The 57,501-nt window shown below is 47.3% G+C and carries 52 protein-coding genes (2 of these 52 running past the window's edge); 26 read left to right on the top strand and 26 right to left on the bottom strand.

Annotated elements, in window-relative coordinates; translation table 11 throughout:
- Together ACXAGX_RS15330 and ACXAGX_RS15325 are read left to right on the top strand one after the other, a co-directional pair.
- Positions 1–493 carry the 3' end of an RHS repeat-associated core domain-containing protein gene (locus ACXAGX_RS15330; RefSeq protein WP_474839373.1) on the top strand. The gene continues 530 nt to the left of window position 1, outside the view, so 493 of the gene's 1,023 nt are visible here — the last part of the coding sequence; its start codon lies off the left edge, out of view; its stop codon occupies positions 491–493.
- A 6-nt stretch (positions 494–499) separates the two neighbouring features.
- Positions 500–814 (top strand): hypothetical protein, encoded by a 315-nt coding sequence (locus ACXAGX_RS15325; protein WP_474839371.1) that lies wholly within the window; start codon positions 500–502, stop codon positions 812–814.
- A 124-nt stretch (positions 815–938) separates the two neighbouring features.
- Here the strand turns inward: ACXAGX_RS15325 and ACXAGX_RS15320 are convergent, their stop codons facing one another.
- Genes ACXAGX_RS15320 through ACXAGX_RS15310 form a run of 3 tightly spaced genes read right to left on the bottom strand, consistent with a single transcriptional unit; the run spans position 939 to position 2,544 of the window.
- Positions 939–1,277, bottom strand: a complete 339-nt coding sequence (locus tag ACXAGX_RS15320; RefSeq protein WP_474839369.1) for an AzlD domain-containing protein — start codon at positions 1,275–1,277, stop codon at positions 939–941.
- Positions 1,274–1,951: an AzlC family ABC transporter permease gene (locus tag ACXAGX_RS15315; protein ID WP_474839367.1), complete on the bottom strand. Its 678-nt coding sequence runs from the start codon at positions 1,949–1,951 to the stop codon at positions 1,274–1,276. The genes ACXAGX_RS15320 and ACXAGX_RS15315 overlap by 4 nt, the downstream gene beginning before the upstream one ends.
- Positions 1,952–1,995: 44 nt before the next feature.
- Positions 1,996–2,544, bottom strand: a complete 549-nt coding sequence (locus ACXAGX_RS15310; RefSeq protein WP_474839365.1) for a helix-turn-helix domain-containing protein — start codon at positions 2,542–2,544, stop codon at positions 1,996–1,998.
- A gap of 215 nt (positions 2,545–2,759) precedes the next feature.
- Between ACXAGX_RS15310 and ACXAGX_RS15305 the strand changes: the two genes are divergently transcribed.
- The gene (locus tag ACXAGX_RS15305; RefSeq protein ID WP_474818317.1) at positions 2,760–3,227 is read left to right on the top strand and encodes a nuclear transport factor 2 family protein; all 468 of its coding nucleotides are present in this window, start codon (positions 2,760–2,762) and stop codon (positions 3,225–3,227) included.
- A 42-nt stretch (positions 3,228–3,269) separates the two neighbouring features.
- On the opposite strand, the gene ACXAGX_RS15300 is transcribed toward ACXAGX_RS15305, so the two are convergent.
- Positions 3,270–4,304, bottom strand: a complete 1,035-nt coding sequence (locus ACXAGX_RS15300; RefSeq protein ID WP_474839363.1) for a DUF3080 family protein — start codon at positions 4,302–4,304, stop codon at positions 3,270–3,272.
- A 3-nt stretch (positions 4,305–4,307) separates the two neighbouring features.
- Positions 4,308–5,192, bottom strand: coding sequence for a fructosamine kinase family protein (locus ACXAGX_RS15295; protein WP_474839361.1), 885 nt, complete (start codon positions 5,190–5,192; stop codon positions 4,308–4,310).
- A 266-nt stretch (positions 5,193–5,458) separates the two neighbouring features.
- On the opposite strand from ACXAGX_RS15295, the gene thrS reads away from it, so the two are divergent.
- The 8 genes from thrS (at position 5,459) to ACXAGX_RS15255 (ending at position 13,290) form a co-directional block, all read left to right on the top strand.
- Entirely contained in the window at positions 5,459–7,375 is a 1,917-nt protein-coding gene (gene thrS, locus ACXAGX_RS15290; protein ID WP_474839359.1) for a threonine--tRNA ligase, read from the top strand.
- A gap of 77 nt (positions 7,376–7,452) precedes the next feature.
- A complete protein-coding gene (gene infC, locus ACXAGX_RS15285; RefSeq protein WP_474818420.1) occupies positions 7,453–7,992 on the top strand; it encodes a translation initiation factor IF-3 in 540 nt (179 codons plus the stop codon).
- A gap of 116 nt (positions 7,993–8,108) precedes the next feature.
- A complete protein-coding gene (rpmI, locus tag ACXAGX_RS15280) occupies positions 8,109–8,306 on the top strand; it encodes a 50S ribosomal protein L35 (RefSeq protein WP_012518091.1) in 198 nt (65 codons plus the stop codon).
- 18 nt (positions 8,307–8,324) lie between these two features.
- On the top strand, positions 8,325–8,681 hold the full coding sequence (rplT, locus tag ACXAGX_RS15275) for a 50S ribosomal protein L20 (RefSeq protein WP_070123306.1): 357 nt from the start codon (positions 8,325–8,327) through the stop codon (positions 8,679–8,681).
- 263 nt (positions 8,682–8,944) lie between these two features.
- Positions 8,945–9,925, top strand: coding sequence for a phenylalanine--tRNA ligase subunit alpha (gene pheS, locus ACXAGX_RS15270; RefSeq protein ID WP_474839607.1), 981 nt, complete (start codon positions 8,945–8,947; stop codon positions 9,923–9,925).
- Between the two features lie 12 nt (positions 9,926–9,937).
- Entirely contained in the window at positions 9,938–12,325 is a 2,388-nt protein-coding gene (gene pheT / locus ACXAGX_RS15265) for a phenylalanine--tRNA ligase subunit beta (RefSeq protein WP_474839357.1), read from the top strand.
- 3 nt (positions 12,326–12,328) lie between these two features.
- Positions 12,329–12,628: an integration host factor subunit alpha gene (gene ihfA / locus ACXAGX_RS15260; protein WP_070123303.1), complete on the top strand. Its 300-nt coding sequence runs from the start codon at positions 12,329–12,331 to the stop codon at positions 12,626–12,628.
- Positions 12,629–12,738: 110 nt separating this feature from the next.
- Complete coding sequence (locus ACXAGX_RS15255; RefSeq protein WP_474839355.1) at positions 12,739–13,290, top strand: hypothetical protein; 552 nt, start codon at positions 12,739–12,741, stop codon at positions 13,288–13,290.
- Between the two features lie 27 nt (positions 13,291–13,317).
- Here ACXAGX_RS15255 and ybaK read toward each other — a convergent pair whose 3' ends face one another.
- On the bottom strand, positions 13,318–13,803 hold the full coding sequence (gene ybaK, locus ACXAGX_RS15250) for a Cys-tRNA(Pro) deacylase (RefSeq protein WP_474839353.1): 486 nt from the start codon (positions 13,801–13,803) through the stop codon (positions 13,318–13,320).
- Positions 13,804–13,960: 157 nt separating this feature from the next.
- Between ybaK and ACXAGX_RS15245 the strand changes: the two genes are divergently transcribed.
- Entirely contained in the window at positions 13,961–15,331 is a 1,371-nt protein-coding gene (locus ACXAGX_RS15245) for an SLC13 family permease (RefSeq protein WP_474839351.1), read from the top strand.
- A gap of 18 nt (positions 15,332–15,349) precedes the next feature.
- Here the strand turns inward: ACXAGX_RS15245 and ACXAGX_RS15240 are convergent, their stop codons facing one another.
- From ACXAGX_RS15240 to ACXAGX_RS15230, 3 genes are read right to left on the bottom strand one after another with little or no spacing between them, the layout of a single operon-like run.
- Positions 15,350–16,864 (bottom strand): CsiV family protein, encoded by a 1,515-nt coding sequence (locus ACXAGX_RS15240; RefSeq protein WP_474839349.1) that lies wholly within the window; start codon positions 16,862–16,864, stop codon positions 15,350–15,352.
- Positions 16,864–20,355: a transcription-repair coupling factor gene (gene mfd / locus ACXAGX_RS15235; protein ID WP_474839347.1), complete on the bottom strand. Its 3,492-nt coding sequence runs from the start codon at positions 20,353–20,355 to the stop codon at positions 16,864–16,866. The genes ACXAGX_RS15240 and mfd overlap by 1 nt, the downstream gene beginning before the upstream one ends.
- Positions 20,356–20,406: 51 nt before the next feature.
- Positions 20,407–20,997, bottom strand: coding sequence for a PilZ domain-containing protein (locus tag ACXAGX_RS15230; RefSeq protein ID WP_474818327.1), 591 nt, complete (start codon positions 20,995–20,997; stop codon positions 20,407–20,409).
- A 112-nt stretch (positions 20,998–21,109) separates the two neighbouring features.
- Here ACXAGX_RS15230 and ACXAGX_RS15225 point away from each other — a divergent pair, with 112 nt between their 5' ends.
- Both ACXAGX_RS15225 and ACXAGX_RS15220 read left to right on the top strand, forming a co-directional pair.
- A complete protein-coding gene (locus tag ACXAGX_RS15225; RefSeq protein WP_474839345.1) occupies positions 21,110–22,303 on the top strand; it encodes a lipoprotein-releasing ABC transporter permease subunit in 1,194 nt (397 codons plus the stop codon).
- Between the two features lie 103 nt (positions 22,304–22,406).
- Complete coding sequence (locus tag ACXAGX_RS15220) at positions 22,407–22,979, top strand: phosphoribosyltransferase (protein ID WP_474818329.1); 573 nt, start codon at positions 22,407–22,409, stop codon at positions 22,977–22,979.
- Between the two features lie 145 nt (positions 22,980–23,124).
- Here ACXAGX_RS15220 and ACXAGX_RS15215 read toward each other — a convergent pair whose 3' ends face one another.
- The 3 genes from ACXAGX_RS15215 to ACXAGX_RS15205 are packed head-to-tail and all read right to left on the bottom strand — an operon-like array spanning position 23,125 to position 25,249.
- Positions 23,125–23,769 carry an energy-coupling factor ABC transporter permease gene (locus tag ACXAGX_RS15215; protein WP_474818330.1) on the bottom strand — a complete coding sequence of 215 codons (645 nt, stop codon included), beginning with the start codon at positions 23,767–23,769 and terminating at the stop codon, positions 23,125–23,127.
- Positions 23,770–23,782: 13 nt separating this feature from the next.
- Positions 23,783–24,592, bottom strand: coding sequence for an exodeoxyribonuclease III (xthA, locus tag ACXAGX_RS15210; RefSeq protein WP_474839344.1), 810 nt, complete (start codon positions 24,590–24,592; stop codon positions 23,783–23,785).
- A 60-nt stretch (positions 24,593–24,652) separates the two neighbouring features.
- A complete protein-coding gene (locus tag ACXAGX_RS15205; RefSeq protein ID WP_474839343.1) occupies positions 24,653–25,249 on the bottom strand; it encodes a heme oxygenase-like domain-containing protein in 597 nt (198 codons plus the stop codon).
- Positions 25,250–25,332: 83 nt separating this feature from the next.
- Between ACXAGX_RS15205 and ACXAGX_RS15200 the strand changes: the two genes are divergently transcribed.
- Both ACXAGX_RS15200 and ACXAGX_RS15195 read left to right on the top strand, forming a co-directional pair.
- Positions 25,333–27,906, top strand: coding sequence for an HWE histidine kinase domain-containing protein (locus ACXAGX_RS15200; RefSeq protein ID WP_474839341.1), 2,574 nt, complete (start codon positions 25,333–25,335; stop codon positions 27,904–27,906).
- Positions 27,907–27,982: 76 nt separating this feature from the next.
- Complete coding sequence (locus ACXAGX_RS15195) at positions 27,983–30,091, top strand: two-component system response regulator (RefSeq protein WP_474839340.1); 2,109 nt, start codon at positions 27,983–27,985, stop codon at positions 30,089–30,091.
- A gap of 15 nt (positions 30,092–30,106) precedes the next feature.
- Here ACXAGX_RS15195 and ACXAGX_RS15190 read toward each other — a convergent pair whose 3' ends face one another.
- Both ACXAGX_RS15190 and ACXAGX_RS15185 read right to left on the bottom strand, forming a co-directional pair.
- Positions 30,107–30,553, bottom strand: coding sequence for a hypothetical protein (locus ACXAGX_RS15190; RefSeq protein ID WP_474839338.1), 447 nt, complete (start codon positions 30,551–30,553; stop codon positions 30,107–30,109).
- Positions 30,554–30,564: 11 nt separating this feature from the next.
- Positions 30,565–31,410 carry a hypothetical protein gene (locus tag ACXAGX_RS15185; protein WP_474839337.1) on the bottom strand — a complete coding sequence of 282 codons (846 nt, stop codon included), beginning with the start codon at positions 31,408–31,410 and terminating at the stop codon, positions 30,565–30,567.
- Positions 31,411–31,534: 124 nt separating this feature from the next.
- Here ACXAGX_RS15185 and ACXAGX_RS15180 point away from each other — a divergent pair, with 124 nt between their 5' ends.
- Both ACXAGX_RS15180 and ACXAGX_RS15175 read left to right on the top strand, forming a co-directional pair.
- On the top strand, positions 31,535–31,936 hold the full coding sequence (locus tag ACXAGX_RS15180) for a DUF2750 domain-containing protein (RefSeq protein ID WP_474839335.1): 402 nt from the start codon (positions 31,535–31,537) through the stop codon (positions 31,934–31,936).
- Entirely contained in the window at positions 31,936–32,313 is a 378-nt protein-coding gene (locus ACXAGX_RS15175) for a SufE family protein (protein ID WP_474818339.1), read from the top strand. Before ACXAGX_RS15180 ends, ACXAGX_RS15175 begins: the two co-directional genes overlap by 1 nt.
- Here the strand turns inward: ACXAGX_RS15175 and ACXAGX_RS15170 are convergent.
- Together ACXAGX_RS15170 and ACXAGX_RS15165 are read right to left on the bottom strand one after the other, a co-directional pair.
- Positions 32,306–32,734 carry a hypothetical protein gene (locus ACXAGX_RS15170; protein ID WP_474839333.1) on the bottom strand — a complete coding sequence of 143 codons (429 nt, stop codon included), beginning with the start codon at positions 32,732–32,734 and terminating at the stop codon, positions 32,306–32,308. The two genes, ACXAGX_RS15175 and ACXAGX_RS15170, sit on opposite strands and share 8 nt — an antisense overlap.
- A gap of 70 nt (positions 32,735–32,804) precedes the next feature.
- On the bottom strand, positions 32,805–34,073 hold the full coding sequence (locus ACXAGX_RS15165; protein WP_474839331.1) for a glycosyltransferase family 4 protein: 1,269 nt from the start codon (positions 34,071–34,073) through the stop codon (positions 32,805–32,807).
- Between the two features lie 274 nt (positions 34,074–34,347).
- On the opposite strand from ACXAGX_RS15165, the gene ACXAGX_RS15160 reads away from it, so the two are divergent.
- A complete protein-coding gene (locus ACXAGX_RS15160; protein WP_474818344.1) occupies positions 34,348–35,193 on the top strand; it encodes an HDOD domain-containing protein in 846 nt (281 codons plus the stop codon).
- 37 nt (positions 35,194–35,230) lie between these two features.
- Here ACXAGX_RS15160 and ACXAGX_RS15155 read toward each other — a convergent pair whose 3' ends face one another.
- Complete coding sequence (locus tag ACXAGX_RS15155; protein WP_474818345.1) at positions 35,231–36,046, bottom strand: acyl-CoA thioesterase; 816 nt, start codon at positions 36,044–36,046, stop codon at positions 35,231–35,233.
- A gap of 83 nt (positions 36,047–36,129) precedes the next feature.
- Between ACXAGX_RS15155 and ACXAGX_RS15150 the strand changes: the two genes are divergently transcribed.
- The gene (locus tag ACXAGX_RS15150; RefSeq protein WP_474839329.1) at positions 36,130–36,921 is read left to right on the top strand and encodes an alpha/beta fold hydrolase; all 792 of its coding nucleotides are present in this window, start codon (positions 36,130–36,132) and stop codon (positions 36,919–36,921) included.
- Here the strand turns inward: ACXAGX_RS15150 and glgC are convergent.
- A complete protein-coding gene (glgC, locus tag ACXAGX_RS15145; protein ID WP_474818347.1) occupies positions 36,918–38,189 on the bottom strand; it encodes a glucose-1-phosphate adenylyltransferase in 1,272 nt (423 codons plus the stop codon). The genes ACXAGX_RS15150 and glgC overlap by 4 nt on opposite strands.
- A gap of 301 nt (positions 38,190–38,490) precedes the next feature.
- Between glgC and ACXAGX_RS15140 the strand changes: the two genes are divergently transcribed.
- Together ACXAGX_RS15140 and ACXAGX_RS15135 are read left to right on the top strand one after the other, a co-directional pair.
- On the top strand, positions 38,491–39,024 hold the full coding sequence (locus tag ACXAGX_RS15140) for an SRPBCC family protein (RefSeq protein WP_474839327.1): 534 nt from the start codon (positions 38,491–38,493) through the stop codon (positions 39,022–39,024).
- 95 nt (positions 39,025–39,119) lie between these two features.
- Positions 39,120–40,304, top strand: a complete 1,185-nt coding sequence (locus tag ACXAGX_RS15135; RefSeq protein WP_474839325.1) for an MFS transporter — start codon at positions 39,120–39,122, stop codon at positions 40,302–40,304.
- Here the strand turns inward: ACXAGX_RS15135 and ACXAGX_RS15130 are convergent.
- From ACXAGX_RS15130 to ACXAGX_RS15105, 6 genes are read right to left on the bottom strand one after another with little or no spacing between them, the layout of a single operon-like run.
- Positions 40,301–41,221, bottom strand: coding sequence for a hydroxymethylglutaryl-CoA lyase (locus tag ACXAGX_RS15130; RefSeq protein ID WP_474839323.1), 921 nt, complete (start codon positions 41,219–41,221; stop codon positions 40,301–40,303). The two genes, ACXAGX_RS15135 and ACXAGX_RS15130, sit on opposite strands and share 4 nt — an antisense overlap.
- On the bottom strand, positions 41,211–43,181 hold the full coding sequence (locus ACXAGX_RS15125; protein WP_474839321.1) for an acetyl/propionyl/methylcrotonyl-CoA carboxylase subunit alpha: 1,971 nt from the start codon (positions 43,179–43,181) through the stop codon (positions 41,211–41,213). Before ACXAGX_RS15125 ends, ACXAGX_RS15130 begins: the two co-directional genes overlap by 11 nt.
- Entirely contained in the window at positions 43,178–43,981 is an 804-nt protein-coding gene (locus ACXAGX_RS15120) for an enoyl-CoA hydratase/isomerase family protein (protein WP_474839319.1), read from the bottom strand. Before ACXAGX_RS15120 ends, ACXAGX_RS15125 begins: the two co-directional genes overlap by 4 nt.
- Positions 43,982–43,991: 10 nt before the next feature.
- Positions 43,992–45,602: a carboxyl transferase domain-containing protein gene (locus ACXAGX_RS15115; protein ID WP_474839317.1), complete on the bottom strand. Its 1,611-nt coding sequence runs from the start codon at positions 45,600–45,602 to the stop codon at positions 43,992–43,994.
- Between the two features lie 55 nt (positions 45,603–45,657).
- Entirely contained in the window at positions 45,658–46,827 is a 1,170-nt protein-coding gene (locus ACXAGX_RS15110) for an isovaleryl-CoA dehydrogenase (protein WP_474839315.1), read from the bottom strand.
- On the bottom strand, positions 46,824–47,234 hold the full coding sequence (locus ACXAGX_RS15105; RefSeq protein ID WP_474818358.1) for a MerR family transcriptional regulator: 411 nt from the start codon (positions 47,232–47,234) through the stop codon (positions 46,824–46,826). Before ACXAGX_RS15105 ends, ACXAGX_RS15110 begins: the two co-directional genes overlap by 4 nt.
- A gap of 248 nt (positions 47,235–47,482) precedes the next feature.
- Here ACXAGX_RS15105 and ACXAGX_RS15100 point away from each other — a divergent pair, with 248 nt between their 5' ends.
- The 4 genes from ACXAGX_RS15100 to ACXAGX_RS15085 all read left to right on the top strand — a co-directional run bounded on the left by ACXAGX_RS15100 (position 47,483) and on the right by ACXAGX_RS15085 (position 54,426).
- Positions 47,483–48,658 carry a thiolase family protein gene (locus ACXAGX_RS15100; RefSeq protein WP_474839313.1) on the top strand — a complete coding sequence of 392 codons (1,176 nt, stop codon included), beginning with the start codon at positions 47,483–47,485 and terminating at the stop codon, positions 48,656–48,658.
- 413 nt (positions 48,659–49,071) lie between these two features.
- Positions 49,072–52,203 (top strand): S8 family serine peptidase, encoded by a 3,132-nt coding sequence (locus ACXAGX_RS15095; protein ID WP_474839311.1) that lies wholly within the window; start codon positions 49,072–49,074, stop codon positions 52,201–52,203.
- A gap of 60 nt (positions 52,204–52,263) precedes the next feature.
- Entirely contained in the window at positions 52,264–52,812 is a 549-nt protein-coding gene (locus tag ACXAGX_RS15090; protein WP_474839309.1) for a PEP-CTERM sorting domain-containing protein, read from the top strand.
- 258 nt (positions 52,813–53,070) lie between these two features.
- The gene (locus ACXAGX_RS15085; protein WP_474839307.1) at positions 53,071–54,426 is read left to right on the top strand and encodes a transporter substrate-binding domain-containing protein; all 1,356 of its coding nucleotides are present in this window, start codon (positions 53,071–53,073) and stop codon (positions 54,424–54,426) included.
- 19 nt (positions 54,427–54,445) lie between these two features.
- On the opposite strand, the gene ACXAGX_RS15080 is transcribed toward ACXAGX_RS15085, so the two are convergent.
- Together ACXAGX_RS15080 and sbcB are read right to left on the bottom strand one after the other, a co-directional pair.
- The gene (locus tag ACXAGX_RS15080; protein ID WP_474818365.1) at positions 54,446–56,020 is read right to left on the bottom strand and encodes a DUF342 domain-containing protein; all 1,575 of its coding nucleotides are present in this window, start codon (positions 56,018–56,020) and stop codon (positions 54,446–54,448) included.
- Positions 56,021–56,215: 195 nt separating this feature from the next.
- On the bottom strand, positions 56,216–57,501 hold the 3' portion of the coding sequence (gene sbcB / locus ACXAGX_RS15075) for an exodeoxyribonuclease I (RefSeq protein WP_474839305.1). 148 nt of this gene lie beyond the right edge of the window; the window shows 1,286 of its 1,434 coding nt (coding positions 149–1,434); the start codon falls outside the window, past its right edge; the stop codon is at positions 56,216–56,218.

Here is a 57,501-nt window from a genome sequence, read left to right as displayed (position 1 = left end):
TCAAGATTCAGGTTCGCTAGGCAGGATGGACCAATGGGTAGATGTAGATAATGAGATTGCCCAAGAGGTCGCTAATGACTTTAGGAAAATTGCTGCCGTAGGAACTGCCATGGTTCCTGTAATACGCACCAGCACATCCACTTCCTTAATTAGACAGCTTGATCAACAAGGAATCAAACACACCCCGGCTAATATTGTGCTAATAGGTAAAAATGCTGACGGGAAAATAATATTCCTTGAGACTGGAAAAGCAGATGCAGGATTGCAGCACATAATTCAACGACACGAGGTTGATTTTGCCAATCGAGGCATAAGCCAAGCCCAAATTCCCCAAGCTGTAATGGCAGCCGTCACTCGGGGGAGGGTTGTCGGTTATCAAGGGAAAGGAACTGGTAGGCCAATATATGAAGTTGGCTTTGGGGGGCAAACCCATCGAATTGCTGTAACAACATCAAGAAACGGTTTTATTGTTGGTGCTAACCCAGCTAGGTAGGTAATTATGAGAAAAATTAAATTAATGGCGGATTATGAGTGTTACCCAGTGTGGGAAGAGTTCGATGATGGGGTAGATAATATAGCTCCTTCGTCACTTCCTATTTCTGAAGATTTAGCCGAGAGAATTGATGCTTGGGGTGATGAGTATGACAAAACGCTAAATCATGATGACCCAGTTTCTTCAGGTTTTTCCTCTCTGGAAGCCATTGTCATGTTCGAAACTAAGGGTAAAAAGCTTCATAATGAGCTTAAGCAGGAACTGGGCGCACAGTTTACGGTTACTTATTTTAGTACTCTATCGAACAGCCTAATTTCTTAGAAGGAATCACAAACCAGTCAAAAATGATCAAACTACCAGATTTGCTGGTAATTTGACCATTCTCACCCGATTCAATATTTTCATCATCACGGGTTCGATCTTCAGCATTGCTTACCATCACGCTTCAGCCAAACAGAACGATTATCACGCCAAACACAAATACACCTGTCAGCGTGGGCAGACCCATTGATCGGGTTCGGAACCACACTGCCAGGGTTGCCAGCATGCCAAGGGCTGTAGCTATCCAGGCTGCGAATGTGGGATGAGCGGGGACGAGCGATGCGCCAAACATCGCAGAAATCATGGTTGGTCCGAGCACGGTGAGCCAGTCGGGCGGCGGTTTTACGCTGCCTTTCTTTTCATGCTGTATTAGTTTCCGCTGCATCCAGATAAGCGGTATCACGCGAAGAAGGTAGGTGCCTGCAGCGATGATGAAAAGCGCTACCCACAAGTCCTGATTCATACCGTTTTACCTCGCGCTTTACCTGATTGAAGTGCATAAAAAACGACTGCGCCGGACAGGGCGGCAACAGGAATAGCCAGGTTTGGATACCCCAGAAGTCTGAGAGACAAGGCTAAAACCGCTGAGGCGCCAAGTGTTAGTGTCCATAACCGGTTATTACAACGCGGCGCTACCAGTACCAGAAACAGTGCGGGTAGTGCAAAAGGCAGAACATCATTAATGACTGGCCAGCGCTGGGTAATTTCATCACCTGCAATAGCACCAATTGCCGTGCCGGCTACCCAGCTAAACCAGGCGAGCATTGCAGTGCATGTATACCATGCAATCCGATCAGCTTTTGCTATTTGTGGCAACCGGGATAACGACAACGCAAAGAGCTGATCAGTCAGGCCATGCATCAGAAATAGCCAACGCTTATCTTTACCTAAATAGGGAGCTATATTCGGGGCATAAACAATATGACGGGCATTTATAAACAAGGTCATAATGACCACCAGGGACATTGGCGCGCCTGACGCCACCATAGCAACAAACAGAAATTGGGATGCGCCGGCGTATATAAATAATGAAATTAATATTGTTTCCAACACGCCGAAACCGGATTGAACCGATATTAATCCGAATGAGATGGCTACCGGAATATAGCCACCGAACAGCGGCAGGGCATCTTTCACTCCCTGTTTTCATGGCGACAAAATATCCTGCGAAGTGGCTGTCGTCATGGGCGTACGTTTCCCTTGTTATCCGAATGTCCTGAAGGGTATGTAATAGTGACAATCATATTGGCAGCGCTATCCGTGGTCTGATAAAAGTGTGGTTTAGCTGCGTCAAAGCTGCAGTAATTCCCTGCGCGCAGGTGCTGTGGATTGTCGGTATTGCCAGCTTGTATTAAACCGCTAATTACAGTGACCGCTTCCACACTGCCGTCGAAATGTGGTTCAGATTCTTTCAGACTATGCGGAGCTAACGACATCCAGTACACATCGACTCTGGGATTATCATTGCCCTGGTCAATAAGCCGAACCTGAACCCCGTTTTCTCCCCATGCGCTATCAGCCCTGGCGACAAGATCCCCGAAGGGCACATCCAGCTGTAAAGCAAGTCGCCAGATTGTTTCAATGGTCGGATTCCCTTCACCTTGCTCAATACGCGACAAGTTAGATTTTGCGATACCGGCATTGCTGGCGAGTTGAGACAAAGACAGCTTACGGTTTTTGCGCAGTAACTGGAGGTTCTGGCCCAGCACAGCGAAATCAGGTTTATCCATCAACTTAGACGTTTGTTCGTTATATGGAACGTTCTATATAACGAACAAACTTGTGTCAATTAAAAATGTAGAATCATTCACACTATTTGTTTGAGTGTAAGGTGCTGTATGTACATAATCAGAAAGGGACTTACCGATATTTTTGCAGAAAAATAAACCGTTCACAGTTTACTACAGTCACATCAAGTGTGTTCTGGCATTTGAAAAGGATTTTTATGAGAAACATACTGCTACTTTCACTTTCCATGCTGTTTTCCAGCTTTTTATTTGCAGAGGAATCCAAAACAGATCTCAACGCATTTGCGAATTTGTATTTTGAAAAAATGATTGCCACGCAAAGCCCGGATGCCACAGAAAAGGAACTTGAAGAATATCTGGCGCTGCTGACTGACGATGTTGGTCACTCACATCTTCCCTGGCAAACTGATGACTCCCGTTTACCTTCAGGGAAAGCAGATATGCGAAAAGGTATGACCTTCTATCTGGGAGCACATACAGATTACAAAGCAGAACTGTTAGATGTATTCACCTTTAATCAGTCTGCAATCGCAATCAGATATCATAACTATGCTAAAGGTGTTCATCCTGAAAATAATCAGCCTGTTGAGTACTCTCAGAAAATGATGGAAGTATTAGAACTGGAAGACGGAAGAGTCGCGGTAATTCGTAAATATCATGAATAGCTGTTATCAGAAATGCTGTTCAGATGCTGGTTTATGTGCAATTTAACCAGGCTTCTGTGGCGATAAATGACATCTACCCAGAAAGGTCTGCCACAGCTTCACGTGTTCACTCATGGCTGCCTGATAGGCGCGAAATTCGCTGTTCCGGGCTTCGATATATTGTTTGAATGCGGGCTGAATAGACGGTGATGCCTGTAGCTGTTCAAGCACTGGCGTAAGCTGGTAGTGGAAGTGGTTGAGACGGCTGCCTACCGGTTGAATTTTTTCTATGAAAAAGAGGTAGAACACATTACGCAGGATCTCAGCCTGTTCGGACGCCCGTCCGTTTTCACAAGATACATCTGGTAGCGTCACTTTGAGTGCGGTGGTTAAATCATTCAACCTGGCCGCAAGCAGGTTCTGCGTTCGCCATAGCTTTGCAGGAAAGCGCGAGGCATCGAGAATTTTTAATTGCCGGTTAAGCTCATCCAGTCTTACGTCAGTGGCTGCCGACAAACCCACAAGATAGGCGAGGGCGGTGACCCCGGCACTGTCATCATCTTCTCTTTCCACTGACAGCAATTCAGTGCTTTTAGACAATGCGAGTCTGTTTTCCCGGACGGACTGCATCATATTCGCCCATACTTTTGGTAATTGCTGGCGCTTTACACGTTGCCAATCTTGTAATTTTTCCGCGAGTTGACTGTGTTCATCATCAAGAGAACGAATACAGTCGTTGAGGGTGCTAACAAGCGACACTTCATAAGCATAAGCCGCAGCCTGATCCTGTTGCTTGCCAAGCGTCGTGTTCCGCTCAGCCACCAAACTGCCAATTTGGCAAGATTGCAACGAATAGAATTCAGTAAGCGAAATTTCGAAGGTTTGCAGGGGCCAGACAAGTTGGTTCTCAGCAGGATAATTTAGTGTAGCTACAGGGGAATGATAAATGAGGTCAGTACCCACAACCCTTGATAATCGTTCAGCGTAGTCATGTAAATCGCTGGTTATACCGGACTCCAAGCTACAGGCACTGAGTGCAGAGAGAATTGTAATAGCAACGAGTCCGCGCATCAGCACGCGACGCAAAGTACTTAACATCGTTTAGTGAACGTTCCTTATTTGGGCTATTTGTGACTTACACGAATCAATATAGTGACCGCCGAACATTAGCGCATGGTTCAGTAAATGGTACAGGTTATAAATGTGCTTTCGCGGTTCATATTCTGCGGCCAACGGCCATACATTATTATAACCCTGATAAAACTGACTGGGGAAGGCTCCGAATAACTCTGTCATGGCGATGTCGGTCTCGCGATCGCCGTAGTAAATTGCTGGATCAAATATTGTTGGGCCATACCGGCAGAAGCCAACATTGCCTTGCCATAAATCACCGTGTAACAACGAAGCCTGAGGTTTGTGCGACTGCAACAAACGATGGACCTGAGTGACCAGCACATCGATGTTGGCAACACGCAAGTCCCGTCGGGCACAATGTTCCAGCATATTGCCAATACGGTGCTCAGCGAAAAAGCGGGCCCAGTCAATGCTGAATGTATTACGTTGTGCAGTTTGACCTATGAAGTTATTTTCATGCCAGCCGCTCTGCTTAGTTGTCGTTGTTTGGTGCAGCGTCGCTAGCTGGGCGCCCAGTTCGTACCAGGCTTCCGGTTGCGGATTTTGAAAGCGTAGATGTTCTAACACCATGTATTCAAATTGCTTTGCGCCCTCATCGGCAAGCCCGTAGCAAATAAGCTGAGGAATGTGCATGGTACCAGATGCAGACAGTGCCTGCAGACCATCCATTTCATAGCGCAGTCGTTGACCGTTAACCAGCGGATTAATCTTCACGAAATACCGATGCGACTGGTCGTTAATCACAAACGCAGAATGGGTATCTCCGCCACTAACCGCATTGCGCTTTGCAATGCTGAAAAATGTTTGTGTTACATCACTGATGTGTTCACAAATGAAATGCCACATATTCATTCGCTCTTCATTACCTCCGCAAATTATGGCAAACATCACCGCGATTGCTAATTCTGAACAACAGTTTTAAAACCCCGCTTGATGATTTACCGAAATGGGCCATTGCACCTCACGGTTAAGCCGTTATAATTCGGTCTCTTTATCAGATGCGGGTAGGCATCTGTGTTTTATCATTGCAGTCTTTTAATGGTCTGTCGACCTTAGCTGTACACCCATTTTTAATGCAAGTGGCGCAGAGTAGGCGTCACCACTGTAAAGGAACTTTCATGCCTGTAATTACTCTTCCCGATGGAAGCCAGCGCGCTTTCGATTCTGCCGTTTCTGTAATGGACGTGGCCGCCGATATCGGCCCGGGCCTGGCGAAAGCCACCATTGCCGGTCGTGTTAACGGCGAGCGTGTAGACGCCTGTGACCTTATTGAATCAGACGCTGCGTTACAGATCATCACTGCAAAAGATGAAGACGGTCTTGAGATCATCCGTCACAGCTGTGCTCACTTAATTGGTCATGCGATCAAACAACTATGGCCAGATGCCAAAATGGCTATCGGTCCTACTATCGACAACGGTTTTTACTATGATGTCGATATGGAGCACAGCCTCACGCAAGAAGACTTACAGAAGCTCGAAAAGCGCATGCTGGAGCTGGCGAAAACTAACTACGACGTAGTTAAGAAAAATGTGAGCTGGCAGGAAGCGCGGGATACCTTCGAAGCTCGCGGCGAAACGTACAAAATAGAAATTCTCGATGAGAACATTCCAAAGGATTCTTTCCCGGGTTTGTATCACCACGAAGAATACATTGATATGTGTCGTGGTCCGCATGTGCCTAACATGAAGTTCTGTCAGCATTTTAAACTGATGAAAGTGGCCGGTGCGTACTGGCGCGGTAACAGTGACAATAAAATGCTGCAGCGTATTTACGGCACAGCATGGGCTGACAAAAAGCAACTGAAGGCGTACCTGCAGCGTCTGGAAGAAGCGGAAAAGCGTGATCATCGTAAAATCGGTAAAACCCTTGACCTGTTCCACTGGCAGGAAGAAGCCCCGGGCATGGTGTTCTGGCACAATGACGGCTGGTCTATTTACACTGAACTTGAGCAGTTCGTGCGCAAGATGCTGCGTAGCTATTCCTACGACGAAGTAAAAGGCCCGCTGATGATGGACCGCGTGCTTTGGGAAAAATCCGGTCACTGGGACAAGTACGCTGAAAACATGTTCACTACGGAATCTGAAAAGCGTGAATATGCCATTAAGCCGATGAACTGCCCGGGTCACGTACAAATCTTTAATCAGGGTCTGAAATCCTACCGTGATCTGCCGCTGCGTATGGCAGAGTTCGGTTGTTGTCACCGGAATGAACCTTCTGGTGCGTTACATGGTCTCATGCGTGTTCGCGGCTTTACTCAGGACGATGCCCACATCTTTTGTACTGAAGAACAAATTCTCAGTGAAGTGGGTCTGTGTATCGACATGATTTTCGACGCTTATAAAGCGTTCGGCTTCGAAAAAATCGAAGTTAAGCTGTCTACCCGCCCTGAAAAGCGTGTAGGTAGTGATGAAATCTGGGATAAAGCAGAAAAGGCTCTGGCGGAAGCGCTGGACAGTAAAGGCATTGAATTCAGCTGGTTGCCGGGTGAAGGTGCTTTCTACGGCCCTAAAATTGAATTTACCTTGTATGACTGTCTGGATCGTGCATGGCAGTGTGGTACCGTGCAGCTCGACTTCTCCATGCCAGGCCGCTTAGGTTCAACCTATGTTGCTGAAGACGGTGAGCGTCGTGTTCCGGTAATGATTCACCGTGCGGTTTTAGGCTCTCTTGAACGTTTCATCGGTATTCTTACTGAAGAATTTGCCGGATTCTTCCCACTCTGGTTAGCTCCTCAGCAGCTGGTAGTGATGAATATTACCGACAATCAGGCAGAATATGTGCAAAAAACTGTACAAAAACTGCAGAATGCTGGATTTAGAGTAAAGTCTGACTTGAGAAATGAGAAGATTGGCTTTAAAATCCGCGAGCACACTTTAAAGCGCGTTCCTTATATGTTGGTCTGTGGTGACAAAGAAGTCGAAGCAGGGCACATCGCCGTTCGTTCCCGTAAAGGTGAAGATTTAGGTTCAATGTCTGTTGATGCCTTTATCGAACTGGCACAAAAGGAAGTAGCGGATAAAACCATTAAGTAATGGTGAGTGTATAAGATTCAGCCCGCTTGCATGAGAAACAGGTGGGCACTAGATTTTAATTTTTGGAGGATTAGCACATTAAAGGCGCTAACAATAAGGCTCAGGGCGATAAAGCCCGCATTAACGACGAAATCCGTGCTCGCGAAGTACGTTTAATCGGTAAAGATGGCGAACAGGTAGGTGTAGTTACCCTCGCAGAAGCGATGCAGACGGCAGAAGCTGCCAGTCTGGACCTAGTGGAAATCAGTCCAAATGCTGAGCCGCCAGTCTGTAAAGTTATGGACTATGGCAAATTCCTCTTTGAAAAAAGTAAAGCTCAGAAAGAGCAGAAGAAAAAACAGAAGCAAATTCAGGTCAAGGAGATTAAATTTCGCCCTGGCACTGATGAAGGCGATTACCAGGTAAAACTGCGCAACCTGCGTCGCTTTCTGGAAAGTGGGGATAAGGCTAAAGTTACGATTCGCTTCCGCGGACGTGAAATGGCCCACCAAGAGATCGGCATTGAGCAACTGAATCGCGTTAAAACCGATTTGGAAGACATTGCCACTTGCGAATCCTTTCCACGTCGTGTGGAAGGCCGCCAGATGATCATGGTGCTTGCCCCAATTAAGAGGTAGTAGTGGTCTAAAGTTTTCAAAGAATCTGCACCTTTGAAACACCCTGCTGCAAACATCAATCGACAAACGGTGACTGCACACTGAATGTCGTTATTAAACAATGCGGAGTTTTAGCAATGCCTAAAATGAAAACTGTAAGCGGTGCCGCCAAACGTTTCAAGAAAACGGGTTCTGGCCGCTTTAAAAGCAAACAGTCTCACTTACGTCACATTCTGACTAAGAAGAGCTCTAAGCGTAAACGTCACCTGCGTGGCAAAAAACTGGTTCATGACTCTGATACTAAATTAGTTCAGCGCATGCTGCCTTACGTATAAGACTTAGGAGACTGATTAATGGCTAGAGTAAAACGCGGCACTATTGCACGTGCTCGTCACAAAAAAGTCCTCAAGCAGGCAAAAGGTTATTACGGTGCACGTTCACGTGTTTATCGCGTAGCGGTACAGGCCGTAACTAAAGCTGGTCAATATGCATATCGTGACCGTCGTCAGCGTAAGCGTCAATTCCGTCAACTGTGGATTGCACGTATCAATGCTGCGGCTCGTCAAAATGGTATCTCTTACAGCCGTTTCATCAACGGTCTGAAGAAAGCGTCTGTTGAAATCGATCGTAAGATCCTTGCCGACATCGCGGTACATGACAAGGTAGCATTCAGCGCATTAGTCGAAGCGGCTAAAGGCGCATTAGCTTAATTTTTTAACAAATTAAGTTTAAGTTCTTTCGGGAAACGGCGAGCAGGATGCTCGCCGTTTTTCGTTTCTTCGCAAAAATTTTTCCATTCTTCCGCCACCTCTGGCAATAACGCGCCAAAATACAAATTAATCCCGTAAATGTTGGAATATTCAGCCTGTTAGGGTAGCCGTTATCTTCGTCTGTCGTGTAAACTATGGGTTTATATTAAGGGCGAACAGAAATGCTGTTTGTTCAACCACTACCATGCCAAATTGAGGATAACATGGAGCTTGAAGCGATAATCAGTCAGGCCCGGAGTCAGATTGACGCTGCCGAAGATGCAGCAACACTCGATCAGGTGCGTGTCGAGTTTATGGGTAAAAAAGGCAAGCTTACCGACCTGCTGAAAGGCTTAGGTAAACTGTCTAACGAAGAACGTCCTGCAGCAGGGCAAAAAATCAATGTTGCAAAGCAACAGATTCAGGAACTGATCAGCGTGAAAGGCGAAGCCCTTCGTAGCGCTGAGCTGAATGCCAAGCTTGCCGAAGAGGCCGTAGACGTATCTGCGCCGGGTCGTGTTGAGTTGCCAGGCAACCTGCATCCCGTTACTCGCACTATCAGCCGTATTGAACAGTTCTTCGGTGAATTGGGTTTTGCGGTAAAAACCGGTCCTGAAGTGGAAGACAGCTTCCATAATTTCGATGCGCTGAACATTCCCGCGAATCACCCGGCACGTGCAGACCACGATACCTTCTATTTTAATCCCGACGTGATGTTACGTACCCAAACCTCTGGCGTACAAATTCGCACCATGGAAGCGGAAAAGCCGCCACTGCGTATCATCTCACCGGGTCGCGTTTATCGAAACGATTACGACCAAACGCACACGCCAATGTTCCACCAAGTAGAAGGTTTGATGGTTGACCGCAACGTAAACTTTGCGGAACTGAAAGGCATTCTTCACGAATTCCTGGAAAACTTCTTCGAAGAGTCACTGGAAGTGCGCTTCCGTCCTTCTTATTTCCCGTTCACAGAGCCTTCAGCGGAAGTAGACGTGCGTCGTAAAGGTGGCAAATGGCTGGAAGTACTGGGCTGCGGCATGGTGCACCCGAATGTACTGAAAGCGGTTAATATCGATCCTGAAGAATTCACTGGCTTTGCTTTTGGTATGGGCGTTGAACGCCTTACCATGCTGCGCTATGGCGTTAACGACCTGCGCGCATTTTTCGAAAACGATCTTCGTTTCCTGAAGCAGTTCAATTAAGGCAAAGCAATCATGAAATTTAGTGAACAGTGGTTAAGAGAGTGGGTTAACCCACAGGTTTCTACCGATGCCTTATCTGAACAGCTCAGCATGGCTGGTCTGGAAGTTGATGGCGTCGAACCGGTTGCAGCGGATTTTTCCGGTGTGGTCGTCGGTAAAGTGGTTGAGTGTGGTCAGCATCCGAATGCAGACAAACTCAGAGTAACAAAAATTAATGTCGGTGAAGAGGAATTACTGGACATCGTATGCGGTGCGCCTAACTGTCGCGAAGGATTGAAAGTTGCAGTAGCGAAAGTCGGAGCAGTTCTTCCCGGTGATTTCAAAATTAAAAAGGCCAAACTTCGTGGCGAGCCTTCTCACGGTATGCTTTGTAGCTTTTCTGAGCTTGGCATGGGAGAGGATCATAGCGGCATCATTGAGCTTCCTGCAGACGCAGAGCTTGGCATGGACATTCGCGATTATCTGAACCTCGATGACCACATCATTGAAGTGGATTTAACCCCAAACCGTGCTGACTGTCTGGGTATTCGCGGGTTGGCTCGTGAAGTGGGTGTACTGAACAGCACTGATGTGACAGAGCCGACTATCGACGACGTAGAAGCGTCTATCGATGACAAACTGGCGATTACTTTAAGTGCGCCAGAAGCGTGTCCCCGTTATCTTGGTCGTGTTATTTGCAACGTAGACGTAAAAGCAGAATCCCCGCTGTGGCTGAAAGAAAAGCTGCGTCGTTGTGGTGTGCGTTCTATTGATCCTATCGTTGATGTGACCAACTACGTTCTGCTTGAACTGGGTCAGCCACTGCACGCGTTCAACTTAGACGCCATCGACGGCAATATTAATGTGCGCCTGGCCCATGCCGGTGAACAGCTTACTCTGCTCGATGAAAACACCGTTGAACTGAAAGACAACACGCTGGTTATCGCCGACGACCACAAAGCACTGGCAATGGCGGGTATCTTTGGTGGTTTGCACTCCGGTGTGAACGAAGAAACAAAACACATCCTGCTTGAAAGCGCGTTCTTTAATCGTGATGCTATTGCGGGTCGCGCACGTCAGTATGGTTTACATACTGATGCGTCTCACCGCTACGAGCGTGGCGTCGATCCATTACTTCAGCATAAAGCGATGCAACGCGCCACTGCGCTTATCCTTGAAATCTGTGGTGGTCAGCCGGGTCCTGTGGTTGAGGCCGTCGAAGAAAGCGCCTTACCAGTGTCTTCTGATGTTGTATTGCGCCGTGCCCGGTTAAGCCGTGTGCTGGGTATCGATATTGCCGATGACAAAGTGACTGACATTCTTACCCGTTTGGGGCTGGATGTCACCGTGACGGAAGCGGGCTGGGAAGCGAAAGCGCCAAGCTATCGCTTCGATATCGCCATTGAGGAAGATCTGATTGAGGAAGTTGCCCGTGTCTACGGTTACAACAGTATCCCTGATCAGGCACCAAAAGGTTCACTTAAGATGTTGGATAGTAAGGAATCTGATATTCCAGCATCCCGTTTTAAAACTGAACTTACTGCCCGTGGTTACGTCGAAGCTATAACGTATTCGTTTGTTGATCCGAAAATTCAGAATGCACTTTTCCCTGAACAGCCGGGTATGGTACTGCCACATCCGATTTCATCTGATATGTCGGTGATGCGTGTCAGTCTTTGGCCTGGATTATTAGGCGCAACGGCCTATAACCAGAAGCGTCAACAGTCTCGCGTTCGTTTGATGGAAACGGGTCTGCGTTTTCTGCCAGACGAATCTGCTCCTAACGGGGTGCGTCAGGAACCTGTTATTGCCGGTGTTATCGCTGGCCGTCGTAGCGAAGAAAGCTGGCTAAGTGACGATAACAGCGTAGATTTTTTTGATATTAAAGGTGATGTTGAGGCTATACTAGCATTAACGGCTAATACACAGTCCGTTGAGTTTGTTGCAGCGTCGCATTCAGCGTTACACCCTGGCATGACTGCTGAAGTTTTCCTTGACGGAAAATCAATCGGTTACGTGGGTGCGGTGCATCCGCAATTCAGTAAGTTACTGGGTGTTAACGGTCGTGTATTTGTCTTTGAGCTTGATCTTAAAGCGATTTCTGTGCGTAACTTGCCACAGGCTAGTGCGATTTCCCGCTTCCCAGCGAACCGTCGGGACATCGCAATTACGGTCAAAGACGAGGTTACCGTTGGAGCCATTCTTTCTTTTGTAGAAAAAATTGGCGTAAATCAACTAGTTGGCCTAAACTTGTTCGACGTATACAAAGGCAAAGGTGTAGAGCCTGGCTTCAAGAGCCTGGCATTGTCTCTGATACTACAGGATCCCGATAAAACTTTGGAAGAAGCTGAAATTCAACAAGCAGTGGAAACCGTGGTTAAAGGGCTTGAAACCGAGTTTGGGGCAGCGTTAAGAGAGTAGATTATGGCATTGACCAAAGCCGAAATGGCTGAACACTTATTCGAAAAACTGGGTATTAACAAGAAAGACGCTAAGGATTTGGTGGAAGCCTTCTTTGAAGAAATCAAAGAAGCGTTAGAATCCGGTGAACAAGTGAAACTGTCAGGTTTTGGTAATTTTGACCTGCGTGACAAAAACGAGCGTCCTGGCCGGAACCCGAAAACCGGGGAAGACATTCCGATCAAGGCCCGTCGAGTTGTTACATTCCGTCCCGGACAGAAGCTGAAAAGCCGGGTTGAAAACTCAAAGCCTCCAACAGAGTAACGATTAGGGCGCGTCTAGCGCCTTGATTACGCTGTTTTACTTTTCTTTGTAAAAGGCAAGGCGTGTAGCGCTTTGCCTTTTTCCATGTTTACAAAACGCTTGGAGTGATAATGAAAAAGGCAGGTTTACTTATTGGCCTGGTTGCAGTTTGCGTTATCGGATACTTCATCTACCTTTCTGATACTTCTTCTGAATCTGAAACTGTGCCAGTGATTACCGTGATGGATATTCTCCATGCTACGGATTTACAAGCAGGCATAAAACAAGCCGTTATTGAAAACGATAGCGAAGCTTTGGCTACCTGGATGGAAAAAGCGGCTCATGTGGGTGAGCAAGCGGGTTTGGCGGCAAACGATATGGCTTATCTGAATTCACAACGTGCCATTGATTATGTGAAATTCAATGCCAAACGTAGCTTATTTAACGATGAGTTTGAGAAGCGATATTATGCCCTTGAGGAAATCGATTCGTTGAAAGAGGCTTACCCGGAAGCGAAAGACCTATTTCCTAAAGTGGACGCACTGATAGAAAAACGTGATCAGATCATCTCACAAATTGCCGATACGTTTTCACCAGGGCAATCACCGACTGAAGCGGAGTTAGATGAAGCCCGCACTTTATGGCAACAACGTTACCGCCAGCAAGCCGAAAATCCATCGTAATTTAAGAAGAGCAAGGCATGCTAGCCACTAAGACTCGCCACCGTCGGTAACAATTAAGGGTGCAAAGTGTCCGTTGGTAGCACGGCTTAAGTCTGCAGGCGTTAAGGCCACTTCCAGGCCACGCCTGCCCGCACTGACATGCATCGTTTCCAACACCGTCGCGCTGTCATGAATGAATGTGGGCAGTCGTTTTTTCTGACCAAGCGGACTCACGCCGCCAAGAATATATCCCGTCATTCGTTCAACATCTTGTGGTTTTGCCATACCGGCCTTCTTTGCCCCTGCCGCTTTTGCCGCGGCCTTCATACTGAGTTTTTCAGCAACCGGTAGAATGCACACGGCCCATTGTTGCTTGTCTAGTTCTACCACTAGCGTTTTAAATACCGTTGCGGGGTTTAAGCCTAGCTTTTCTGTGGCTTCCAGGCCATAAGATGGCGCTGCAGGATCGTGTTGGTATTTCAATACAGAATGAGGCGTTTTATTTTTTTTGAGCAAGTTTATGGCGGGTGTCATTTGTCTCTTATTAGGCTGATATACGCCGTAAGTCATCGGTTTCATTTTGCATAAGCGTCTGCTTTTATGTTATCACTGTCAACGATTTAACTAAATAATCACGCCTTTCAGAATTTTTCTTATGTAGTAGGCGCTTCTCGCGTCCGGATTTTTATTTATGCACGTAAAGTACAAGTTTCTCGGCCTGTCGGCAGTGGCAAGCCTGATTGTGTTTTTTATTATGTTTGCCAATGGCTTTGATCAGAAGATGAGTATGACAGCCGGGCTCGCCGTTCTCATTGCCATGTTATGGATGACAGAGGCCATGCCAATTCCAGTAACCTCGTTAATTCCGTTTTTTGCTTTTCCCATGGCAGGGGTGATGACCTATCAGGATGCGTCTTCATCACTGGGTAGCCATGTTATTCTTCTTTTGATGGGCGGGTTCATGCTTTCCAAGTCATTGGAAAAGTCGGGCGTGCACCGTCGCCTTGCGGTTTACATGCTTAAACTTACTGGTGCTTCAAACGCTAAACGACTGGTGTTGGGGTTCATGTTAACCTCTGCGGTGCTGAGTATGTGGATATCGAACACCGCGACCTGTTTAATGTTGCTGCCCATTGCCCTGGCCATTATTAGCTCAGTGAGTAACCCTACATTGGCATCCGCAATTTTACTGGGTATCGCTTACGCGGCCAGTATCGGTGGCGTGGGTACGCCCATCGGCACGCCGCCTAATATCATCTTCATGAGCGTATATCAACAAACAACCGGCACCGAGCTTAGCTTCCTCGACTGGATGAAAACCGGTATTCCGGTTGTATTGCTGGCTATACCGGTTATGGCACTGTGGCTCACCCGTAATCTTGGTAAAATCCCGGAAGTGGTTTTGCCACAAAGTGGCGAGTGGAAGCCCGCTGAAAAACGTGTGCTGGTTTCATTTTTGATTATTGCGCTGGCCTGGGTTTTCCGTCCTTTCTGGACAGAGTGGTTAAACATGCCTTTCGTGAGCGATAGCACCATTGCGATTGCTGGCGTGGTGATGATGTGTTTAATACCCGATGGCGACAAAGAAAAGCCGGGTCAAATCCTCGACTGGGATACCGCTGCGCAAATTCCATGGGGGTTACTCATGGTGTACGCAGGGGGAATTTGTCTGGCGAAAGCATTTACCGTTTCGGGCTTAAGTGTGGTGTTAGGTAATGCACTTACCGATCTCTCTGTTTTACCCATCATGTTACTTATTCTGGTGCTCTGCCTGGCGGTAAGCTTTGTCACAGAGGTCACGTCGAATACCGCCACGGCTACACTACTGATGCCAATTCTTGCCAGTGCCGCTGTTGCTTTGGATATCGACCCGATTGTACTTATGATGCCTGCAGCGATTAGTGCGAGCTGTGCGTTTATGATGCCAGTAGCAACGCCCACCAACACCATTGTTTATGGTAGCGGTCATATAGATATGAAGACGATGATAAGGGAAGGGACCATACTGAATATTCTGGTGGCTTTTGTGGTTACAGGCGTTGTGATTGTTACTCGCCTGTAACCGCTACGGCGTTTGAACTTAGGGTCGTTGATGTCGGCGGATTTCAACGACCATGCCGAACATGGGGTGGTCGAAGTAGTGAATTTGCTTGCTGATCACCCGTCTTACCTGATGGAACGGCACGGTTTTTAACTCATACTCCAAAGATTGCCCCACGTCTGCAGTTTCTCCAGGCTCTTCTTTCGCAATTGGCTGGCGATAATCCATTTCACTGTCGATGTGCAGGTACGGCACACGATTTATATATTTCAAATACACTTTCAGGTAGCCATCGAGTTGCCAGATGGCTGGGTTTTCACCCTGGCCCACAAGCGCCAACGAAGTTGACGGATTGTCTGTTGGTGTTTGCTGCGTGGCAGTTGCCGCCATCAATGCATTGAATGACACTGGCTTAGCCGTATCCAGGCGGGCGTTCAATTTGTTAAAGAACGTATCCTGACTGAGTGTCTGATCATCTTGCTCATTATCTGCAATATCTGTAAATGAAAAGCCGCTTTCTGGTTCAATAGCTTCGCCATCTAAGGTGAAACTTTCCGCATAGTTTTTACCTGCAATTATGCGCATCGCATCTGCTTTTTTTTCACCAAACTTCACCGGTTGACGCCAGGCAACGTGAAGCAGACGATTAATGCCGCGAGTTTGACGAATTTGGCGAGAGAGCTTGGTGAGTTCCAGGCTGTCATAAGGCAGTAAATGCGCCGATGCGGCGGCCTGCCAATCGCGTCCATCAAGAAATTCAGGCACTTCTGATGGTGCGGGTAGACTGTTATCCGGTTGCCATGTTTTCCATTTACCGTTTTCCAGACTTAACCAGTCGTGCTGAGGTTCACAAAACCTAAACGCGGGTACGGAAACCGGTTTTGCATCGTTAATTCCGGAGAAGGCTACCCAGTAACTGGCTATCTCCGTATCTGTTACTGGTATGATTTCTGGCTCTAAGGGCGCATCTTCTGTCGCCATGCTGTTATCTTGCGAAGCAAAATGGTCATTGAGTCCATCGGAGAAACGATTTTCACTTTCGTAAACCGTTTCTTGTGAATCAAGTTCCTGGGTATCGCGTGTAGTTTCCTCATTCAACCGTGCAGCGGATGGGTTAACGCCATCAAACGAATCATCTGTGTTAAGGTTGTCATTGCTCGCATAGTCAGCCCCTGTGCCGGAAATGCCGCTATCATCCGGTGCGCGTTGCGGCGGCGTCTGCGTGGCTTTCCATTGTTCATGGTCTGCTAAAATTTGCTCCACAGAAGGTTTGTCTATCCACAATGGATTGGCAGGGACACCACACGTACCCAGGGCTTGTTTCACGTAATTGATATCAGGACGCAGATAACCTTCAATCAGGTTCATATCGGCAACGGCGGGTTCCAGCAAGTCATCTTGCGCGAACTGTTCATTTAATTCGCTGATACTGACGTTACGGTCAAAGATGATGACTTCAATATCAAACCACCAGTCATCCGCCGCGCTTGCGGGTGCCGATGCGAACAAAGCTGCACTTAGGCACGCTGCAAGAGTCGATAACCGCTTCTTCACTACCTGGTCTCCATGGCGAAGTTATTAAGTACTTTTTCAATGAGCTGCAGACGTTCTTCGGCCGTTTCGGTTTTCTTCACTAGCCTGAGTTTCTGGCTGCCTTCAAACCGGAAGGTGTCTGACTGTGTCTGTACCAACTGAATAATATATCCGGGATCTACCGGGGTATTTTCCCTGAATTCAATGGAACCGCCAACACTGGTCATGTCAATTTTTGTGATACCCAGCTGTTTTGCGATGAGTTTGAGCTCTGCAACCTTAATCAATTGCTTTGCCGGTACTGGCAGCAAACCGAAGCGATCGATACATTCAACCTGGAATTCATCAATGGCTTCTTTCGACTGGCAACTGGCTAATTGCTTGTACAGTGACAAACGCTGATTCACATCGGCGATATAATCATCGGGTAGCAGGGCAGGAATACGCAGCTCAATTTCAGTTTGATTTGCTGATGCATCTTCGAGGCTAGGTTCTCGGCCCTCTTTAAGTGCAGCCACGGCTTGATCCAGCATGTCCATATACAATGTGAAACCAATGGAGGCGATCTGCCCCGACTGACCATCACCAAGCAATTCACCGGCACCACGAATCTCGAGATCGTGGGTGGCAAGGGCAAAACCAGCGCCCAAATCTTCCAGGCTGGAAATCGCTTCGAGGCGCTTAGCCGCATCTTTGGTCATACGTTTCGGGTGCGGCGTGAGCAAATACGCGTAGGCCTGATGGTGGGAACGTCCTACACGGCCACGCAACTGGTGAAGCTGGGCGAGGCCAAGATGATCAGCACGGTCCATGATGATGGTGTTCGCTGTCGGCACGTCGATACCCGTTTCAATGATTGTGGTACACACCAACACATTGTAACGCTGGTGATAGAAATCGCTCATTACCGTTTCCAGTTCGCGCTCACGCATCTGGCCGTGACCAATAGCAATACGGGCTTCCGGCACAATTTCTTCAATTTCTTTTGCCGTTTTTTCTATGGTATCCACTTCGTTGTGCAGGAAGTAAACCTGACCACCCCGTAGAATTTCCCGCATGATGGCTTCACGAATTACCGCTTTGTCACGTTGCTGAACAAAGGTTTTTATCGACAAACGGCGGGCTGGCGGTGTGGCGATAATCGACAAATCACGCATACCCGATAACGCCATGTTTAGCGTACGCGGTATGGGGGTTGCGGTGAGGGTGAGAATGTCTACATCGGCACGCAAGGCTTTGAATTTCTCTTTCTGGCGTACGCCGAACCGGTGTTCTTCGTCAATAATAACCAGGCCCAAATCGTTAAACTCAATGTCGCTACTGAGCAGTTTGTGGGTTCCGACTACAATATCGACTTTGCCGTTTTTAATGCCTTCTACGACAGACTTTTGTTCTTTGCCGCTTACAAACCGGCTCATGACTTGAATATTAAATGGCCAGTTGGCAAAGCGGTCTTTGAAGTTTTCAAAATGCTGTTGGGCGAGCAGGGTAGTTGGAACCAGAATGGCAACCTGTTTCCCATGATTAGCCGCCAAGAAAGCTGCACGCATGGCCACTTCGGTTTTACCAAAGCCCACATCCCCGCAAACCAAGCGATCCATGGCTTGTGGTGAGCCCATGTCTTGAATCACTGAATTGATGGCTTGCATCTGATCCGGCGTTTCTTCGAAAGGGAAGCTATCACCAAAACTCTGATAATCTTCCCAGTTGATGTCGTAAGCGTAGCCCGGCTTTGCAGCACGCTTGGCGTAAACATTTAAGAGCTCTGCGGCTACATCACGGACTTTCTCTGCCGCTTTTTGTTTCGCCTTACTCCAGGCGTCGGAGCCCATAGCGTGTAATGGCGCATGCTCTACGTCACCGCCGGTGTAGCGGGAAATCAGGTGCAATGATGATACTGGCACATAGAGTTTGGATTGCTTGGCGTACTCGATACAGACATATTCGGTGAGAACACCACCTGCATCCAGTGTTTGCAGGCCAATGTAACGTCCCACACCGTGATCGAAGTGGACCACGGGCTGACCCAAAGAGAGCTCGGCCAGGTTACGGATAATGGCGCTCTCATCGGTGGCCTGGCGTTTATCACGAAGACGACGCTGGCTTACCTTGTAGCCAAGTAGTTCGGTTTCGGTGATTAGCAGCAGATTGCCTTCTGCCCGCTGCCATTCAAAACTGTTTTCAATTAAACCAATACAGATCCCGATGGCAGTACTGCTATTGATGAATTCGGAAAATTGATTCACCGATTCGGGTTTAATTTTAGCTTTACCCAACAAGCCAAGTAGATTTTCCCGACGCCCCTGTGATTCAGCGACAAACAACACTCGGCTTCCCGCGTTCCGCGCCGTTTTCATTTTGTCTAGCAGCGCTTGCGCTGGTTGCTTTTTCTGCGGGTTGAAAGCGATGTCGTTAATCGCCTCGCAGGCGAGGTTGACTTTCCCCGCCTTTTGTTCAATTTCATCCGTGTGCAACGTCACCCGTGGCCACACTTTCACCCGCTCGAAAAGTTGGTTGACCGGTAAAAACAGGGTGTCGGGTGATAACAGTGGGCGAGATAAATCATAGCGGCGCTGTTCATAGCGCTCGTTAACGTCCGTCCAGAAAAATTCACCGGCATCCATGATGTTGCCATGCATGATGAGCATGGCGTTGTTATGTAAATAATCGAATAGCGTAGCGGTTTTTTCGAAGAAGAGCGGCAGGTAATATTCCACACCGCCTGGCATAGTGCCTTTTGACACCTGACTTAATATGGTTTCCTGGGCGCTGACATTATCAAACGTGTCCAGATACTGGGCCCTGAAACGGGTAATCGCTTCTTTGTCGGTGGGAAATTCCCGGGCCGGTAGCAGTCTTATTTCTTTAACTTCATCGGAAGAGCGCTGGGTGTCGGGTTCGAAATAGCGGATAGAATCAATTTCGTCGTCGAACAAGTCGATGCGGAAGGGACGGTTACTGCCCATGGGGAACAAATCGATAATGGAACCGCGAATAGAGAATTCACTGTGGCTCATCACCTGATTCACATGCAGATATCCCGCTTGCTCTAAATTGCGGCGAAACTGGTCGCGGTCCAGCGTTTCGCCTTTGTGTAACATCAGCAGGTATTTGTTCAGGTAATCGACTGGTGCTAAACGCTGCATCAGGGTGTTTACCGGAACGATGAAAATGCCTTTGGGCTCGTTGGCCATGCGGTACAAGGTTTCCATACGCTGAGACACAATGTCTTGATGCGGTGAAAACATGTCGTAGGGCAGGGTTTCCCAATCTGGGAATAAGGTGGTTACCGAGCGATCATTGTCGAGAAAATAGCGTAATTCACGCTGCAACTTCATGGCTGAAGGCGTATCAGCCGTGATCACAACAACCGGGCCATTGTGTTGTTTATAGGCCTGACTGATCGCCAGTGCGCGGCTACTACCTTTTAACTGTCCCCATTGCTGATGATCACCGGGAGCGTCTGATTTTTTGCTTTTTGGCAGCGGAAGAGAAAAAATTGAGGCTGTCATGTTACCTATAAAACTGTTTAGTGATTATTGCTTTGCCTGTGGCAAAAAAAATTAGTCCTTTTTGTCCTGCGCGCGTTTGCGTAATTGCTGGGTTTGCAAATGCAGGCTGGCCCGAACCAGTAATTCCTGGTCTTGCTCGCGAATACTGCTAAAAATAAAGGAGATATGGTAACCATCTTCCTGCGCCTCGCAAGCGATAACTTCGCCAAAACAATAGATGGCGGCGGCTTCCTGATTAAGGAACACTTTTAGCTCTGCGTGAGTGCCGGGCGTAAAGGGTTCAGACGATTGCACCACAATGCCACCCCCACCGAAGCGAGTGGTTGTGTAGCGACACTTTTCATCATCTTGTTGCTGAAGAATGTAAGACATCATTAAATCTATTTTTCGCGCCTGATGATTAAGGTATTCGGTCAGCGCGGCAGCATGGTCACCAAGATTACGTAACGGGCGTAGCGCTTGTGCTTCGATAGCGGCCATTTCACCGGCAATGCGAAAGGCATAAGGCATACAGGAATCTAAATCTGCAGTTGCAGGCACAGCATTATCAGCCACTGGCTGCACATTCACCGGAATGTCATGGGCAATCATGAAGTATTCGTCGAATTGTGCTTTCTTCTCTGCCAGGGTGTCGTTGCTCATTTATTTCCCTTTACATCAATCTTGTACGTGCTAAAGCTTACACGTAGACTAGCCACTTTACTAATGTGACATGCCCCGTCAGGGATTTTTTTCACCGAATCGCCGAGTTTACATGTTTCAACCCGTCTCCGCCTTTCTGGCTCTTCGATATTCTACTGCGAATAAGCAAAATAGTTTTGTTTCATTCATTAACTTTTTTTCCGTTGCCGGTATTGCACTGGGTCTGATGGCACTGATCATTGTGCTGTCGGTCATGAATGGGTTTGAGCAACAATTAAAGCAGCGGATATTAGGTTTGGTGCCACATGTGGTGGTGCACGAGGCTCCTCAAAACATGCCTGCATTGTCGAATGCCGTGAAACAGACAATGCCGTTTACCGAGACCGAAGGTGTGATACAAGCGCGCAACGGATTACGCGGTGTACAGATCCAGGGGGTTGTGCCGAAGCAAATGGCCGAGTCTATAGTGGCTCAGAACATGCTCTCAGGCAGTATGAATGCCCTTGAGAGCGGCGCATTCAGAGTAATTATTGGTCGCGCGTTGGCGGTGCAATTAGATATTCGCCCCGGTGACAAAATGCGTTTAATGGTAGCCGGGGCAAGTGTATATACGCCATTAGGTCGCATGCCTAGCCAACGCATTGTGGAAGTGGCTGGTATTTATGGCGTTGGTTCGCAAATGGACGATAAGATTATTTTTATGTCATTGCGCGATTTAATGCGTTTGTTGAGAAAGCCTGAAAACGCCGACACCGATACCCGTCTTTTTCTTAACGATGCCTTCCAGTACCAGGTTGTATTAGATGAATTGAATGCGCTGGAATTGAACTCAGATAATTGGCGTGAACGTCAGGGGCCATTATTTGATGCGGTGAAAATGGAAAAGAACATGATGTTCATGATGCTGCTACTGATCATTGCGGTAGCCGCTTTTAACATTGTTTCTGCTTTAGTAATGGTAGTCACTGAGAAGCAAGGTGATATCGCCATTTTACAAACTCAGGGTATGGAGCCTGGCCAGATACGCAGTGTATTTCTACTGAACGGCCTGTTTAATGGCGTGAAGGGCGCGATAATCGGCCTGATTCTGGGTATACTGGTAACTTACCAACTTAATAACATTCTGGCGTTGCTGAATATTCAATTGGCGCTTTCTGCCGACGGGCAGGGAATACCCGTCGATCTTCGTTGGCATCAGGTGGTTTGGGTGACGTTGTTCTCGATGGCTTTGTGTTTGCTCGCCAGCGTTTATCCCGCAGTACGTGCGATGAAAGTACAACCTGCCAATGCGTTACAGAATGAGTGATGTAAGTTATTTGTAAGCTTGACCAAATGGTTAATTTTACGTGCAAACAATGCGGAATTTCACTATACTGCCCGCCCTCTGAAAAACAGGCCGGATTACCAATATGAACAAAAATTTTATTACGTCCCAATCATTGCTCGAAGATTCATTCCGTCTGGCCTCCATGGTTTATGAAGACGGCTTTCGCCCTGACTTTATCATTGGGATCTGGCGAGGTGGTGCGCCAATCGGTATCGCCGTTCAGGAATTCTTTGAATTCAAAAACGCGCCAACTGATCACATCGCTGTGCGTACGTCTTCTTATTACGGCATTAATAAACAGTCTAAAGAAATTCGTGTTCATGGTTTGCATTATCTGGTGGAAAACGCCAATGCAGACGACAAATTGCTGATTGTTGATGACGTATTTGACTCAGGTCGTTCTGTTGATGCGCTGATCAAACAAGTACGCAAACTCATGCGTCTTAATTTACCAAAGGACATTCGTATTGCATGCCCGTGGTACAAGCCGCAAAACAACAAAACCGAGATCGTACCTGACTACTTTGTAAATCAGAGTGAAGAGTGGCTAGTATTCCCGCATGAAATCGCGGGCCTGAGTGAAGAAGAAGTGCGCGAAGGCAAAAAAGAATTGTCTGGCGTCATGGACATCTTATACGGAAAAGGCGACAAGTAATCGCCTTTCACCTGCTGGCTGACAAATAAATCCATCTCCAGGTCTGATTGTCAGCAGCCATTATTACGGGCCTTTCTGGCCCGTAAGCTTTTCCTGTTACTTAAAACTCTCAGTGACATCTGCCCCTTTGCAAGGGGATAAAATGCTATTTCCCGTCTATGTAGAATTTGTCATGGAAGGTATAAACGAGGTTGGGTTTATACACTGTGAGTAACGTCATGGTCATGCCGTTTAATAATCCTTCAGGGAATAGCAAAAGCGGAATGATAAGTAAGTAGTTATCTCGTACGGTAGGCCAGTCATAAAACCCTTCCCACAGATAATATCCACCCATCATCGCCATTTTAAGCGCAATCACCAATGCGCCGGGAAAAAACGCGCAGGCGAAAACATAAATAAACAGGTTTCTCGGAATTTTATGAAATGCCAGCATGAAAATGAGGTAACTGACACTAACCGGCATCAACACGCCAATTAGGCCATTCACACCCAACATATGCCAGCTCTCGTTTCCACTGAATGTCACGCCGATTAGCGCAATAAGACCGGCTAAAACGGCCCAGCGAAAACCAAGAGTGAGAGTGAGAGCGGTGAGCCATAAGAAGTGGACATTCAGACCTTCGAAAATGCCAGCCCTGAATATCCACATAAAAAACAACAGTGCAGTAAAACCAAACAGCAAATGTTGCTGCCGTTTGTTCGCAAGCAACCCAGACCAGGACACGCTGACAACGATATAACCACTGATAACAAGTAATGTTAATGTCGCAAGCGTCTGTAGGGTTGTCACTCATTACCTCATATTAAATGTCGTACACCGCCCATATCGGCGCGTGGTCAGATGGCTTTTCGATGCCACGCAGTTCGTAGTCAATGCCTGTTTCGGTTAACGTATTGTGTACCGTTGCGGTGCCAAGGATGTGGTCTATGCGCAATCCACGGTTATCGTTAAAGCCCTTCGAGCGATAATCAAACCAGCTAAACTGGTCGTCAGTATCCGGATGCTGAGCGCGGAAACTGTCAGTAAGGCCCCAATCGTAAAGCTTTTGGATCCACTCACGTTCTTCCGGTAAGAACGAACACTTACCGGTTCTCAGCCAACGTTTTCTGTTGTCCTCGCCAATACCGATGTCGATGTCGGCAGGTGAAATGTTTAAATCACCCATGATAATAACGTTATCGTCTGCGGTAACATCAGCATCCAGATAACCCATTAAATCGGCATAAAACTTACGTTTTGCCGGATATTTGGTTTCGTGTTTCTCGTTCTCCCCCTGGGGGAAGTATCCATTCAGAACACGCACAGGCTTACCGTCTTTCCCGGTTAGCGTTACCATGATCATGCGACGCTGGGCATCTTCGTCATCAGTTGGAAAACCGTACTGCACATCTGTGGGCGCGTTTTTTGTCAGCATTGCCACGCCGTAGTGACTTTTCTGCCCATGGAAAAAAACGTGATAACCCAAGGCTTCTACATCGGCCACCGGAAATTGCTCGTTATGCACCTTAATTTCTTGCAAACCAATGACATCTGGCTGATGCTTTTCGATAAGTGCTGCAAGCTGATGCAGGCGAGCACGGATCCCGTTAATATTGAACGATACTACTTTCATTGAAACTCTACTTGTTAATTTATTTTAATTCATTCTGACTGGCAAAAATGCCATTTCAGATCAATTGGAAGGGGAATTCTCGGCTTGATAGCATGACGCAGCCTGAATAATGCCTTCAAACACCTTTACTGCTTGTGCAGCGCAAACCGCTACATCAATATTACTCTCTCGGGCATACTCTAGCGCTGAGGCTTTATAGGCTTCCCACTGCGAACCTGCTCCGGCCATACTCAGATAATAATTCACGGGTAATTCCGGATGATGTTTCTGCAACCATTTACTGATAATGCTGCCACCCATCGACGAACCCATCCATACATAGCTAAAAGCAATGGCTGTCTCTGCAGGGGCATTTTTGTTGTCTATACTAAAAATCGGGAGCGCATCGCTTTGCGAAGGCAAACTGGCTATGTCAGTGTTTATAGCACTGAGAACACGTTTGTCATCGATAAGTTGCGTGATCGGCACCGGTAACAGAGCAATAGGTTGAACCGCAGCAAGGTGAAACGCTTTCAGTACATGCAGTGACCGGGCATAGGCTTGCGCATTGAAGCTCGCTGAGCGCATGTGCTGGTTAAACGGATAAGTTGCTTCCAGATTTCGATGCGCCTGTCCGGTTTGCTGCCGGAGTGTTTGAAAAAGATTGTCTATATTCATCAATGACTTGATCTAAAGTTCTGATTAACTTGTAATGATATCTAACATGTAAGTCAGACAAAAAGTTCGGCAAACGAGCAGACATGAACAACTCTACCTACCTAAATGAAGATGTCGATCTGACAAACTGTGACAGAGAGCCTATCCATCTCCTCGGTAATATTCAATCTTTCGGTTGCTTTATTGCTATGCGAGCCGACTGGCTGGTGGCATTTTGTTCAGAAAACGTCGACGCGTACCTGGGAAAAAGTGTGGACGAGGTTATCGGTGAGCCACTGAAAACCTGGTTCGACCGTACCACCGTACATCATATTCGCTCAGCATTACAATCTGCCATGATCACTGGAAGAAACGAGCGTCTGTTCGATGAAAAAGTGCTCGCGACTGGCATGCCTGTAGATATTTCCGTTCACCACAACGGTCAGTACATAATTGTTGAATTTGAAGAAATAAAAGCAGAACGGGCGAAAGATGAACAGTTCGTGCGATCACTGCTTACCCAATTCTACAGAGCAAAAGACAGCAATGATTTAATTGAACAGGTTACCCAGCAACTACAGTTAATTACCGGGTACGACCGGGTGATGATGTATCGTTTCCTACCTGATGGTTCTGGTGAAGTTGTGGCTGAGAATAAGAACTTTCAGTTGGAACCCTTTGTTGGCTTGCGTTATCCAGCTTCAGATATACCTAAGCAGGCTAGGGCGCTTTACGTGAAAAACCTTTTGCGTGTTATTGCCGATGTGGATGACGAAGTCGTACCCATATTGCCAAAGGTGCTGTCATTAGATAGTCAAATTGATTTGTCATTTTCTACCTTACGCGCTGTGTCGCCAATTCACATTGAGTATTTAAAAAACATGGGCGTTCAGGCATCCATGTCAGTTTCGATTATTGTGAAAGGAAAACTTTGGGGCTTATTTGCGTGTCACCATTACAAACCCAAAGTGCCCAGCTATTTTCAGCGAACTGAATTGGAATTATTCGCCGAGGTGTTTGCGCTAGAACTTTCATCACGGTTAATGGCTGAGAATGAACTTGAGCGCGATCGTGTTCGCCATGTCCATAATCGTATTATGTCTACCATGTCCACATCGGAGTCGCTGATAGACAGTGTCGCCGCGCAGTTCAGTGTTATTAGAGACCTGGTCAACTGCCACGGTATTGCAGTAATTGTAGACGGTGAAGTGCGTAGTGAAGGGCTTTGCCTTAACGCTGATATGCTGAAAAAATTATCTCGCAGTCTTAATGCTTTGGCGCCGAGCGAAGTTGCAGCCATCGATACCCTTGCGGATTTTTTACCCGGTTATGTCACCGAAGATCATCACGTAGCTGGCGTGCTTGCTGTGCCGGTTTCGAAAAGCCCCAGGGACTACTTATTGTTCTTCCGCGAACCGCAAACACGAACCGTAAACTGGGCCGGTAATCCAGAAAAGCCGGTTTCTTTAGGGCCAAATGGAAGCCGATTACTACCTCGCACCAGCTTTGAAATTTGGCAGCAAACCCATACCGATAGCTGCGCAAAATGGCAGGAGCAAGTGATTACCGATGCAGAGTCGCTTAGGGTGACATTGCTGGAAGTCATGATTCGCCATGTACAGGAGCGCGAAGCCATCCGTCAGCAGGCATCACGAAAACACGAAATCCTTATTTCAGAATTGAATCACCGGGTTCGTAATATTCTAAATCTGGTTAACGCGATAGTGGTTCAAACGGAACAAAACGGCCGTACGCTAGGGGATTTCGTTGAAGTACTAACCGGTCGTCTTGTGGCACTGGCGTCAGCGCATGACCAACTCACGGCATCTGAATGGTCTGAAGTTTCCTTTCGCAAGTTATTGGAAACTGAAATTCAAGCTTATATCAATCAGGACAATAACATCGAGCTTCATGGTGAAGACGTACTGATATCTCCTTATGCTGCGACACCCATAGTGTTAGTGATTCATGAGATGTTCACCAATGCCGCTAAATATGGTGCGTTATCAGCTTCTGACGAGAAAGGCTGTGTCCGAATTAGCTGGTCACTCAATCGGGGTTCTGATTTGGTGATAACATGGTGCGAAAGCGGTGGGCCGCCTGTGTCGCCTCCCGCCCATGAAAGCTTTGGCATGACAATGATTCGTAGCGTTATCCCCCATGAGCTTGAGGGCGATGTGGACATCAATTTTCACCCTGCCGGTGTGTCAGCAACGCTGATGATCCCCAACCGATATTTGGTCGTTAAAACTCATCCTGTTGATAAGCAATTAAATGATCTGCCCAGTGAAGACAATCAAATTCTGAACTCACTACCAGATTCCGCCTTGGTGGTAGAAGATAGCCTGGTAATTGCTCTAGATATGCAGAAAAAGCTAAAAAATTTGGGCATACCCAATGTGTTGGTTTCTGGCAGCACCGACGCGGCGAGAAGGATTGTCGCGGGGCGGCAAATCGGTTTAGCTGTTATGGATATTCACCTTGGTAAAGAGACAAGCTTTAACCTCACCAGGGAGTTATTACAGCAACATGTGCCGTTAATGATAGTAAGCGGCTATGGTGAAGATATCGTTATTCCTGATGATTTGGTTTCTGTGCCGGTACTCACCAAACCGATAGCCGATCAGGACCTCAAATTTACATTGGCCCAGTTGTTGAATAAACAAAAAGATGATTGATCATGTTTCTATTGGCATTAAAAAGAGTAAGGAATGGCGAAGTGGTAACTGAAATGAGGCACCGACAGAAAGTATTATGAGTTTAATTGAGAATAAGCGCGTTCTTGTCGTCGAAGATACCACCATTGCGGCTACTTACCTGGCTAGAGAGTTAACCTCCCTGGGTGCACAAGTGGTTGGTCTGGCACGCTCTGAAGAACAAGCGATAGCCATGGCCGATGAATTTAGCCCTGAACTTATCCTCATGGATATTCATCTCGCCGATGGAGGCAATGGCATTGAAGCTGTCAGGCAAATAAACCAAAAACATACGTTGCCCATTGTGTACACAACGTCTTTTTCTGACGACACCACGCTAGAGCAGGCGTTAGAAACGTCGCCATATGGCTACATTGTTAAACCTTTTGATACAAAAACGATAAAAGTAAGTTGCGAAACGGCGTTAAAGCGTTTTGAAATAGAACAAAAACTGAGTCACGTTAACGACCTAGAAGCCATGCTGAATAACCAGTTTAGCGAGACTGAAACAAAAGGTGACAGAGGGCGTGTCGAGAAGCGCCATCATCTTTCTAGCATTATTCTCGACCAGCTTTCTGAAGGTGTTGCGATTGTAGATAAGCAGTTTCGGATAAACGATGCTAATCGTGCGCTCGGCAAGTTATTTTGTCAGGAGCCTGCGCGGTTACCGGGTCAACTGGTCACTAATTTCGGGTTGCTGCCAAGCCATTTTGAGGCTTGTCTTAAAATGTCGGAACAGAATAAAGTTTATCGACATAAAATTGCGCTTCGAAACCTGGACAATGATTTGTTTCCTGCATTTATCACCATGTCTTGTTTACAGCGTGACAGCGAAGAACAGCAATTTGTGCTCACCGTTTCTGATATTTCTGACTTGGCCAGGGCTGAGAAGAAATTAGAAGCACTCGCATTTCGTGACCCGCTTACCAATGTGGGGAATCGAAATTATATGAAATTGTTGCTCGAAGAAGCGCATTTCGCCGATTTCATTCAATCCCTTGTCTTCATCGATCTCGACGGTTTTAAGCAAATAAATGACCGCTACGGTCACGAAATTGGTGACGCCTTACTTATCGCGTGTGCCAAACGCCTGAAATCAGAATTACGAGAAACAGATTCACTGATACGCCACGGTGGCGATGAATTTGTCATTTTGGTTCAGGAAAGTAGTGATGTGCATCAGCTCACTGAAAGAATGCTGGAGAGCCTGAGTAAGCCGTATATCTGCCAGGGTATTACGCTAACTGTCACAGCCAGTATTGGTATTGCTGATCTTAACGACAACGATACGCCGGAAGAGTTACTTAAGCGTGCCGATATCGCCATGTATGAAGCAAAAAAGCAGGGTAAAAATCAAACCGTAAAGTATTCTGAAAGTCAGGAAACGGCCATTGAATATCGCTTGCTCATTGAGCAACGCTTGTTCCGAGCCATTAAGAATCATGAGTTTTTTGCGCTGTTCCAGCCCTTGGTTGATGCACAAGGGGGAATCGTCGCGCTGGAAGCGCTCTGTCGCTGGCATGGAAAAGACGTGAAAGATGTGGCACCAGAAACCTTTATCTCCGTGGCAGAAGAGACCGGCATGATCACCCCGCTGGGTTTGAAAATGCTTCGCGAAGTGTGCATCGCCTGCAGTTTGCTAGAGGCCAATAACCTTGCTCACATTAAAATTCACATCAATGTGTCACCGTCGCAATTAAGTTCGCCTTCATTGATTGAACAGTTTGTCACGTTTTTTGAAGACTACAATATCGAGCCCTCTTGTATCGTTATTGAGATTTCTGAACGATCCATTGTTTCATCTACAACCATTAGACTCATAAACACATTAAGACGATATGGATTTGCTGTGGCTCTCGACGATTTTGGTCATGGTTTGGTGGCGTTATCAGAATTGACAGATAACGAGGCCACCATGATTAAGTTCGATAATTCCTGGTTGGCGAAATCCGAGAATCCGCAAATGCAGGTATTGGTTGAATCTTTGGTGACGATGAACAAAAAACTTGGCAAACAAGTTGTGTTTGAAGGTATTGAGACATTTGAGCATGATGTGTTTGCAAGAAAGATGGGAGCCGATTTATTGCAAGGGTACTTTTACGACCGTCCTCGAGCACTGACAGAAATCATTAAACGTATATCGCCAAACCATAAGCAGCACGCCTAACAAGTGCGTGGCTGCCTAGCCAACAAACTGTTGCCTAATATCCGTGGGATTGCCAGAGTCAGTTTTAATTTGCGGTAAACTAAAAACTTCAGGACACGGCATATTTTGCAGTGTGGTTATCACTGCTTGCGGTTGATTTGTGGCGATTTTAAAAACACATCGATTCATATCTAAATCAAGCAGATACACTTTGCTCTGTAAGTGATTTATTTTTTCGTGTAGTTCGTGAAGCAGTGTTATTGCAAAATCGATAAGCCTAAGAACATGAATATCGACTTCCTCACCTTCGCTTCTATGAATACACCATGGTAAAACGATTTCTACCGACTTATTCCCGACAGATTCTATTGCCAATGTATCTAACAGTAAGGCAAATGACCGGTAATTGTATGAAACGCGATAAAGCGTTTCGTAACCATTCGGAAACGAACGACTTATTGGCGTGTTAGCGGTAAATTCCATGCGGATATTTCCTAGGGACTATTATCGTAAATTTCAGCTTGCGCGGAATACATGGATATAGGGAAGGAATCGTAGATTTTATCCGGAGAATCACCTACGGAATGCACCACGAACAGATTGTCAGCGCGGGTAGCGTTAACCCCTTCAAATACGTTAAGAAATTCTCTTAACAATAGCTGACTTTGCTCGGTGGCTTCATCGGTTATTTTACACGCCAAATCATAGATTCGATCTAAACTTTCCATATAAGCATCAAGTAACTCTATGAGCTCAACACGAGCTGGCATTTCTTTAAGTACTGATGCTCTGAAATCAGTAGGGCCGCCAAGATAAGCGCGTTCAATGTAAGCCTTGATTTCGTACACGCGCTCGTTTGTATTATTCGGCGATGGCTTACCAAAAACATCAACACTGTGAACGCTAATGCCATAGTAAGAAATATAGTCATATAAACTATCTATAAACCGGTAAGCAAAAGAACGTTGATACTCTATTTCCATACGTCGGGTTAAACGGTTCACTTCCACACGTTCCTGAGGCAGACAGGCTTGAACATGACGTTTTAATTGTGCTGTAAATGTTCTGGCACTCAGAATGTAATTGCTGACATTAGCATTAACCTGATTTTTAATGTCTTGTCTTTGCTCTGATGTGAGTTCTGTAAGATATGAATAACCCAACGACTTTAGGGAGTTAGCGATGAGGGCGTAGTTTGTTTTTATCAGGCGAAACTTATGGCGAATTGCATATGCCGACGACAGTCGCTTTCTAGCACGCTTGAGTTCGCGAAACTGCTCTTCTTCAAGAGGCATTAAAACGTTGTCACCGGGGGACTGGATGCAATATACAGAATCCATGAATAGTTTCTCTTTCCAATTAGGAAAATAGAATAGCACGGAGACACTAAAGTTAGTATTAGTTTCGCGTACCGACTCGCAGTATAATTACCGTAAATTTTATTTAAATCAGTGTGAACCACCTATGTTTCCAGAGACAATTTCAGACAAACTTGCAGACATCGTTGTCAAGCAATCCACGTCACTTTCGGCTGAAGAAAGACTCGCATTACTGCTTCAATATACGACCAAAGCCCAAGCAGTGTGGCTTGCAAAAGGTACTAACGGTTTCGTGATGATTGAAAACGGCGATGACATCATTCTCCCTGTGTGGCCCCACGCAGATTTAGTGATGACCTGGGATGTGGCTGCGCAAAGTGACGTGACTCCGGAGCAAGTGGCACTGCCGGAATTTTTAAATACCTGGTTACCGGGTTTGCAAGCCAACCAAACCGGTATGTGTGTCTTTCCTCTCACCGAAGAAGATGCCGGTATCGTTATGACTGCTGAAGAGTTAAAACAGAGTTTAGAGGAAGAAGCGAAGTAGTGGAGAAGATATCGCTGCCCCTGGCCAACAAAGTGGCGACAGCGCAAGGCTGGGATACCACCATGCGTGAAATCATGTTGGCAAGTAAATCCTTGCCAGAATTGCACGAATCCTATCGGATTGCTGAAAATAAAGTTGGCGGGTGTTTAAGCGATGTGTGGATAGTGAAAAGCGATTCAGGTGTGATGGCCTGGTCCGATTCGAAAATTATTCGGGGGGTGTTGGCAGTGTTGTTGGAAAAAGCCAATAGTCAGAATGATCAGCACGAAACGGACTATGAGGCTTATCTTGCATCGTTAGGTATGGCACGTTATCTGAGTGAATCGCGAACCAGCGGCATTCGACACGTCATTAACAGGCTGGCTGAAATTAGATGATCTGATTCTCGGCTATTCTGTTTACAACCCCTTTCAAGCAGGCAACATCAGGCTTTTTAACGTTACACTGGTATGGCACGCGTCGCGATATGCGTTTTATTTGCTCAAGATCCTCAATGTAATTGTACATGCAAGCGTGAGTAAAAAGCATTCTTGTCCATGCTGAGGGCAATGGCGATGAAGAACGGATAAACTGATCGACAGACGCGAGTAAGTCGGTTTTGGTTTGCACAGACAATGTATCTATAAAGTGCACGGCTTCATTTTCGCTGTCTTCTACGCCCGTGGCACGACCATATTGAATCATGCCAACCGCCTGACCGACGCCATGGCAAAATTGCGCGCCAGACGTATATTCCTGGTCGGCAAACGTACTCATTGACATGAGTAGAAAAACAGATGCGAGTAGATGTTTAATCATGTTGCCTCCCGGGCTAATTGTATAAGCATAGCAACCTGATTAAAAATTGTGCGTAATTTTGAGCTCAGGCTTAGGATGAAGGCGATGAGGTAGAATTTTTCGCTTCAATCCACTGGGTCATATACTGGGTCGCACGTAGCGTCTGATGCCAAAGTAATGATTGAAGGAACTGTTGTTGCCGCCATTGTTCAAGGTCATCAAGACGTTTTTCAATCAATGCGGTCAGCCTTTCACCGTGTAACGCATCATCGAATTGCTGCTTGTAACTAGATTGGCCTGTATCGCTGCATTGCTGCCATATATTGGGATCAGTATACAAAGCGACAGCGGCATTGATAAAGTCATCGAGGTTATGTGTAACCATACCAGGCCAGTGCTTATCATCACCAAGACCTTCTGCACCGATGCTTGAAGTAACCGACGGGGTACCACATTGCATTGCCGTCACTAACTTGCCTTTTACCCCGGCACCGAAGCGCAACGGAGCCAACATTACGCGGTGTTTGGCAATTTCATCTTCTGCACTCGCTGCCCAGCCCCTTACTCTGAATCCTTTCGATGGGTTATCCATCGCCATGGCTTTTTTGGGCGGATACGCGCCAAAAATGTTTAATTCAGCAAGAGGAAGCTGCTTTCTAATGCCTGGCCATATTTGTTGAAGTTGTAAAACGGCATCCCAATTAGGCGCGTGACGAAAGTTACCAATAAAGACAAAATGTTGTCGCTGTTGGAATGCTGGCAAGGGGGTCGAAACCTTACTGGTAAAAAGTGGAACATGGTGTAGTTGAGACGCAGACACAGGGTAGTGTGCCAGTAAATGCTGCAACTCTTCAGATGAAATTATCAGTGTAAGATCACTGCGTAAAATAGCCGCAATCTCCCGTAGTGTGTGATCATTGCTTACACTCGCAGTGGGAATAGTCGTGGCTTCGCCATCGCGAACTTGTTGGTGTCGTAAATGCCGAAGACTATGCAAGTCTTCAGTATTCAGAATACGCATTGCAGACGGACATGCTTCGCGCACCCGCGAAGCAAATTGTTCTTCAGTCATAAAGCGATCAAATATCACCACATCTGGGTGAATGGCAGCAATACGTTCATCGAAGCTGCTACAATTCAATGATATTGTTTCAGAATGCACGCTCAATTCAGCAAGGTCGGCGCCCTGTTCAGATGGCGTTGCAGCAGACATAAACGTCACTTGCCAGTTTGCTATTAGAAAACTGTTGATGAGCCCCATCATATTTTGGCCTGCTGCAGACGAATTTGGCTCAGGCCAGACAAAACCGATGATAACGACATTGCGTTGCTTATGAGAGGTGGAATGGTGCTGTGACATCTAGCGTCTCTTTATACAAACTTTTGAAGAATGTTATCAGATGCGAATAAAGGATGCTGCTGGTAGCGTACAAACGAATGACTGCTAGATTGTTTTCTGGCATTGGTAGATTGAATTTTCACCGCTTCCTCTTCTGTTCTGGCAAATTCTGATTTACTGAAACAACAGAGTTTATTGGCAGGTTGTCATTATTTAGCCTATATAAAAAGGTAGTGTGACGTAATGGATGCGTCATCTTAGATGGTATGAACATGATTTACGGAGTAGTGCTCATATGAATGCACAAGAGATCGCTGATAAAGCCTGCAACATTTTCGTGTTACCAGATGCCGTGACCCGGCTTAAAGAATGTATGGATGACCAGGCGGCAAGCATTGACGATATTGCTGAGATCATTGCCTTCGACCCCGGACTTACCTCGCAAATGCTGAAAGTGGCCAACAGTGCCCTTTACCGATTCCCCAACAAAATTGAAACCATCAGCAAAGCGTTACAAGTTATTGGTACGCGCTCGGCCTATGATTTGGCGCTGGCGTATGGCATCACTTACGCGTTCAAAGAAGTGAATTCAAAAGTCATCGATTTAGATAAATTCTGGGAGCAGAGCGTGAGTTGCGCACTTCTGGCTAAATATTTCGCTGAAGCGAAAAGAGTTAGAGAGCCTGAGAGGCTGTTTGTTTGCGGCTTACTGCATAATCTCGGGGAGTTGGTTGTTGTCGATGCAATGCCACAGGAAGCGACGCGCTGTTTGGCATTCAATGCCAGAGTCAGCCCTGCTGAATTGCAAACCGCCATTCTAGGTTTTACCTACGCAGAGCTATCTGCCGCATTAGTAAAACGATGGGGCATTCCCGATACTATTTATCGTCCGGTGTCATTAATCCACGATACCGACAGTGGTGTGATGGATAAAGACACCCTCATTCTTCAGCTAAGCTACGTGCTGGCACTGGATAATGTGAATCCAGAAGTTTTCCCGAGCTATCACAACTTGACTCCCGAACTCTATGACCGGCTGTCGTTTGAGCAACAAGATTTAGAAGATGCATTGGATATTACCAACTTACAATGCATCAGCGTTATGTCGTTATTCAACCCTAATTCATTTATCGTTTATTGAGGGTTGTACCTTCTTACACTTTCTTTGCAAGCCGTGGTTAGTCGAAAACGGCCACGGTTTGTCTGCTTAATGCCACCACATCATTATTACTGTTCCAAATGGTCGCTTCCGTATGGCCATATCCATCTGCGGCCTGACGGGTATGTACCTGATAAGCAAACCAGTCGTGCCCGGAAACCGTTTTGTGCGGATGAATAAATTCCAGATTCCAACTTACGGTACTTGCCGGTGCGGGCCAGCGTAACATTTGCAATAGTGTAGGGGGCCAGGCATCGATCATGGTGATAAGGTGCGCGTCAGTGATCTCCTGCGGTGGCTGCGTGAAGCGCATGAAACCATGATAGAAACTTGTATCTTTACGGGTGAATGGCATACCACCGGCATTAATTGCCAGGTCAAAATGACGGAAGAACTTAGGGGTAACCTTTGGAATTTGCGGGATAAATTTAGCCTTAGTTGGCGTTGGCATATCGTGTTTTTCTGTATTGGTGACACGTATTCCAGATTGTCGGGCCGTACCAAAGCAGGCCTGAACAAATACGCAAACGGCATTATTTTGTATGATTTCGCCGGTAAATTGGGACACATTTTTACCTGTGCGCAGGCTGGTCACCACAATGCGAAAAGGTTCGTTAAGGGCTAGGGGCCCCACAAAATTTGTAGTATAGGAACGTAGTACGCGGTTATCGTGAACCTGAGTACTGATAGCCTGATATATCATCCCTGCGGAGATGCCGCCGAATGCCGTTCTTCCTTGGGCCCAGTCAGAAGGAATGGTTAAAGCACCGGTTTGCCATTGGTTATCACTCAGGGCGGTCATTTCCGGTTGGTTAAGAAGTTCATCTACGTGCATAATCTTTCTGGTCGGATGAGTTTGCTGTATGCTAGCAAAAAGTACCAAACCTTCCAATCATAAAAAGGAGTTTATCGTTTTACATGACCATTATTCATTTTGCTCACGCGAATGGTTTTCCAGCGGCCACATACAAAACGATATTTAACGGGTTACCCGAAAGCTGGCAAATTCTCGCCAATCCACAATTCGGTCATTGCGCGGAATTTCCCGTGTCACAAAACTGGATGTATCAGGTCGATGAGTTAATCCATTTTCTCGACAGATGTGATGTTGATGAGCCCGTGTGGCTGGTGGGGCATTCGTTTGGCGCAGTGGTGTCGTTTATGACCGCCTGCCGGCATCCAGAGCGGGTAAAAGGCGTCATTATGCTAGATCCACCCCTGGTTTATGGGGTTAAACGGTACGTGGTGCAATCGGCAAAATGGTTTAATTTAATGGATAACATAACCCCCTCGAAACTGGCCAGGATCAGACGGACACAGTGGCACAAAGAGGACGATATTGAGGGCTATTTCGCGGCTAAAAAACTGTTCCGCACCATGGATAAGCGATGTATTCGAGATTATGTGAACAGTGCCACCCGTGTAGAAGGGGAAACGCGCAATTTAACCTTCAGTAATCAGGTTGAAACTGACATCTTCCGACATTTTCCTCATAACCTAAAAAAGTTTGCCGGGAAACTGAAGTGTCCGGGATTACTGGTTGGCGGAACGGATTCTCATGTTTCTTCTTCAGCGGACAGAGCCCAGTTTGCTAAAGATAACGATATTGAGGTAAAAATGTATGCCGGTGGGCACATGTTTCCCCTCGAAGATCCTGAAGGCGTGGCCGCATTGATCGCGACCACATTAGAGGGCTGGATAAAGCGTTAGCCGTTAAGACTGCCCACGGGCATACCCAGCATTTCGCGAGTAACCAACACAACCCCTTTCTCTGATACGCGGAAGCCCCGGGCGCGGTCTTCGTCATGGTTATAACCAATGACCGTTCCTTCAGGCACCACACAACCGCGATCGATGACGACTTTTTTGAGGCGACAGTTACGCATCACTTCTACGTCTGGCAGAATAACCGCTTCCTCAATGGTACTGTATGAATGTAAACGTACGTTTGAGAAACACAGGCTTCTGCGCAATGTCGAGCCTGAAATGATGCACCCCCCCGAAACCACTGAATTAATCGCTTCACCCCGGCGGCCATCTTCGTCCCAAACGAATTTGGCGGGAGGGAGTTGTTCTTGATAAGTCCAGATTGGCCATTTACGGTCGTAAAGATTCAGTTGAGGAACAGGCGCGACCATTTCCATGTTGGCTTCCCAGAACGAATCAATAGTACCCACATCACGCCAGTAGGCTTGCTCATCGTTCGAGGTTTCGAACGGGTAGGCGATTACCTTGTGGTCTTTGATGATTGAGGGAATGATGTCTTTACCGAAGTCACGTTGTGAGCCCGATGTTTCTGCATCACGGCGTAATTCTTCAAACAGGAATTCGGTATCGAAAATATAGTTACCCATCGATGCCAGACAGCGGCTAGGGTCGTTTGGCAGCGGCGCCGGTTCTGCTGGCTTCTCGGTAAATTCGTGAATGCGCATATCTTCATCAACGGTCATTACGCCAAATGCACCCGCGGCTTCCTGCAGCGGTACAGACATACAGGAAACTGTCATTTTAGCGCCACTTTCCACGTGACGAGCAAGCATAGGGCCGTAGTCCATACGATAGATATGATCGCCTGACAGTATCATTACATATTTGGGCAGTTCATCGCGGATGATATCGATATTCTGGAACACGGCATCGGCAGTGCCTTCGTACCAATTATCTGAAAAACGTTGCGAAGCTGGCAGAATTTCGATGGATTCACCCAGTTCTTTCTTGAAGTGACCCCAGCCACGCACCAGGTGGCGAATTAACGAGTGCGATTTGTATTGCGTTACAACACCAATTCGACGGATCCCTGAATTAACACAGTTGGACAGTGGAAAGTCGATGATTCGAAATTTACCACCAAAATACAAAGCGGGTTTAGCGCGCCAGGTAGTCAGTTCATGCAGTCTTGACCCTTTACCTCCAGCCAAAATCAATGCATAGGTATCGCGAGTCAGATTACTGATATAGCGTGAACTGTTATCAGCCATGTTTGTTCTCCATTTTGTCAGCACGATACGGCTGTGCCGGTAAGACTAATGCTTAATGTCACCAATCGGTTGGTAACGTATCCGTTGATGTTAACCTCATATTACACAAGATAAATTTCAACGCCAATGTGAGATTTATCGAAGCCAGTATAAGGTTCCTTTTTTTCTTTATATTTAGGTATTTGTCGATAAGGTTATTACTGACGTTCAGTGAATATCGACCAGTTTAACGACATTTCTACTGCAAATGTTAATCAAGTGTTATATATTTGCTGTTGATAAAAAGACTCAAGGATTACCGATGGCTTGGTTGAAAAAGATACTCATTACCTGTGTTGCTATCGTTGCGCTGTTTGTTGCTGTGGGTTTTATCCTGCCATCTAACTACCAGGTGCAACGAGAAATTACCATTAATGCTTCTGCAGAAAAGATTTATCCCAATATAGTCAACCTGAAATCCTGGCAACAATGGGCTGTCTGGTTTATGCGCGACCCTAATATGGCGGTTTCTTTTAGTGGTCCAGACCGTGCAATTGGTATGCAAACATCCTGGGAAAGTGAAACTCAAGGTGATGGTGAAATGGAAATCGTGTCACTGAAGCATAATCGGGAAATTATTTATCATTTGTATTTCCCCGATTACGAAATGTCATCCACAGGGGTAATAAAATTAACAGACACCGATCAAGGCACGCTGGTCACCTGGTCTGACAGCGGGGATTTGGGCATGAACCCCGTTAATCGCTATATGAGCCTGATGATAGACGGAATGATTGGCCCTGATTTTGAACTTGGTTTAGAAAACCTGAAAACGGTGGTTGAGAACCGAAGCTAAGGGTAAAGCGAAAATAGCGACCAACGACGTATTTCTTTTCCTCCTTTTGCCTGGTTATAGTTACGCTACGACCAGGCTAAGCAACACTATTCACCGTGGCTAATTCTAACAAGAAACGACTCATTTCTTCCCTGGCCAGTACAAAACTGGCTGATTTACTCATATCCGCTAAAACAACACTGCCAGCGTTATTGCTTTCGTTAGGTGCGCCTGGCTGGATGATAAGCTGGTTAGTACCAATTCGAGAATCGGGTGCACTGCTGCCGCAGGCTGCGATTGGCGTAATTCTGCGGCGATTTCCTGCCCGGCATGTGATTTGGCGCGTAGGCATGATTATTCAGGCTTCTGGCGTTGCGCTCATATTGGCAACGGCTTTGCTACTCGATGGGGTGACGGCGGGTGCAACAGTAATGGCGGCTCTATGTCTCTTAAGTTTGGGGCGTTCAGCCTGTTCTTTAACGGTGAAAGACATCGAAGCCGATGTTGCGGCTAAAGGCGAACGTGGACATTTGCTCGGTATCGCTTCAACAATATCGGGCACCTTAACCCTGTTATTGGCAGTACCCCTGGTGTTTTATAAAGACCAACTTGGGCAGCTAGCTACCTCTGTGATCATTCTACTCGCCCTGATTGCCTTTATCGTCGGCTTGTTTATTTTGTTTCCAGTGAAAACCCGCATAGACGCAGGCACGTCTTCCACCGAAAAAGAGAATAAAACCCGTTTCTGGCAATTCGACAGCGTCGTGTACCGTTTCATTCTGGTTCGCGGGTTGTTTGTGCATTCGGCATTAATCGCACCTTACTTTATGCTGGAAAGTGAAAGCGATGCCACAACGTTACTACCGCTGTATCTGGCCGCTCAGGCCGGTGCGACCATGCTTTCTTCTATCATCTGGGGAAAAATTGCTGACAAAAGTGCGAGAACAACCCTGCAGTTTGCGGGTACGTTAGCGTTAGTTGCGGTTTGCGCGTTGCTGTTTATTGGGGCGTCGACAGTCTGGGTTTCGGCATTGCTATTTTTCATTTTGTCCGTTGCGCATACCGGCGTAAGAACAGGGCGGAAAACCTATAGCCTGGATGTGAGGGAAGGGCAGCAACGCACCGAACTAGTGGCATTTTCCAACACCGCCATTGGCATTATTCTACTGTTGTTCGGCGCACTGTATGCGTACTTGTCTTCGGTATTGGCATTCAGTGTGGTGTACATCATGGCAGGCTTTCTGTTTATAGGCATCATGCTCACCGGTATCCTGCCCGGTGAGAAAGCACAAAACAGTTAACCACCGCGTAATGCGTTTGCCACTTTACTCTGGGGTTGGCGACCTATCACGTTACTGATGTATAGGCTCGCTTCAAGCAAGGCCGATAGATCGATACCCGTTTGAATGCCCATGCCATTAAGCATATACAACACATCTTCTGTGGCTACATTGCCACTTGCGCCTTTGGCATAGGGGCAACCGCCAAGTCCTGCTATGGCGCTGTCGATGGAACTCACCCCGAGTTGCAAGGCAGTGTGAATGTTGGCCAGTGCTTGTCCGTAGGTATCATGAAAGTGCACGGCAAGTTGATTTACCGGAACGTGTTGCATGACGGCATCAAGCACCCTTGCGGTTTTAACCGGTGTGCCGATACCAATGGTGTCGCTGATCACGACCTCATAACAGCCCATCTCGCTGAGTTGTCGGCTTACCCTGGCCACGGCTGAAGATGCAATTTCGCCTTCATAGGGGCAACCGAGGGTACATGAAACATACCCGCGAACCCGGATGCGGTTTGCGTGGGCCAACTTTACCACTGGCTCGAAGCGTTGAAGACTCTCATCAATACTGCAATTTATGTTTTTTTGTGAGAATGATTCAGACGCGGAGCCAAAAATAGCCACTTCGCTGACACCCGCACTGAGTGCGGCTTCTAGCCCTTTCACATTAGGCGTAAGGGCAGAGTAGGTTACCTGAGCGCCCGAGGCAGGCTCAAACGCAGCAAGACGTGCGAACACGTCTGCAGAATCTGCCATTTGCGGCACCCACTTAGCAGACACAAAGCTGCCTGCTTCAATTCGCTTAAGCCCACTTGCTGCTAGCAAAGAGATTAGCGTTACCTTCTGTTCTGTGGTGACTTCCGCCTTTTCATTTTGCAAGCCGTCGCGGGCGCCCACCTCTACCAGTGAAACCGAAGATGGATAGTTAAACGTCATCAGCGGTAAACTCCAGCAATATGGCACCACCGTCAATCATGCTGCCCGCCGAACAATGTAATGCTCTAACTTCGCCATCGCAGGGGGCGGTTATGTTGTGTTCCATTTTCATGGCTTCCATGACCACCAAAACGGTACCTTTAGTGACATGTGTGCCCACAGCAACTGGACATGCCACCACCGTGCCATTCATCGGTGCCTTAAAGTGTTGATCGCCTGCGCTGTCATCTGTGTTACCCAAATCCGGTGCAACCGGCCGATAGACAATGGGAACTAAATCTGAAAATAGCGTCCAGGTTTCTCCTTTCGCTACCGTGAAGCAACGCTGCACTGCGTTGTGCGAGACAACGAGTTGGGCTTGTTGCCACTGTGCCTCCAATTCTATGCATTGGTCACCCACATGAATATGCCATTGAGGTTGTCGTGCCGATGGCCAGGTAACCGATACAACATAGTGCTTTTCGTGAATAGCTAATGTGACCTGCTGCGATTTACAACTGTTCATGCGCCAACTGTTTGCCTGCCAGGGCGAGGCCGAGTGGTGACTCTCCGTGAGCAACGTGGATACTGCCATCACAGCCAGTAAAAAATCAGACGATTCCGTTTCTGCTGTTAAATCTTCGGCGTACTTATCGATAAAGGTGGTCGAGAGTTTTGCTTCAACAAACGCTGGATGTGTGGCCAGGCGATGTAAATAATCGGTGTTCGTGGTGACACCCGCAATCTGGTTTTGACGCAGGGCAATCGCCAGTCTGCGCAGGGCTGTTTCGCGGTTTTCGTCATGAACGATCAGCTTGGCGATCATTGGGTCATAGTAAACCGACACTTCATCACCTTGCTGAACACCGGTGTCGACCCTAACATGCTCGGATTCGTGAGGAGGTGATAATGTAGTTAACATGCCCGTTGCTGGCAGAAAGCCGTTATCCGGATCTTCAGCATAAATACGGGCTTCAAATGCATGACCCGTGATAGTAAGTTCATGCTGCTTTTTGGGTAATGGTTTACCTTCCGCAACCTGTATTTGCCAATGCACCAAGTCTTCACCGGTGATCATTTCGGTAACCGGGTGCTCTACCTGAAGGCGAGTGTTCATTTCCATAAAATAGAAACTGCCGTCTTCGTCCAGCAGAAATTCTACGGTGCCTGCGCCCTCATAATTAATCGCCTGGGCCGCTTTTAGCGCTGCTTCTCCCATTTGTTCCCGTAACGCCGTTGTCATGCCTGGTGCTGGGGCTTCTTCAATGACTTTCTGATGCCGACGCTGAAGTGAACAATCCCGTTCGAAAAGATATACACCGTTGCCGTGCTGGTCGCAGAATACCTGGAATTCCACATGACGGGGCTGGGTAAGGTATTTTTCAACTAGCATGGCATCATCATTAAAGCTTGCCAACCCTTCTCGTTTAGCGGCCGCAAGAGCCGCACTGAACTCATCGGCGTGCCAAACCTGCCGCATGCCTTTACCGCCGCCACCTGCAGCAGCTTTTAACAGCACCGGGTATCCCATTTCATCGGCAGCGTTTCGTAAAACCGCTTCTCGCTGATCGTCGCCATGATAGCCAGGCACTAATGGAACCCCGGCTTGCTGCATAATTTGCTTGGCAGCAGATTTAGATCCCATTGCACGGATCGCATCGGCGGGAGGACCGACAAAGATAATTCCTTTGGCAGCGCAGCTTTCTGCAAAAGCCGCGTTTTCAGACAAAAAGCCGTACCCGGGATGAATAGCATCCACGTTTAATGCACTGGCAAGCTCGACAATGTGTTCGCCACGCAGATAACTCTTCTGAGACGGTGATTCACCTATCCATACCGCTTCGTCGGCCATTTGCACATGCTGGGCGTGCTTGTCTGCGGTGGAGTATACCGCCACGGTGCGGATGCCCAGTTTTTTGGCTGTGCGGATCACCCGGCAAGCAATTTCGCCACGGTTGGCAATCAGTAATTTTGTAATCATTCGGTTTTCTCCTGCCAGGCCGGACGACGTTTGTCGAGGAAGGCAGTTAGTCCTTCCTGACCTTCGTCTGAGACGCGGATCTCGGCAATACGCTGGCTGGTTTCATCCATCAATTGTGCGTCAACTGAACGGTTCGCCATATCGCTTATCAGTAATTTTGCCCGGCTCATCGCTTGTGGACCGTTACTAAGCAGGGCTGTAATTAAGCCTTCAATGGTGTCGTCCAGTTCATCTTCTGTTACCACCTCGCTGAGTAAACCAAAACGCCGAGCACGTCGGGCTGAGAACATTTCAGCGGTTTGAAAATAGCGACGACAAACCCGTGCGCCCATGGCGGCAATCACATAAGGGCTGATGGTGGCAGGGATAAGACCAATTCTGACTTCACTGAGACAAAATTTACTGAGTTTGGTACCCACTGCCATATCACAACACGCAATAAGGCCAATGGCACCACCGAATGCTGCGCCTTGCACCCGGGCAATAGTGGGCTTACTTAACGTGTTCAGTTTTTCTAGCATGGTGGCAAGACAATGTGCATCACGTTGATTTTCTTCAACGGAAAAATTCGCCATTCGTTTCATCCATGCTGCGTCGGCCCCCGCGCTGAAAGATTTGCCGATAGCCTGCAGCACAACCACCCGAACCTGGTGATCCTCGTCGAGGGATGAAAATATCTGATCAAGTGCATTGATCATCATATCGTCAAACGCGTTGTGTTTGTCCGGTCTATTCAACGTAACTCGGGCTACGCCGCGATGGTCTAGCTCACAGCTAACCATTTTATTGATGGATTCCATTGCGTTCTCCTTACATGCGGAACACGCCGAAACGTGTTTCCTCGACCGGTTTATTTAACGATGCGGCTAAAGCCAGACCAAGCACCCGACGACTATCGGAAGGATCGATCACGCCATCGTCCCATAACCGTGCCGATGCATAGTATGGGTGACCTTGCTTTTCATAGGTGTCGATAACAGGTTGTTTGAAAGCTTGTTCTTCCTCTTCTGACCAGGCCTCATTGTTGCGGGCTTTCTGGTCCCGTTTTACCTGCGCCAGTACGCCAGCAGCCTGCTCACCGCCCATTACAGAGATACGGGCATTAGGCCACATAAACAAAAAGCGAGGATCGTAAGCGCGGCCGCACATGCCGTAATTTCCAGCACCAAAGCTACCGCCGATTAGCAGGGTAATTTTCGGTACTTGTGCGCAAGCGACGGCGGTCACCATTTTGGCACCATGCTTCGCGATGCCGCTGGTTTCATACTGTTTGCCTACCATGAAACCGGTGATGTTCTGTAAAAATATCAACGGTGTTTTACGCTGCGCGCACAGCTGCACAAAATGTGCTCCCTTGAGGGCGCTTTCTCCAAACAGAATGCCGTTATTGGCAACAATGCCAACTTCAATACCAAAAATGCTGGCGAAGCCACACACTAAGGTAGTGCCATAGAGGGGTTTGAATTCATGAAAATCGGAATCATCAACAAGCCGGGCAATGATTTCACGCACATCGAATGATTGCTTGCTGTCTTTCGGGATCAACCCGTATAAATCGGCAGCGGGGTAACGGGGCTCTGCGTACTGGTGCTTGAAAGCCTGGCAAGCCGTATCGCTTCTATTCAGTCTTTTTACGGCATTGCGGGCCATTTCCAAGGCGTGATGATCGTTGTTCGCCAATTGATCGGCCACGCCAGACGTGCGGGTGTGCACGTCGCCACCGCCCAGTTCTTCTGCGCTTACCACCTCACCGGTGGCGGCTTTTACCAAAGGCGGCCCAGCAAGAAAAATGGTGCCTTGTTGTTTAACAATAATACTCTCATCCGCCATGGCGGGAACATAGGCGCCGCCTGCCGTACACGAGCCCATGACAACAGCAATTTGGGGGATATTCTGCGCTGACATATTGGCTTGATTGAAGAATATACGACCAAAATGTTCGCGGTCGGGAAAGACTTCATCTTGCCGGGGCAGATTCGCACCGCCGGAGTCGACAAGATAAATACAGGGAAGATGATTTTCTGCCGCAATGGTTTGCGCGCGGAGGTGCTTTTTTACCGTGAGCGGATAGTAAGTGCCACCTTTAACGGTGGCGTCATTCGCCACAATCATGCACTGTATCCCGTTTACTAATCCAATACCCGCTACCACGCCAGCACAGGGAACGTAGTCCTCGTATACTTCCCAGGCAGCGAACTGACCAATTTCCAGAAAAGGTGAGCCCGGGTCGAGTAGGGCGTCAATACGTTCACGGGCGAGCAGCTTTCCTCGCTCGTGGTGCTTCTCAACTGCCTTGCTGCCGCCACCTTGGGCGATCTGGGCAACTTTCTGCTGTAAATCCTCTACCAATGCTTGCATGTGAGCAGCATTGTCCTGATAACTCCCTGATGCGGGATTAACTGACGAAGACAGAACGGGCATAACCCCTCCTTAATGACGTTAGGTAAATGAGATGGCTTCAGCCACCTTCTTGTTATTATTCCGATTCTTTAAACAGCTCGCGGCCAATTAGCATTCGGCGTATTTCTGACGTGCCTGCGCCAATTTCGTAAAGCTTGGCATCGCGGAGTAAACGGCCGGTCGCATATTCGTTGATGTAGCCATTCCCACCGAGCAGTTGAATAGCATCTAACGCCATGCTGGTGGCAAGTTCAGCAGAATACAAAATGGCACCGGCAGCGTCTTTGCGGGTGGTTTCACCCCGATCACAAGCTTTCGCTACCGTGTATACATAAGCCTTTGCGGCATTCATGCGGGTATACATGTCAGCCACTTTGCCCTGCACCAGTTGGAACTCGCCAATGGATTTGCCAAATTGCTCACGGTCGTGAATATAAGGAACAACCACATCCATACAGGCTTGCATAATGCCAAGTGGACCGCCAGAAAGTACCAGTCGTTCGTAGTCCAGGCCGCTCATGAGGATGCGTACACCATCACCCTCGCTACCCATCAGGTTTTCAGCAGGCACTTCGCAATCTTCAAATACCAGTTCACAGGTATTTGAGGAACGCATGCCGAGTTTGTCGAGTTTTTGCGCCCGACTGAAACCAGGAAAATCCCTTTCTACGATGAAAGCAGAGATCCCTTTGGGTCCGGCATTGGTGTTGGTTTTTGCGTAAATGACAAAAGTGTGGGCGTCGGGACCGTTGGTGATCCACATTTTATTACCATTGAGAATGTACTTATCGCCTTGCTTTTCTGCGCGCAGTTTCATGGAAACCACATCAGAACCCGCATTAGGTTCACTCATGGCCAGGGCACCGATGTGTTCGCCGCTTATCAGCCCCGGTAAATATTTTTCGCGCTGGACGTCATTACCGTTTCGATAGATCTGATTCACACAAAGGTTTGAGTGGGCGCCGTAACTGAGACCGATCCCCGCTGAGGCGCGGCTGATTTCTTCCATGGCAACGGTATGGGCGAGGTAGCCCATCTCTGCGCCACCGTATTGTTCTGATACGGTGACACCCAGCAAACCCATCTCCCCGAATTTTGTCCATAATTGATTTGGAAATTGATTGTCTTCATCGGCCGAACCGGCCAGTGGGGCAATCTGTTGGCTGGCAAACTGACTGACGTGTTCTCTTAACATGTCAATGTCTTCGCCAAGGCCGAAATTCAGGGTAGGGTAAGGTGTTGTCATTCTTTATGTCCTCGTTTTAATTCAGCCAGTTCTTCCCGGCAACGCGCTTCTACTTCGTCGAGTTCCCCCATTAGCATCTGGATATCTTCCAGCTGCTGAAGAAGAACAGCGCGTTTTTGTTCGGTCATACTAAGCATGGTTTCAAGCTGCATTGCGGAATCCGGGTTGCTGTCGTAAAGCTCAAACAAGTTTTTTGCTTCCGCCAACGAAAAGCCCAACCGCTTGCCGCGTAATATGAGTTTTAGCCGTACCCGATCTTTATTGTTATAAATCCGGTTCATTCCCGTTCGGGTTGGACTGATTAATTCCTGTTCCTCGTAAAACCGGATTGACCGGGGAGTAATGTCAAATTCCTTTGCCAGTTCACCAATGGTGTAAGTTTGCTGTTCTTTTTTGTCGGTAGTCATTGAGCATGCCTTTTAAACCAGTAAATCCTGCATTGGTGCGCCATGTTGACATATGAACAACACGATAAATCATCCTTGCAGGTTTACGTTAACGTAAATGATAGTTAACGTTAAGGTAATGTATGAATAATGTGGCGTCAATAACTGCAAAGTTTCTGTTACGTTTTTCTCAAATGTATGATGTACTGGCTATAATTTACGCGGTACGAGTAAAGGATCTTTTTCTAACCAAGTGAGGCAATACAACTATGAGCAACGAAGCGGTAGTAATTGTGGCAGCAAAGCGAACGCCCATGGGTGGGTTCAATGGCAGTTTATCTTCTGTGCCATCCACGGAATTGGGCGCTGAGGCAATCAAAGCTATTTGTGCAGATGTTGACGTAAGTGAAATTGACGAAGTCATTATGGGGTGTGTGTTGCCAGCAGGTTTAGGGCAGGCGCCAGCCAGACAGGCTGCACTTAAAGCCGGACTGCCGTTGTCTGCGGGGGCAATTACACTCAATAAGGTTTGTGGTTCGGGTTTAAAAGCGGTAATGCTGGCCCATGACATTATTCAGGCGGGCAGTGCGAGCGTGGTTGTGGCTGGCGGTATGGAAAGCATGAGTAACGCGCCTTACATGTTGCCAAATGCTCGTTCAGGTTATCGTATGGGTCACGGTAAAGTGCTCGATCACATGATGATGGACGGCCTTGAAAATGCCTACGACGGTAAGTCTATGGGTTGTTTTGCTCAGGATACGGCAGACAACGAAGGTTTGACCCGTGGTCAGATGGATGAATACGCGCTGACTTCTCTGTCGCGTGCAAACGAAGCCATCAACAGCGGTGCTTTTGGTAACGAGATTTGTGCCGTTACTGTGTCTTCACGTAAAGGTGATGTCATTGTAGACACTGACGAAGGTCCTGGCGCGGCTCGCCCCGACAAAATTCCTTCATTGCGTCCTGCCTTCAAAAAAGACGGTACTGTCACAGCGGCAAACTCCAGTTCGATTTCTGATGGCGCAGCCGCGTTGTTGGTGATGACTGAATCTAAAGCGGCATCATTGGGCTTAAAGCCTTTGGCTAAAGTCGTGGCTCACGCGACCAATGCCATTGAACCAGAACTGTTTACTGTGGCACCCGTCGGCGCGATGGAGAAAGTCCTGGATAAAGCCGGCTGGACAAAAGACGACGTTGACCTTTGGGAAATTAACGAAGCGTTTGCCATGGTGACCATGCTTGCCATTCAAAAGCTGGGTCTGAATGCAGACAAAGTGAATATTAACGGTGGTGCGTGTGCGCTAGGTCACCCCATCGGCGCATCGGGTGCGCGTATTCTGGTAACTCTGTTACATGCACTTGCTAATAAAGGTGCTAAGAAAGGTGTGGCATCACTTTGTATTGGCGGCGGTGAAGGTGTAGCACTGGCTGTTGAAATGATCTAGTTATATTCATCAAAGCGGTTTATTCAAAAAGCAGCATGTTTATGCTGCTTTTTTGTATATTAATTTAATTGTAAATATCTGAAATTGCTCGTTTTTTGAGCCGTAAAATGTCAATTTAATTTACACTTTAGTAAAATCTCATATTACACAATTAAATATAGTTCTTTTATATCAGTCTCCTATATTTCTTGGTGCATTTTTTGTATAACTTATTCCTCACCGATGTCACGGAAGTCAAAAATACATCGGGAATAATAATAAATGCAGTAAATCCAGAAGCGGGTTCTGACGAAGTGGATATTTCGTAGAATAATTCCCGATTTAACGCAGCGCTTGCTGCGATTTTGACGGAAGCCGCAATAACAAAAAGTGTCAATGGGAGACGCAGCAATATGACATTCAAGAAGAAACTATTGGGAACAGTAATCTCAATGGCGGTATCTGCGGGTATGACAACCGCAGTAAACGCTCAACAGATTGCTCCTCAAGACTTGTCGAAGATTTCACTCAGTGAAGCTTCAGCTAATGTCAAAAGAAGTTCTGGCCTTTACATCGTTCAGATGAAAAAGGAACCAGGTATCACCTACGCAGAGGAAATTGGGGAACTTATCCCACATCGACAACTTGTTGCCAGTAAAGGCAACCAGTATTCCGCCAAATCCAATCGGCTTCGTCGTTACACTAATCAGCTAAAACGCCAACAGACCATCGTAGCTAATCGATCTGGCCGCGTTAAAATCATTCATAACTATGTTCACAGCTTCAACGGTTTCTCCGCAAAGCTGACTCCAGCGCAGGTTAAAGCCCTTCGCGCAAATCCAAACGTTGCCAATGTATGGGAAGATCAACTGGTTAAAGTTGATACTGCCAGTACCCCAGAATTTTTAGGGCTCACAGGCCCTGATGGCCAACACACTCTGGGCATTAAAGGTGATGACATTGTTGTAGGTGTACTCGATACGGGTATCACGCCAGAAAATCCAAGTTTCGCCGACGACGGCACATACAGCGACCCCAGTGACATAGGTTGGAGCGGCGCTTGTGATACCGGTGAAGAAGCCCAAGAGGGTACCTTTACCTGTAATAATAAACTCATCGGTGCACGTTACTTCAATGAAACGTTCAGTTCCGTTTATGACATCCAATACGGGCTAGGTGAATTTGAATCACCTCGTGATGCTGATGGCCATGGTAGCCACACTGCCAGCACGGCGGCGGGTAACGAAGGCGTGCCAGCTATCATGAATGGCACGGAAATTGGTGTGATGAGTGGTATTGCTCCTCGCGCTCGTGTTGCCATGTACAAGGTTTGCTGGAACTCTAACTACACCAGCCCTGAAGGCAACGATGAAGCTGGCTGCTTTGCCAGTGACAGCATGGCCGCCATCGATCAAGCCATTGTTGATGGTGTTGATGTTATCAACTTCTCAATTGGTGGTAGCCGTACCGACCTGACTTATCCGTCAACGGCTGCTATGTTACGTGCTGCTCAGGCAGGTATTTTTGTATCTGTATCTGCGGGTAACTCAGGCCCTACGCCTTCCACTATTGGCACACCTGCACCATGGGTAACAACCGTTGCTGCCTCGACTTACGATGGCGAATCTGTTGCGAATGGTCTTGAAGTGACTGCTTACGACGAAACCGACACGGTTGCATTCACCGAAGGTTCTATCACACTGCCGCTTAGCGAATCAGGCCCAGTGACTGGCTCACTGGTTGTTGCAGAGCCGCTAGAAGCTTGTTACGTGGGTGATGCCGCAACACCATTAGATAACGCAGCCGACATCGAAGGCAATATCGCGCTTATCCAACGTGGCTCTTGTGCATTTACACAAAAAGTAACCCGTGCGGTGGAGTCTGGCGCTACTGCCGTAGTGGTATACGACAATGGCGGTGGTGTAACCCGCATGGGCGGTGACTACGTTGGCCAGATCCCGGGTGGTATGGTTACCCTTGACGTGGGCAGCGCGCTTTACTCTGCAGCGCTTGAAGGTGGCAATGTAAGTGTCACTATGAGCGCTGGTACGTTCGTACCTGTTGAGGAAGTGGGTAATATCATGGCTGAATTCTCAAGCCGTGGTCCAAATGGCTCAACCTTGGATGTGATTAAACCTGATATTACTGCACCGGGTGTACGTATTCTTGCTGCAACAACCGACACGCCAATGTTTGGTGAGCCGGGCAGTCAGGTTGCTTACTTGAGTGGTACATCCATGTCTTCTCCGCATATTGCGGGTATGGCAGCACTGCTGATGGATCAACATCCAGAATGGTCACCGGCGCAGGTTAAATCTGCACTGATGACGTCGGCGTATCAAGGTGTAACGAAAGAAGATGGTTCTACACCCGCCGATCCTTTCGACTTTGGTGCAGGTCATGCCGCGCCGGTTTCTGCAATGGAACCTGGCCTGACTTTCGATGCGACCTTCTACGACTACATGAGCTTTATGTGTGGTTTAGATGAAGAGTCTTTCGTTATCAGTGAGTCTGGTATCGATTGTGCAACCTACGAAGCGTATAACTTCCCAACTGATCCTTCACAGTTGAACTATCCGTCAATTGCGATTGGTGAGTTGGCAGGTGAAGAAACGATTCTTCGCTGGGTAACCGATGCAACGGGTTCTGGCGGTGCTTACTCCATTTCTGTTGAAGGATTGGAAACGCTAGATGTGACTGTTCAAGGTTACAACACTGCGCAAGAACCGTTAGCCGGTAACATGCTGGAAGTTGACCCTGCTGCGACTTCACCATTCCAGGTAACTATCGCTAAAACAGCGTCGACAGTAGCTGACGAGTGGGTATTTGGTGCAATCGTTCTAACTGGTGCTGACGGTACCGTAGTTCGTAGCCCGGTAGCTGTAATGCCTGTGCCAGATGAAACCATCGTAGCGCCAGAGGCTGTTGCGGTGCCTATTAATAGTCGTGGTCGTGGATTCTTCACGGCGCAGATGAACTATACCGGTCGTGCTTCTATCGAGTACACCAGCCTGGCTGCGCCTGGCCTGCTAAGCGATTCCGTAGCACAAGACCCTGACAGCAGCTTCTCGTTCAACGAACCTGGTTTATCCACGTCTTTCTTTGAAATTCCTGAAGGCACCGGTGTCGTTCGCTTCAGTCTGTATGACAGTCTGGTAGAACAAGCTGGGACGGACTTAGACCTTTACGTTTACCGTTGTGCTTCATACTCTTGTTCACAAGTAGGCGTATCGGCATTAGCAGGTTCTGATGAAGAAGTTACGTTGGTTAACCCCGAGCCGGCTGCGAATGCAGGGGCAGGTGACTTCTATATTGTTTGGGTGCACGGTTGGGATCTAAACGGTGCTGAAGAAACTGCCTTCCAGATGCCAGTTTGGGTGTCTGAAGGGCAGGATCGTAGCAGTCGTTTCAGCATGTCAAGACGTGCCGTTGATGGTCGTCTTAACAACGTGAACATTACAACTCGTGGTATGGAATCTGGCCTGCCTTACCTTGGAACAGTTACCTTCTTCGATGGTGAAGGTGTGAATCAAGGCACGACCCTGGTAGAAGCCATTAAACAATAATTTTAAAAAATTGAGCGCAGCACTGGTGCTGCGCTCTCACTAAAATAGGCAGAAGTACACATGAAAAACTTAAAATCATTTTTTAGTGCAGCATTATTAGCTGCGAGTTCAATGATGTTTGCAGCCCAATCTAATGCTGCAATCATCACCGAAACAGTATCTATTGATGGCATTGATGTAGCCAGTTTAACGTTCGAGCTGGACGATATGCTGATTAACTCCGGTATGGGGCAGGTATATGTTCTAGATGATATAGGTTTTGATATTATTGACTTTGAGGTATATTTCTCAGCTGGGATCCCTCAAATTCTTAATGAGATCGACGCTTCAATTGATGTAGATAACCTGTTTGCCGGTATTGAATTTTTGTCTGCTGACATCGAAGATACCTATCCTGGTGATGTTTGGTTCTATCAATTTGTTATTGATGATTATGATCCAGTTTTTAATTATTTTGAAACGTTTAGCGAAGTGGACGGTTACCTGCCAGATTTTTCCGCTTACGGCAGTATTGTAACATCACGCTCTTTCGTTGATGTTTCGGAACCATCAATCCTGGCGCTGTTTGCCCTGGCATTGGGTGGTTTGGTTGCACGTCGCCGCGCTTAATTGCTGCAAGTTTTATTTTTAAAAAACCTCCTTCGGGAGGTTTTTTTATGCGTCTAATACCTGCTTTGAATAGACTAGATGATTCGATTAAAGTAATACTTATTTGTCATTTTTGTCACTACAATATTAACTCTCAAAAAGTAGCATTGCGTTAGTGCGTATTGATAAGAGATACTGATAAGGTTGTCGCTGTAATTTTCTAAGAGGTTGTTTTTGTTGAAGCGTTTCGCCAAATTGTGTTTTGCTTTTGTGTTTTCGATGATGTTTGTTTGTCAAACACTCGCGGCACAAACAGAAATAGACACAGTGACTTATTGTATCGATCCAGACTGGATGCCCTACGAAGCATTGCGGAATGGTCAGCACATAGGCATTTCAGCTGATTATTTGTCTCTTATCAGTAAGCTTTCCGGCTACAAATTCAAGCTGGTTCCTACCGAAAACTGGCAAGACACCATGGCGGCTGTAGAGTCCGGTGGCTGTATGGTGACTACTATGATCAATCGTACCCCCAGCCGAAGTCATTTTCTCCTTTTTTCGCATCCTTATCTTGAAGTGCCTAATGTGATTATCGGTCAAGACAATACGCCTATGCTCCAAGGTTTTGAGGCTGTTGGAAATCGGGTGGTAGGCATTGTTAGCGGGTATCGTCATGCCGAATACTTGGCGAGATACTATCCAGAAATTCTTACTGAGTATGTTGACTCGGAACTGGATGGTCTGAACAAACTGGCTTCCGGAGATATTGACCTCATGGTCGGTTCACTCATGGGCGTTTATTCAGCCATAAATGCGAACGACCTGACTGATTTGAAGATCGTGGGCTTTGCGGAGCCGTTTGATATGTTGTCTTTTGGCGTGAATAAAAACTATTCAGAATTACTGCCAAAGCTAAACAAAGCCATTGATGCAATTCCAGAAGTTCGCCGGGTTGAGATTTATAAAAGATGGAATTCAGTCCGACAGGTAAAACAAACCCGTTACGTCCAGGTAATCACCGTGGCTTTTCTCGGTTTGGCACTTATTGGTTTTATAGGATGGCGCAAGCGTTTATTGAAACAGTATCGACGCGAAATCGCTTACAAAGACGAAGAAATCGAAATTTTGCAGTCCTCGTTATTAGAGAGAAACCGAACACTGGAGTTTCTCTCCACCCGTGATGCCGTGACCGGTTTGTATAACCGAAACTATGTACTGCAAAAATGTGAAGAAGAAATTTCACGGTTCCAACGTTTCCATTCGCCGTGTACGCTTATCGCTGTAAATATTATGGTCGGCCAAAAGCCGCTATCGGCGGGCCCATCAAGTGATGCGCTGTGTAAAAAGCTGGCATCACTTTGTTTGTCGACGGTGAGAGATGTAGACATAGCGGGGCGAAGTGAGCCAGACCGATTTGTGATCCTCTGCCCGCAAACAGAACTTGCTGCAGCACGTCACCTAGCGCAACGTCTGCTTTCTATGTTAATCGATGAATCAGAGCCTGCGAATACGTATTATATTGGCGTAGCAGAGCTTCAGAATGGCCAAACGTACCAGGAATGGAGCGACGATTTGCACCGGGCTATCAGTGCTTCCCGTCGCCAGGGCGGGAACTGTGTCATGGTGTCTGAATAGGTCGGTCTGGTAGCTTTTATCAGGCTGAGGTGTCAGGCTCGTAGTGCCATTTATGACCTTCGTAGCGAATACGACAGCGTTCATATTCCCGTTCTGAACGCCAGTTTCTGTTGTTTAATTTTGCCGATACACCGGCGTATATCCGCTTATTCGCTTTCAAACAAATGCGGCGCTGATATTCCTCTTTCATGGAAGCCAGTTCTGCTGCCTTTTGTTCTAACCAATTGAGTAAAGCATTTTCATTGGTAAGTAAACTTTTTGCCTCGCTGACTTTGTTTTCTAACCCTTTGTGTAAAATGCGATTGGTAATCACATTGAGTTTTTCACGATGGCGGGAATTGTTTTCTCTGAGTTGTCGAAGCAATTCCTCTGTTGACTCTTTTCGTTCAAGCAGGGCACTCATGCCATCAGAAAAATCAACTTTCAGGGTGCTACCCGAGATAGCCCCTAAGGTGCCTGCTTCGACTTTATCCTGACACGTAATGTCGCAGGCAAACAAATTGCCCATGGGCTTCTGGATATTACCCACGGTGACAGAACCGCCACTTTGCACTTTACTGTAGGCCAACTGACGACCAACAGTCAGGTTTTTACCGGCTTTAATTTCAATACCCTGACCATGCTGAACATGGATGCTACCGCCAGCAATAAGCACGCAGCCGTAGCCATCGGTGTTGGATGTCACCTTACCCATGGCACCTTCGGTAATAATGATATCGCCACCAGCCTCGATAGTCGCGGATTCGACAAAGCCGTTAATTGTGATGTCTTTGGTGGCTTTAATACGCATGTTCTCTGCCACGTCACCATTTACCAGCACCGCACCATCGTAGGTAACATGACCCGTGCCCACATTCACGCCATTACAAATGAAGGTCTCATCAATGTTCATTCGCAGGTCATTGTATTTAGGCATACCGGATTTAGTTGCCAGCAGGATATTGTCATCCTCTTCGCACACCTTGGTACCCGTGCCCATTTTAAAATCTGTCCATTCGCCGGGTTTGGGATAGAGCACGTTGCCTCTAACATCGAAACCTTTGCGGCCTTGCGTCGGGGGGGTACGTCTTAGCACAGGCGTGCCTGTTTTCACGCAAATGACGTCGCCTAAATTTCGCAGATCCGATTTACTGTTCTCATCAAGTTGAGGGCGTAAGATACGTTCTAAAGCATTGGGCACCAGCGGAATAAACCGACAACCTTTACCCGTGCGCGGCGGCAATCCTTTGGCAATGATTTCTTCAAATACTTTTCCGGGTTCGGCACGCTCAGCAGCTTTCAGCAGGTTATTAATATGGCGCATGCCGACACCGCGGGTGATACGGTTTTTATAAGCCAGATTGCGAATGGTGATCGCGTTAGGCATACGGCCACCATAGGGTGTGGTAAGGCGCAAAGTCGCAGAGAGGTTATCTTCACTAATGGTGAAGTCGACTTCTGCATGGCGCAGTTGGGCGATTTCAGCAGACACTTCCGTTTTGTCACCGGTTTTAAAACACAAATTCGCTTTATCACAGGCAGATTTCAACGCCTTTTGCGACAGGTAAAAATCACCGTAACCATTTTCTTGCAATGCGTTTTTGATCCAGTCCATATCCGCCTCCTTTTCCATGTCCCCAGGAAGCAAAATAAGTGAAACATACTGCGTGTCGCTATTATAATTGAAAGCAATTCCTTTCATGTTTTATCCACAATACTGCTGCGCTTCATACCTATCGGCATCATGCCGCTAAGTCTTTACATTTATTCATGACCTTAGGCTTACTCTATCGGCTTTTTTGCGTTTCCGTCAAAGGTTTTGCGCGTAAGTGTAAAGTGCACGCAAAATCGCCTGTTTATCGGGATCATTTTCATGCTCATGCGCCAGCTGTTCCAGTTCCATTAAAAACGGCTCCAGGGTAATTGTGGCCGGTGAATCTTTGTCGGTAAGACGGTACTGTCTATGGGCCTGCCAGCGATGAAGCTCATCGGCTGTGAGGGTTGAGGGGAAGTTACGCGCACGATAGCGAAATAATAATGTGCGTAATGTTGGGTTTTGCGTTTGCTCGCTCAAACGATCAAGCAGTTCAGGTGGTGTTTCACGTACTTCGTCACACCAACGTCGGTCTGCATCGGAGAGGAAACCGCCACTATAAAGCGTATGGTCTGCATCATCGTCACTTTCTTCATAAGGCTGATTGTAAACGCTGGAAAGTTTCGCTTGCAGATCCGGATAGTTGGCTAAGGTTTTGTAGTTTTGCAAACACTGCTCACGATTCAAGCCTAGACGGGCGGCATTCTCTTCGGTCATCGCTTTCGCCGTGGTAACAAACGGAGAGCGATTAATATGAATCAGTTTGAGCCCGGGGCGGGGCGTATCGCCAAGATCCTCTGCGCTCGTGTACAGCTTTTCCCGCAAGGTCTCTGCGTCATCTTCAAGGAGCATATCGACAGGCTGCGACAAGTCCACCGTAATAATCGCGTTGGCATTGGTTGGGTGCATCGCTACGGGCATGACCCAGGTGGTACAGCCCTGTGAAGCAGGCAGCCTGGAAGAAACATGTAACACCACCGATGGTTGAGTCACGTCAATTTGTTTCATGACGTTTTGCTTACTGCGTAAACTAAACGCGTAGTCATAGAGTTTCGGCTGGTGTTGTTTAATAAGCTTAGCCAGCGCAATGGTTGCTTTCACGTCAGACAACGCATCATGGGCCTGGCCATGTTCGAGATCATTGGCTTTGGTTAAGGCTTCAAGCTTAAATATCGGACTGCCATCTTCCCGGGTAGGCCAGGTAATGCCATCAGGTCGCAGGGCGTAGCACGCACGGGCAAGATCGATAATATCCCAGCGGGAGTTGCCATTTCGCCATTCACGGCTATAGGGGTCATAAAAATTGCGATACAACAGACTGCGGGTCATCTCATCATCAAACCGGATACTGTTATAACCCACCACACAGGTATTTGGCTGACTCATCTGCTCGGCAATTTTGCGTGCGAATTCAGCCTCTGTCATGCCATCACGAAGTGATTGCTGGGGGGTGAGTCCGGTGATCAGGCAGGCTTGTGGATGCGGAAGCGTATCGCTGGCGA

Source organism: Alteromonas sp. ABV4_515 (genome assembly GCF_056160345.1).
This window is presented reverse-complemented; position numbering and strand designations above follow the sequence as displayed.

What these genes read in the sequence shown, in the direction of transcription:
- ACXAGX_RS15180 (WP_474839335.1), top strand. Translation starts at nt 31,535, where the DNA reads ATGTTTCCAGAGACAATTTCAGACAAACTTGCAGACATCGTTGTCAAG.
- ACXAGX_RS15300 (WP_474839363.1), bottom strand. Translation starts at nt 4,304, where the DNA reads ATGTTAAGTACTTTGCGTCGCGTGCTGATGCGCGGACTCGTTGCTATT.
- ACXAGX_RS15100 (WP_474839313.1), top strand. Translation starts at nt 47,483, where the DNA reads ATGAGCAACGAAGCGGTAGTAATTGTGGCAGCAAAGCGAACGCCCATG.
- pheS (WP_474839607.1), top strand. Translation starts at nt 8,945, where the DNA reads ATGGAGCTTGAAGCGATAATCAGTCAGGCCCGGAGTCAGATTGACGCT.
- pheT (WP_474839357.1), top strand. Translation starts at nt 9,938, where the DNA reads ATGAAATTTAGTGAACAGTGGTTAAGAGAGTGGGTTAACCCACAGGTT.
- ACXAGX_RS15190 (WP_474839338.1), bottom strand. Translation starts at nt 30,553, where the DNA reads ATGGAATTTACCGCTAACACGCCAATAAGTCGTTCGTTTCCGAATGGT.
- thrS (WP_474839359.1), top strand. Translation starts at nt 5,459, where the DNA reads ATGCCTGTAATTACTCTTCCCGATGGAAGCCAGCGCGCTTTCGATTCT.
- rplT (WP_070123306.1), top strand. Translation starts at nt 8,325, where the DNA reads ATGGCTAGAGTAAAACGCGGCACTATTGCACGTGCTCGTCACAAAAAA.
- mfd (WP_474839347.1), bottom strand. Translation starts at nt 20,355, where the DNA reads ATGACAGCCTCAATTTTTTCTCTTCCGCTGCCAAAAAGCAAAAAATCA.
- ACXAGX_RS15205 (WP_474839343.1), bottom strand. Translation starts at nt 25,249, where the DNA reads ATGAATATAGACAATCTTTTTCAAACACTCCGGCAGCAAACCGGACAG.
- ACXAGX_RS15225 (WP_474839345.1), top strand. Translation starts at nt 21,110, where the DNA reads ATGTTTCAACCCGTCTCCGCCTTTCTGGCTCTTCGATATTCTACTGCG.
- ACXAGX_RS15310 (WP_474839365.1), bottom strand. Translation starts at nt 2,544, where the DNA reads ATGGATAAACCTGATTTCGCTGTGCTGGGCCAGAACCTCCAGTTACTG.
- ACXAGX_RS15115 (WP_474839317.1), bottom strand. Translation starts at nt 45,602, where the DNA reads ATGCCCGTTCTGTCTTCGTCAGTTAATCCCGCATCAGGGAGTTATCAG.
- ACXAGX_RS15200 (WP_474839341.1), top strand. Translation starts at nt 25,333, where the DNA reads ATGAACAACTCTACCTACCTAAATGAAGATGTCGATCTGACAAACTGT.
- ACXAGX_RS15110 (WP_474839315.1), bottom strand. Translation starts at nt 46,827, where the DNA reads ATGACAACACCTTACCCTACCCTGAATTTCGGCCTTGGCGAAGACATT.
- ACXAGX_RS15320 (WP_474839369.1), bottom strand. Translation starts at nt 1,277, where the DNA reads ATGAATCAGGACTTGTGGGTAGCGCTTTTCATCATCGCTGCAGGCACC.
- ACXAGX_RS15295 (WP_474839361.1), bottom strand. Translation starts at nt 5,192, where the DNA reads ATGAATATGTGGCATTTCATTTGTGAACACATCAGTGATGTAACACAA.
- ACXAGX_RS15255 (WP_474839355.1), top strand. Translation starts at nt 12,739, where the DNA reads ATGAAAAAGGCAGGTTTACTTATTGGCCTGGTTGCAGTTTGCGTTATC.
- ACXAGX_RS15130 (WP_474839323.1), bottom strand. Translation starts at nt 41,221, where the DNA reads ATGACGTTTAACTATCCATCTTCGGTTTCACTGGTAGAGGTGGGCGCC.
- ACXAGX_RS15120 (WP_474839319.1), bottom strand. Translation starts at nt 43,981, where the DNA reads ATGGAATCCATCAATAAAATGGTTAGCTGTGAGCTAGACCATCGCGGC.
- ACXAGX_RS15230 (WP_474818327.1), bottom strand. Translation starts at nt 20,997, where the DNA reads ATGAGCAACGACACCCTGGCAGAGAAGAAAGCACAATTCGACGAATAC.
- ACXAGX_RS15150 (WP_474839329.1), top strand. Translation starts at nt 36,130, where the DNA reads ATGACCATTATTCATTTTGCTCACGCGAATGGTTTTCCAGCGGCCACA.
- ACXAGX_RS15160 (WP_474818344.1), top strand. Translation starts at nt 34,348, where the DNA reads ATGAATGCACAAGAGATCGCTGATAAAGCCTGCAACATTTTCGTGTTA.
- ACXAGX_RS15325 (WP_474839371.1), top strand. Translation starts at nt 500, where the DNA reads ATGAGAAAAATTAAATTAATGGCGGATTATGAGTGTTACCCAGTGTGG.
- ACXAGX_RS15085 (WP_474839307.1), top strand. Translation starts at nt 53,071, where the DNA reads ATGATGTTTGTTTGTCAAACACTCGCGGCACAAACAGAAATAGACACA.
- ACXAGX_RS15125 (WP_474839321.1), bottom strand. Translation starts at nt 43,181, where the DNA reads ATGATTACAAAATTACTGATTGCCAACCGTGGCGAAATTGCTTGCCGG.
- ACXAGX_RS15140 (WP_474839327.1), top strand. Translation starts at nt 38,491, where the DNA reads ATGGCTTGGTTGAAAAAGATACTCATTACCTGTGTTGCTATCGTTGCG.
- ACXAGX_RS15220 (WP_474818329.1), top strand. Translation starts at nt 22,407, where the DNA reads ATGAACAAAAATTTTATTACGTCCCAATCATTGCTCGAAGATTCATTC.
- ybaK (WP_474839353.1), bottom strand. Translation starts at nt 13,803, where the DNA reads ATGACACCCGCCATAAACTTGCTCAAAAAAAATAAAACGCCTCATTCT.
- ACXAGX_RS15245 (WP_474839351.1), top strand. Translation starts at nt 13,961, where the DNA reads ATGCACGTAAAGTACAAGTTTCTCGGCCTGTCGGCAGTGGCAAGCCTG.
- ACXAGX_RS15170 (WP_474839333.1), bottom strand. Translation starts at nt 32,734, where the DNA reads ATGATTAAACATCTACTCGCATCTGTTTTTCTACTCATGTCAATGAGT.
- xthA (WP_474839344.1), bottom strand. Translation starts at nt 24,592, where the DNA reads ATGAAAGTAGTATCGTTCAATATTAACGGGATCCGTGCTCGCCTGCAT.
- ACXAGX_RS15305 (WP_474818317.1), top strand. Translation starts at nt 2,760, where the DNA reads ATGAGAAACATACTGCTACTTTCACTTTCCATGCTGTTTTCCAGCTTT.
- ACXAGX_RS15105 (WP_474818358.1), bottom strand. Translation starts at nt 47,234, where the DNA reads ATGACTACCGACAAAAAAGAACAGCAAACTTACACCATTGGTGAACTG.
- ACXAGX_RS15090 (WP_474839309.1), top strand. Translation starts at nt 52,264, where the DNA reads ATGAAAAACTTAAAATCATTTTTTAGTGCAGCATTATTAGCTGCGAGT.
- ACXAGX_RS15185 (WP_474839337.1), bottom strand. Translation starts at nt 31,410, where the DNA reads ATGGATTCTGTATATTGCATCCAGTCCCCCGGTGACAACGTTTTAATG.
- ACXAGX_RS15195 (WP_474839340.1), top strand. Translation starts at nt 27,983, where the DNA reads ATGAGTTTAATTGAGAATAAGCGCGTTCTTGTCGTCGAAGATACCACC.
- ihfA (WP_070123303.1), top strand. Translation starts at nt 12,329, where the DNA reads ATGGCATTGACCAAAGCCGAAATGGCTGAACACTTATTCGAAAAACTG.
- ACXAGX_RS15165 (WP_474839331.1), bottom strand. Translation starts at nt 34,073, where the DNA reads ATGTCACAGCACCATTCCACCTCTCATAAGCAACGCAATGTCGTTATC.
- ACXAGX_RS15080 (WP_474818365.1), bottom strand. Translation starts at nt 56,020, where the DNA reads ATGGACTGGATCAAAAACGCATTGCAAGAAAATGGTTACGGTGATTTT.
- rpmI (WP_012518091.1), top strand. Translation starts at nt 8,109, where the DNA reads ATGCCTAAAATGAAAACTGTAAGCGGTGCCGCCAAACGTTTCAAGAAA.
- ACXAGX_RS15155 (WP_474818345.1), bottom strand. Translation starts at nt 36,046, where the DNA reads ATGCACGTAGATGAACTTCTTAACCAACCGGAAATGACCGCCCTGAGT.
- glgC (WP_474818347.1), bottom strand. Translation starts at nt 38,189, where the DNA reads ATGGCTGATAACAGTTCACGCTATATCAGTAATCTGACTCGCGATACC.